At 61.9% G+C, this 53,962-nt stretch carries 60 protein-coding genes (2 of these 60 only partly in view); 21 read left to right on the top strand and 39 right to left on the bottom strand.

Features of this window, described 5'->3' with window-relative positions; genetic code table 11:
• The 4 genes from AC1D3C_RS11635 to AC1D3C_RS11620 form a co-directional block, all read right to left on the bottom strand.
• On the bottom strand, positions 1–1,822 hold the 5' portion of the coding sequence (locus tag AC1D3C_RS11635; protein ID WP_477482972.1) for a hypothetical protein. Its footprint begins 245 nt before the window's first position; 1,822 of the gene's 2,067 nt are visible here — the first part of the coding sequence; its start codon is at positions 1,820–1,822; its stop codon lies beyond the left edge, outside the window.
• Between the two features lie 196 nt (positions 1,823–2,018).
• Positions 2,019–4,859 carry a DUF4159 domain-containing protein gene (locus tag AC1D3C_RS11630; protein WP_477482971.1) on the bottom strand — a complete coding sequence of 947 codons (2,841 nt, stop codon included), beginning with the start codon at positions 4,857–4,859 and terminating at the stop codon, positions 2,019–2,021.
• Positions 4,856–5,779, bottom strand: a complete 924-nt coding sequence (locus AC1D3C_RS11625; RefSeq protein WP_477482970.1) for a DUF58 domain-containing protein — start codon at positions 5,777–5,779, stop codon at positions 4,856–4,858. Before AC1D3C_RS11625 ends, AC1D3C_RS11630 begins: the two co-directional genes overlap by 4 nt.
• A 25-nt stretch (positions 5,780–5,804) precedes the next feature.
• Positions 5,805–6,818, bottom strand: coding sequence for an AAA family ATPase (locus tag AC1D3C_RS11620; RefSeq protein WP_038544267.1), 1,014 nt, complete (start codon positions 6,816–6,818; stop codon positions 5,805–5,807).
• A gap of 250 nt (positions 6,819–7,068) precedes the next feature.
• Between AC1D3C_RS11620 and AC1D3C_RS11615 the strand changes: the two genes are divergently transcribed.
• From AC1D3C_RS11615 to AC1D3C_RS11605, 3 genes are read left to right on the top strand one after another with little or no spacing between them, the layout of a single operon-like run.
• Positions 7,069–7,692, top strand: a complete 624-nt coding sequence (locus tag AC1D3C_RS11615; RefSeq protein ID WP_477482969.1) for a DUF1285 domain-containing protein — start codon at positions 7,069–7,071, stop codon at positions 7,690–7,692.
• Positions 7,689–8,324 carry a CoA pyrophosphatase gene (locus AC1D3C_RS11610; RefSeq protein ID WP_038544263.1) on the top strand — a complete coding sequence of 212 codons (636 nt, stop codon included), beginning with the start codon at positions 7,689–7,691 and terminating at the stop codon, positions 8,322–8,324. Before AC1D3C_RS11615 ends, AC1D3C_RS11610 begins: the two co-directional genes overlap by 4 nt.
• A complete protein-coding gene (locus tag AC1D3C_RS11605; RefSeq protein ID WP_477482968.1) occupies positions 8,321–9,583 on the top strand; it encodes a CCA tRNA nucleotidyltransferase in 1,263 nt (420 codons plus the stop codon). Before AC1D3C_RS11610 ends, AC1D3C_RS11605 begins: the two co-directional genes overlap by 4 nt.
• 90 nt (positions 9,584–9,673) lie before the next feature.
• Here AC1D3C_RS11605 and AC1D3C_RS11600 read toward each other — a convergent pair whose 3' ends face one another.
• The 3 genes from AC1D3C_RS11600 to hemF form a co-directional block, all read right to left on the bottom strand.
• Positions 9,674–9,865, bottom strand: a complete 192-nt coding sequence (locus AC1D3C_RS11600; protein WP_037076377.1) for a DUF1059 domain-containing protein — start codon at positions 9,863–9,865, stop codon at positions 9,674–9,676.
• A 104-nt stretch (positions 9,866–9,969) separates the two neighbouring features.
• Complete coding sequence (locus tag AC1D3C_RS11595) at positions 9,970–10,236, bottom strand: hypothetical protein (RefSeq protein WP_038544260.1); 267 nt, start codon at positions 10,234–10,236, stop codon at positions 9,970–9,972.
• Between the two features lie 127 nt (positions 10,237–10,363).
• A complete protein-coding gene (gene hemF, locus AC1D3C_RS11590) occupies positions 10,364–11,278 on the bottom strand; it encodes an oxygen-dependent coproporphyrinogen oxidase (RefSeq protein ID WP_477482967.1) in 915 nt (304 codons plus the stop codon).
• A 175-nt stretch (positions 11,279–11,453) separates the two neighbouring features.
• Between hemF and AC1D3C_RS11585 the strand changes: the two genes are divergently transcribed.
• Positions 11,454–11,711 (top strand): hypothetical protein, encoded by a 258-nt coding sequence (locus tag AC1D3C_RS11585; RefSeq protein WP_037076370.1) that lies wholly within the window; start codon positions 11,454–11,456, stop codon positions 11,709–11,711.
• Positions 11,712–11,720: 9 nt separating this feature from the next.
• On the opposite strand, the gene AC1D3C_RS11580 is transcribed toward AC1D3C_RS11585, so the two are convergent.
• From AC1D3C_RS11580 to AC1D3C_RS11560, 5 genes are all read right to left on the bottom strand, one after another.
• A complete protein-coding gene (locus AC1D3C_RS11580) occupies positions 11,721–12,221 on the bottom strand; it encodes a hypothetical protein (protein ID WP_477482966.1) in 501 nt (166 codons plus the stop codon).
• Between the two features lie 97 nt (positions 12,222–12,318).
• A complete protein-coding gene (locus AC1D3C_RS11575; protein ID WP_436110241.1) occupies positions 12,319–12,621 on the bottom strand; it encodes an addiction module antidote protein in 303 nt (100 codons plus the stop codon).
• Positions 12,622–12,624: 3 nt separating this feature from the next.
• Positions 12,625–12,921 carry a type II toxin-antitoxin system RelE/ParE family toxin gene (locus AC1D3C_RS11570; protein ID WP_436110240.1) on the bottom strand — a complete coding sequence of 99 codons (297 nt, stop codon included), beginning with the start codon at positions 12,919–12,921 and terminating at the stop codon, positions 12,625–12,627.
• A gap of 61 nt (positions 12,922–12,982) precedes the next feature.
• On the bottom strand, positions 12,983–13,459 hold the full coding sequence (gene soxR, locus AC1D3C_RS11565) for a redox-sensitive transcriptional activator SoxR (protein WP_477483019.1): 477 nt from the start codon (positions 13,457–13,459) through the stop codon (positions 12,983–12,985).
• A gap of 66 nt (positions 13,460–13,525) precedes the next feature.
• Positions 13,526–14,011: a tRNA (cytidine(34)-2'-O)-methyltransferase gene (locus AC1D3C_RS11560; RefSeq protein WP_477482965.1), complete on the bottom strand. Its 486-nt coding sequence runs from the start codon at positions 14,009–14,011 to the stop codon at positions 13,526–13,528.
• 387 nt (positions 14,012–14,398) lie between these two features.
• Here AC1D3C_RS11560 and AC1D3C_RS11555 point away from each other — a divergent pair, with 387 nt between their 5' ends.
• Positions 14,399–16,255 carry an ABC transporter ATP-binding protein gene (locus tag AC1D3C_RS11555; protein WP_477482964.1) on the top strand — a complete coding sequence of 619 codons (1,857 nt, stop codon included), beginning with the start codon at positions 14,399–14,401 and terminating at the stop codon, positions 16,253–16,255.
• A 61-nt stretch (positions 16,256–16,316) separates the two neighbouring features.
• Here AC1D3C_RS11555 and AC1D3C_RS11550 read toward each other — a convergent pair whose 3' ends face one another.
• Together AC1D3C_RS11550 and AC1D3C_RS11545 are read right to left on the bottom strand one after the other, a co-directional pair.
• Positions 16,317–16,595 carry a type II toxin-antitoxin system RelE/ParE family toxin gene (locus tag AC1D3C_RS11550; RefSeq protein ID WP_477482963.1) on the bottom strand — a complete coding sequence of 93 codons (279 nt, stop codon included), beginning with the start codon at positions 16,593–16,595 and terminating at the stop codon, positions 16,317–16,319.
• The gene (locus AC1D3C_RS11545) at positions 16,595–16,855 is read right to left on the bottom strand and encodes a CopG family ribbon-helix-helix protein (RefSeq protein WP_477482962.1); all 261 of its coding nucleotides are present in this window, start codon (positions 16,853–16,855) and stop codon (positions 16,595–16,597) included. Before AC1D3C_RS11545 ends, AC1D3C_RS11550 begins: the two co-directional genes overlap by 1 nt.
• Before the next feature lie 154 nt (positions 16,856–17,009).
• On the opposite strand from AC1D3C_RS11545, the gene AC1D3C_RS11540 reads away from it, so the two are divergent.
• Positions 17,010–18,872 carry an ABC transporter ATP-binding protein gene (locus tag AC1D3C_RS11540; protein WP_477482961.1) on the top strand — a complete coding sequence of 621 codons (1,863 nt, stop codon included), beginning with the start codon at positions 17,010–17,012 and terminating at the stop codon, positions 18,870–18,872.
• 5 nt (positions 18,873–18,877) lie between these two features.
• Here AC1D3C_RS11540 and AC1D3C_RS11535 read toward each other — a convergent pair whose 3' ends face one another.
• Positions 18,878–19,816 (bottom strand): endonuclease/exonuclease/phosphatase family protein, encoded by a 939-nt coding sequence (locus tag AC1D3C_RS11535; RefSeq protein ID WP_477482960.1) that lies wholly within the window; start codon positions 19,814–19,816, stop codon positions 18,878–18,880.
• Positions 19,817–20,207: 391 nt separating this feature from the next.
• Here AC1D3C_RS11535 and petA point away from each other — a divergent pair, with 391 nt between their 5' ends.
• The 4 genes from petA (at position 20,208) to AC1D3C_RS11515 (ending at position 23,627) form a co-directional block, all read left to right on the top strand.
• Entirely contained in the window at positions 20,208–20,786 is a 579-nt protein-coding gene (gene petA, locus AC1D3C_RS11530) for a ubiquinol-cytochrome c reductase iron-sulfur subunit (protein WP_038544239.1), read from the top strand.
• Between the two features lie 14 nt (positions 20,787–20,800).
• Complete coding sequence (locus AC1D3C_RS11525) at positions 20,801–22,072, top strand: cytochrome b (protein ID WP_038544238.1); 1,272 nt, start codon at positions 20,801–20,803, stop codon at positions 22,070–22,072.
• A 27-nt stretch (positions 22,073–22,099) separates the two neighbouring features.
• On the top strand, positions 22,100–22,975 hold the full coding sequence (locus AC1D3C_RS11520) for a cytochrome c1 (RefSeq protein ID WP_247036622.1): 876 nt from the start codon (positions 22,100–22,102) through the stop codon (positions 22,973–22,975).
• A gap of 112 nt (positions 22,976–23,087) precedes the next feature.
• The gene (locus tag AC1D3C_RS11515) at positions 23,088–23,627 is read left to right on the top strand and encodes an adenine phosphoribosyltransferase (protein WP_477482959.1); all 540 of its coding nucleotides are present in this window, start codon (positions 23,088–23,090) and stop codon (positions 23,625–23,627) included.
• Between the two features lie 85 nt (positions 23,628–23,712).
• Here AC1D3C_RS11515 and AC1D3C_RS11510 read toward each other — a convergent pair whose 3' ends face one another.
• Genes AC1D3C_RS11510 through ychF form a run of 3 tightly spaced genes read right to left on the bottom strand, consistent with a single transcriptional unit; the run spans position 23,713 to position 25,772 of the window.
• Positions 23,713–24,180, bottom strand: coding sequence for a MaoC family dehydratase (locus AC1D3C_RS11510; RefSeq protein ID WP_477482958.1), 468 nt, complete (start codon positions 24,178–24,180; stop codon positions 23,713–23,715).
• Positions 24,177–24,647: a MaoC family dehydratase gene (locus AC1D3C_RS11505; RefSeq protein ID WP_477482957.1), complete on the bottom strand. Its 471-nt coding sequence runs from the start codon at positions 24,645–24,647 to the stop codon at positions 24,177–24,179. The genes AC1D3C_RS11510 and AC1D3C_RS11505 overlap by 4 nt, the downstream gene beginning before the upstream one ends.
• A gap of 21 nt (positions 24,648–24,668) precedes the next feature.
• Positions 24,669–25,772 (bottom strand): redox-regulated ATPase YchF, encoded by a 1,104-nt coding sequence (gene ychF, locus AC1D3C_RS11500; protein WP_038544226.1) that lies wholly within the window; start codon positions 25,770–25,772, stop codon positions 24,669–24,671.
• 135 nt (positions 25,773–25,907) lie between these two features.
• On the opposite strand from ychF, the gene AC1D3C_RS11495 reads away from it, so the two are divergent.
• The 3 genes from AC1D3C_RS11495 (at position 25,908) to clpS (ending at position 26,965) form a co-directional block, all read left to right on the top strand.
• On the top strand, positions 25,908–26,162 hold the full coding sequence (locus AC1D3C_RS11495) for an AbrB/MazE/SpoVT family DNA-binding domain-containing protein (protein WP_477482956.1): 255 nt from the start codon (positions 25,908–25,910) through the stop codon (positions 26,160–26,162).
• The gene (locus AC1D3C_RS11490; RefSeq protein ID WP_477482955.1) at positions 26,159–26,560 is read left to right on the top strand and encodes a type II toxin-antitoxin system VapC family toxin; all 402 of its coding nucleotides are present in this window, start codon (positions 26,159–26,161) and stop codon (positions 26,558–26,560) included. The genes AC1D3C_RS11495 and AC1D3C_RS11490 overlap by 4 nt, the downstream gene beginning before the upstream one ends.
• 96 nt (positions 26,561–26,656) lie before the next feature.
• Positions 26,657–26,965 (top strand): ATP-dependent Clp protease adapter ClpS, encoded by a 309-nt coding sequence (gene clpS / locus AC1D3C_RS11485; RefSeq protein WP_477482954.1) that lies wholly within the window; start codon positions 26,657–26,659, stop codon positions 26,963–26,965.
• A 1-nt stretch (position 26,966) separates the two neighbouring features.
• Here clpS and prmB read toward each other — a convergent pair whose 3' ends face one another.
• The 6 genes from prmB to AC1D3C_RS11455 all read right to left on the bottom strand — a co-directional run bounded on the left by prmB (position 26,967) and on the right by AC1D3C_RS11455 (position 33,244).
• Positions 26,967–27,914 (bottom strand): 50S ribosomal protein L3 N(5)-glutamine methyltransferase, encoded by a 948-nt coding sequence (prmB, locus tag AC1D3C_RS11480; protein ID WP_477482953.1) that lies wholly within the window; start codon positions 27,912–27,914, stop codon positions 26,967–26,969.
• 81 nt (positions 27,915–27,995) lie between these two features.
• A complete protein-coding gene (locus AC1D3C_RS11475) occupies positions 27,996–28,439 on the bottom strand; it encodes an N-acetyltransferase family protein (protein ID WP_477482952.1) in 444 nt (147 codons plus the stop codon).
• Between the two features lie 5 nt (positions 28,440–28,444).
• Positions 28,445–29,173 carry an aminoacyl-tRNA hydrolase gene (pth, locus tag AC1D3C_RS11470; RefSeq protein ID WP_477482951.1) on the bottom strand — a complete coding sequence of 243 codons (729 nt, stop codon included), beginning with the start codon at positions 29,171–29,173 and terminating at the stop codon, positions 28,445–28,447.
• A gap of 79 nt (positions 29,174–29,252) precedes the next feature.
• Positions 29,253–29,978 (bottom strand): substrate-binding periplasmic protein, encoded by a 726-nt coding sequence (locus tag AC1D3C_RS11465; RefSeq protein WP_477482950.1) that lies wholly within the window; start codon positions 29,976–29,978, stop codon positions 29,253–29,255.
• A gap of 67 nt (positions 29,979–30,045) precedes the next feature.
• On the bottom strand, positions 30,046–32,424 hold the full coding sequence (locus AC1D3C_RS11460; protein ID WP_477482949.1) for an EAL domain-containing protein: 2,379 nt from the start codon (positions 32,422–32,424) through the stop codon (positions 30,046–30,048).
• Positions 32,425–32,638: 214 nt separating this feature from the next.
• Positions 32,639–33,244, bottom strand: a complete 606-nt coding sequence (locus AC1D3C_RS11455) for a 50S ribosomal protein L25/general stress protein Ctc (RefSeq protein WP_038544217.1) — start codon at positions 33,242–33,244, stop codon at positions 32,639–32,641.
• Positions 33,245–33,489: 245 nt separating this feature from the next.
• Between AC1D3C_RS11455 and AC1D3C_RS11450 the strand changes: the two genes are divergently transcribed.
• Positions 33,490–34,935, top strand: coding sequence for a hypothetical protein (locus tag AC1D3C_RS11450; protein WP_477482948.1), 1,446 nt, complete (start codon positions 33,490–33,492; stop codon positions 34,933–34,935).
• A gap of 138 nt (positions 34,936–35,073) precedes the next feature.
• On the top strand, positions 35,074–37,137 hold the full coding sequence (locus AC1D3C_RS11445; protein WP_477482947.1) for a putative bifunctional diguanylate cyclase/phosphodiesterase: 2,064 nt from the start codon (positions 35,074–35,076) through the stop codon (positions 37,135–37,137).
• A 6-nt stretch (positions 37,138–37,143) separates the two neighbouring features.
• Here the strand turns inward: AC1D3C_RS11445 and AC1D3C_RS11440 are convergent, their stop codons facing one another.
• The 8 genes from AC1D3C_RS11440 to lgt form a co-directional block, all read right to left on the bottom strand.
• Complete coding sequence (locus AC1D3C_RS11440) at positions 37,144–37,401, bottom strand: hypothetical protein (protein ID WP_038544211.1); 258 nt, start codon at positions 37,399–37,401, stop codon at positions 37,144–37,146.
• Between the two features lie 115 nt (positions 37,402–37,516).
• Entirely contained in the window at positions 37,517–37,954 is a 438-nt protein-coding gene (locus AC1D3C_RS11435) for a Kazal-type serine protease inhibitor family protein (protein WP_477482946.1), read from the bottom strand.
• A 63-nt stretch (positions 37,955–38,017) separates the two neighbouring features.
• Positions 38,018–38,950, bottom strand: coding sequence for a ribose-phosphate pyrophosphokinase (locus AC1D3C_RS11430; RefSeq protein ID WP_038544209.1), 933 nt, complete (start codon positions 38,948–38,950; stop codon positions 38,018–38,020).
• A gap of 174 nt (positions 38,951–39,124) precedes the next feature.
• Positions 39,125–39,904 (bottom strand): hypothetical protein, encoded by a 780-nt coding sequence (locus tag AC1D3C_RS11425; protein WP_038544207.1) that lies wholly within the window; start codon positions 39,902–39,904, stop codon positions 39,125–39,127.
• Positions 39,905–39,985: 81 nt separating this feature from the next.
• The gene (locus tag AC1D3C_RS11420) at positions 39,986–41,137 is read right to left on the bottom strand and encodes a M24 family metallopeptidase (protein WP_038544206.1); all 1,152 of its coding nucleotides are present in this window, start codon (positions 41,135–41,137) and stop codon (positions 39,986–39,988) included.
• Position 41,138: 1 nt separating this feature from the next.
• Positions 41,139–41,933: a peptidoglycan editing factor PgeF gene (gene pgeF / locus AC1D3C_RS11415; RefSeq protein ID WP_477482945.1), complete on the bottom strand. Its 795-nt coding sequence runs from the start codon at positions 41,931–41,933 to the stop codon at positions 41,139–41,141.
• A gap of 132 nt (positions 41,934–42,065) precedes the next feature.
• Positions 42,066–43,166: a class I SAM-dependent methyltransferase gene (locus tag AC1D3C_RS11410; protein ID WP_477482944.1), complete on the bottom strand. Its 1,101-nt coding sequence runs from the start codon at positions 43,164–43,166 to the stop codon at positions 42,066–42,068.
• 14 nt (positions 43,167–43,180) lie between these two features.
• Positions 43,181–44,005: a prolipoprotein diacylglyceryl transferase gene (lgt, locus tag AC1D3C_RS11405; protein ID WP_477483018.1), complete on the bottom strand. Its 825-nt coding sequence runs from the start codon at positions 44,003–44,005 to the stop codon at positions 43,181–43,183.
• 219 nt (positions 44,006–44,224) lie between these two features.
• Here lgt and AC1D3C_RS11400 point away from each other — a divergent pair, with 219 nt between their 5' ends.
• The 4 genes from AC1D3C_RS11400 (at position 44,225) to AC1D3C_RS11385 (ending at position 47,016) form a co-directional block, all read left to right on the top strand.
• Positions 44,225–44,479: an accessory factor UbiK family protein gene (locus AC1D3C_RS11400; protein WP_007758074.1), complete on the top strand. Its 255-nt coding sequence runs from the start codon at positions 44,225–44,227 to the stop codon at positions 44,477–44,479.
• 866 nt (positions 44,480–45,345) lie between these two features.
• Complete coding sequence (locus AC1D3C_RS11395; protein WP_038544200.1) at positions 45,346–45,846, top strand: type III secretion system chaperone family protein; 501 nt, start codon at positions 45,346–45,348, stop codon at positions 45,844–45,846.
• On the top strand, positions 45,846–46,664 hold the full coding sequence (gene proC / locus AC1D3C_RS11390; RefSeq protein ID WP_477482943.1) for a pyrroline-5-carboxylate reductase: 819 nt from the start codon (positions 45,846–45,848) through the stop codon (positions 46,662–46,664). Before AC1D3C_RS11395 ends, proC begins: the two co-directional genes overlap by 1 nt.
• Before the next feature lie 10 nt (positions 46,665–46,674).
• The gene (locus AC1D3C_RS11385) at positions 46,675–47,016 is read left to right on the top strand and encodes a tRNA-binding protein (RefSeq protein WP_477482942.1); all 342 of its coding nucleotides are present in this window, start codon (positions 46,675–46,677) and stop codon (positions 47,014–47,016) included.
• A gap of 22 nt (positions 47,017–47,038) precedes the next feature.
• On the opposite strand, the gene AC1D3C_RS11380 is transcribed toward AC1D3C_RS11385, so the two are convergent.
• From AC1D3C_RS11380 to AC1D3C_RS11360, 5 genes are all read right to left on the bottom strand, one after another.
• Positions 47,039–47,620, bottom strand: coding sequence for a DUF1349 domain-containing protein (locus AC1D3C_RS11380; RefSeq protein ID WP_477482941.1), 582 nt, complete (start codon positions 47,618–47,620; stop codon positions 47,039–47,041).
• Between the two features lie 17 nt (positions 47,621–47,637).
• A complete protein-coding gene (locus AC1D3C_RS11375; RefSeq protein WP_477482940.1) occupies positions 47,638–49,017 on the bottom strand; it encodes an ATP-binding protein in 1,380 nt (459 codons plus the stop codon).
• 31 nt (positions 49,018–49,048) lie between these two features.
• Positions 49,049–49,747, bottom strand: coding sequence for a response regulator (locus AC1D3C_RS11370; protein ID WP_247036380.1), 699 nt, complete (start codon positions 49,745–49,747; stop codon positions 49,049–49,051).
• 14 nt (positions 49,748–49,761) lie between these two features.
• On the bottom strand, positions 49,762–50,229 hold the full coding sequence (locus AC1D3C_RS11365; RefSeq protein WP_157885245.1) for a MarR family winged helix-turn-helix transcriptional regulator: 468 nt from the start codon (positions 50,227–50,229) through the stop codon (positions 49,762–49,764).
• A gap of 256 nt (positions 50,230–50,485) precedes the next feature.
• A complete protein-coding gene (locus AC1D3C_RS11360) occupies positions 50,486–51,133 on the bottom strand; it encodes a DUF1236 domain-containing protein (protein ID WP_477482939.1) in 648 nt (215 codons plus the stop codon).
• 169 nt (positions 51,134–51,302) lie between these two features.
• Here AC1D3C_RS11360 and AC1D3C_RS11355 point away from each other — a divergent pair, with 169 nt between their 5' ends.
• Entirely contained in the window at positions 51,303–51,509 is a 207-nt protein-coding gene (locus tag AC1D3C_RS11355; RefSeq protein ID WP_247036384.1) for a hypothetical protein, read from the top strand.
• A 71-nt stretch (positions 51,510–51,580) separates the two neighbouring features.
• Positions 51,581–52,258 (top strand): MBL fold metallo-hydrolase, encoded by a 678-nt coding sequence (locus tag AC1D3C_RS11350; protein WP_038544184.1) that lies wholly within the window; start codon positions 51,581–51,583, stop codon positions 52,256–52,258.
• 56 nt (positions 52,259–52,314) lie between these two features.
• Here AC1D3C_RS11350 and AC1D3C_RS11345 read toward each other — a convergent pair whose 3' ends face one another.
• Complete coding sequence (locus AC1D3C_RS11345) at positions 52,315–52,530, bottom strand: cold-shock protein (RefSeq protein WP_003494703.1); 216 nt, start codon at positions 52,528–52,530, stop codon at positions 52,315–52,317.
• A gap of 529 nt (positions 52,531–53,059) precedes the next feature.
• A protein-coding gene (locus AC1D3C_RS11340; protein ID WP_477482938.1) for an EAL domain-containing protein crosses the window boundary here: on the bottom strand, positions 53,060–53,962 show its 3' portion. 48 nt of this gene lie beyond the right edge of the window; only the last 903 of its 951 coding nucleotides appear in the window; its start codon lies off the right edge, out of view; its stop codon occupies positions 53,060–53,062.

The raw sequence follows: 53,962 nt of genomic DNA, 5'->3' as shown, positions 1-53,962 counted from the left end.
TCAGCGTGCTCTCGGTCGAGATCATCGCCTTGAATTCCGGCGCATCCACCGTGCCGACATGCACGAGCGTCGAGAACTGGCCGTTGGTGACCTCGAACAGGCCGGTCTCTTCCATACGGCGTTCCAGCCGGTACTGGCCGGGGCCGGCGGCCGTCATCGGCACGGTCTCGGTGCGGCCGGATGGATATTTGATCGTTGCGGGGCCTGGATCGTCGCCGATCGTCTGGCGGGTCGCCTCGAGCGTGCGGCCGACGGCGCGGGCGGTCAGCGCTTCTTCTTCCAACTCCGGTTCCTTCATCAGCCAATGGGCGATGCGGCGATAGAGCGACACATGCGGGCCACCGCCTTCGAAACCGCGAGCCCAGAGCCAGCCCTGGTCGGAGAGCAGCATGGCGACGCGGCCTTCGCCCTGCCGGTTGAGGACGAGCAACGGGCGGTCGCCGTCGCCTTCCATGACGGTCTGGCCGTGCGGCGTGTCGACGTCGATGGTGCGGAACCAGCGGCCCCAGGCAGGCGGGTTCGAGTTGGAGCCGTCGAGGCCGCGGGTCACGGGGTGCTTTTCACCCTCCGGCGACAGATGCGGATAGAAGGCGGCGCTGTGGATTTCGCCGGTCGGGGCCGCCGGCAGGACCTGTTCGAGCGGCGTGGAGGCAATCGAATCCTCGCCGGCATGTTCGGGGCCAGCGGCGATCAGCAGCGCGCCACCATTGTTCACGTACTGGGCGATGTAATCGTAATAGAGGATCGGCAGCACGCCGCGATGCTTGTAACGGTCGAAGATGATCAGGTCGAAATCCTTGATCTTCTCGACGAACAGTTCGCGGGTCGGGAAGGCGATCAGCGACAGCTCGTTGATCGGCGTGCCGTCCTGCTTTTCCGGCGGGCGCAGAATAGTGAAGTGGACGAGGTCGACCGAGGCATCGGACTTCAACAGGTTACGCCAGGCGCGCTCGCCGGCGTGCGGTTCGCCGGAGACGAGCAGGACGCGAAGGTTCTGGCGGATACCGTCGATCACGTGGACGGCGCGGTTGTTGGCGGTCGTCACCTCGCCCGGAAGCTCGGCGACCGAAAATTCCATGACGTTGTTGCCGCCGCGCGGAACCGTGAAGGAGAAGGGCGTCTCCTGGCCGGGCGTGGCGCGCAGCGTCGCCGTCTGCTGGCCGTTCATGCGCACGGTCACCTGCGCCGGTCCGCCACCGGTGCGACCGTCGTCGAACACCCGCAGCGTCAGTTCCTGTTCCTCGCCGACAATGCCGAAGCGCGGGGCCCGGACCACCTCAACGCGACGGTCGAACTCGTCCGGCTTGCCGGTGATCAGGCCGTGGACGGGGGCGTTGAAGCTGAGGTCCTGGTTGATGCCCGGCAGGTCATGGATCTGGCCATCGGTCAGGAAAACCGCCCCGCCGATACGGGCCGGCGGCACGTCTGATATCGCCGAACGCAGGGCAGTGAAGAGCTTTGTCGAGGGAGTGTCGGTATCGCCATCGTCATCCACCTCGACGATACGGGTCTCAATGCGCGGGTAGCGGGAGAAGCGGTCCTTCAGGCTTGCGAGCGCCTCGTCGGTCTGTTGCTTGCGCTGGGCGGTATCCTGGCTCTGCGAGCGGTCAACGATGACCGGCACGACGGTCGAAAGCTGGTCGCGGTCCTCCTGCAGGAGGGTCGGGTTGGCGAGCGCCAGGAGCAGGGCGGCGAGCGCCAGCGTGCGCAAGGCGGCGCCGCGAATGCCGCGCCAGAAGGAGAGGCCCGCGAGGATCAGCGCGAAGACGCCGAGTGCGGCCAGGATCGGCCAGGAGAAGAAGGGGGCGAATTCGATGGTCATGAGGATTTCCCTCTATGGGCCAGAAGCATTGCGCAAGGTTCGCCCCTCACCCCGCCTCCGCTTCGCTCGGCGCACCCTCTCCCCGCAGGCGGGGCGAGGGGGAACGGCGACCGTGCGGCATATCCCTTCTCCCCGCATGCGGGGAGAAGGTGGCGGCAGCCGGATGAGGGGCTAAGGACCATGGCGACGTTTTCCCTCACTGCCCAAGCCGCTCAAGCAGAGCCGGGACATGCACCTGGTCGGCTTTGTAATTGCCGGTCAGCATGTACATCATGATGTTGACGCCGGAGCGATAGGCATATTCGCGCTGCATCTCGTCCGGGGGCACTGTCGGCAGAACTGGAGCACCCTGGCTGTCGACAGCCCAGGCGCCGGCGAAATCATTTCCGGTGATCAGCAATGGGGTCACGCCGTCGCCGCTGGAGGAGAGCTGGGCGCCGGTGTTTTTCGCTTCCTGCCGTGCCTCGACCCAGAGCGGGCTGCCGGTATAACGGCCGGGGAAGTTGGTGAGCAGGTAGAAGGAGCGGGTCAGCACGTGATCGGTCGGCGTCGGCTCCAGCGGCGGGATGTCGATATTGGCGAGGATCGCCTGCAGGCGCTCGCCATTCGGCGTGGTACCACCTCCGCCGAGCGACGAATATTGATCGCGGGTGTCGAAGAGGACAGTGCCGCCATTGCGCATATAGGCGTCGATGCGGGAGATCGCCGCTTGGCTTGGCATCGGTGCCGTGGCGGAGATCGGCCAGTAGATGATCGGGTAGAAGGCAAGCTCGTCCTTGGTGATATCAAGGCCGACCGGGGCGCCGGGTTCCAGCGTCGTGCGGTAGGTGAGGAACTGGCTGAGACCTTCGAGACCCTGTTCGGAAATGCTGTCGACATCCCGTTCGCCTGTCACGACATAGGCGAGGTGGGTCGTGTCGAGCCGTTCGAGGATCCGCTCGTCACCGGGCTTGGCGCCGGCACCGGGTTCCATTTTCTGTGCCTGCGATTGACCGGGCGTTAAGGCGACGAGGCCGAAAGCGAGGGCGGCGATCGCTGCTGCGGCAGCACCGCTCGGCCTACGGCGTCCGCCGGAACCACGCGAGAAGGCGCCGTTCATGAAGAGCACCACAAGGCTGTCGAGGATCAGCAGCGCGAAGGCGGCGGCGAACAGGGCGGGGCGCAGCGATACGGCTTCGCCGCCAGCCAAGCCTTCGCGTACCAGCGGCCGGCCTGCCGTGGTCGGGTCGAAGCGGGCGATGACGGTCTTCGGTGCCAGCAGGTTGACGGCGGTGAAACCATCCTCGGTGCCGTAAAGGCCCGGCGGATGGTCGAAACTCGCGACCGGCACCTGGTTGGCGGCGATCGCGATCGGACGGGCCGTTCCGGTTTCGGTGGTGAGGACGCCGTCCGCGGTCAAAAGCCGGTAGGGAGCGAGTGTCGCAGCGGCTCCCTCTGCTGCCGCGCCGGACGCGGCACCACCGGCGCGGGCGAGCTGGACCAGGCGGCGCAGCATTTCGACGAAATTGCCCGACAGCGGCAGGTTCGACCAGGTCGCCTCGGCGCTCGTGTGGAAGAGCACGATGCGGCCGGCCTCGACCTCCTTTTCGGTGACGAGAGGCGTGCCGTCTGAGAGGCTTGCCCAGGTGCGTTCGGCAAGGTCCGGCGTCGGTTCGGCAAGAACCTGGCGGGTGACAGTGATGTCTGCGGCGCGCGGCATGCCGGCGAAGGGGCCGAAGCTCGGGAAATCGGCGAGCGACTGCGGCTCCGACCAGGACATGGCACCGCCGAGCGCGCGCTCACCCTGGCGCAGGATCACCGGCACCAGCGGATCGTCGGCGGGGGCGGCGGCAAGGCGCGGGCCGGCGAAGCGGATCAGCGTCCCGCCTTGAGCGATCCATCGCTGCAGCGGTGCGTAGGTCTCGGCCGGCAGGCGGCCGACATCGGCAAGGATGATTGCGGAGGGGTTGCCCTGCAGGATCTGCGGGATGGCAACCGAAAGATCGGCGGTGTTCGGCTGGATGACGTCGGCATAAGGCAGGAGCGCGCGGCTGATGTAATAGAGCGGCTGCAGCAGCGGCTGGAAGTCGCTGCCGCTTTCGCCGGCGAGAAGCGCGATGCGGCGGCGCTTGAAGCCATCGTCGAGCAGGTGTGCCGCGCCGGCGGTGGCCAGCCCGTCGATGCTGAGGCGCGCGAAATCGTTGCGAAGCTCGAACGGCGAGGTGATCTCGGCCGTGGCGGTCGTAGCACCGGCTGCAAACTGCAGTGTGCCGGAGGCGAGTGCGCGGCCCTGTGCGTCGAGCGCGTTGACGTTCATCTGCTGTGCCGCCGCGGTCGAAAGGCGTGTTGCGGTCACCGACATGGCGGCGGCGTTATTGACCGCGTCGGTCAGCGCCACGGCGCTATGGCCGTCGCCTTCGATCAGGCGCATTTCTGCGGGCGACAGGGCTGCGAATGTCGACATGGCCTTGTTGTCGCTGGCGGCCGCCATGCCGTCGGAAAGGATGGCGAGCGTGCCGGGACGGGTGGTATTCATGGCCTCCCTGACCGCCTGGGCAGCGCGGGCGCGATCGGGAACCAGCGGCTTGGGGTTGGCCGCCGTCAGCTTGTCGCGGGCGGCGGCGGCGGTTCCGGGTACTGCCTCATGGCTGGCATCGGCGGTAAACGTGATCGAGACCGGCACGTCGGCGCTTTCGGCGTCGTCGATCAAAAGGTTGGCGGTCTGGACGCGGCGTTCCCAGTCGGCAGCGGTCGCCCAGCCGTTGTCGACGACGAGCACCAGCGGGCCGCCTGCATTCAGGGAATTGGCGCGCGGGTTCATCACCGGATCGGCGATCGCCAGGATCACGGCGGCGGCGAGAAGCATGCGCAGCAGCGTCAGCCACCAGGGGCTCTTCGAGGGCGTTTCCTCGCGCTTCAGGACCGTCGCAAGGATCCGGAGCGGCGGAAAGACTTCCGCCTTCGGGCGCGGCGGGGTGAGCCGCAGCAGCCACCAGATAACCGGCAACGCGATCAGACCGAAGAGAATGGCGGGATTGGCGAAAATCAGCGCGCTCATGACCTGTCTCCGACCGGTTTCGGTGACGGCATGCCAGAAAGATAGCTATGCACGGCGACCAGCGCCTCGGAGGCGAGATGATCGGTCCGATGGAAAACGAAGCTCCAGCCGAGGCGGCGCAGCGATTCACCCAACGCATCGCGACGGGCGAAATAGGCGCGCTGATAATCCTCGCGGATCATCTCGGCGCGGCCGGAGACGAGCTTTTCGCCGGTTTCGGGATCGGTAAACTCGGTGCGGCCGGTATAGGGAAAAGTTTCCTCGGCCGGATCGGCGATCTCGACCACGTGGCCGCGCAGGCCGCGGCGGCCGAGCGGGGCGATGCGCTCCATCACCCGATCGGCGTCGTCGAGGAAATCGCCGATCAGCACGATGTCGCTATGGCCGCGGATCATCGCGGTTTCCGGCAAGCCAGTTGTCAGCGGCGCGTGCATGATCGCGGCGGCGAGCCGCTCGGCGGCGTTGCGGGCCGATACCGGTTCCATGATGCCGGGGCAGCCGATGCGCTCGCCGGACCGGGCAAGGATTTCGGCCAGCGCCAGCATCAGCACCAGCGCCCGGCTTTCCTTGGAAGCGATGGCAAGCGTCGACTTGTACATCATCGACGGCGACATGTCGGCCCAGAGCCAGACAGTGTGGGCGGCTTCCCATTCGCGCTCGCGGACATAGGTATGGTCGTCGCGGGCGGAGCGGCGCCAGTCGATGCGAGACAGGCTTTCACCCTCGGCATAAGGCCGGAACTGCCAGAAATTTTCGCCAACGCCGCGCTTGCGGCGACCATGCCAGCCGGCGATCACCGTGTTGGCGATACGCTTGGCTTCCACCATGCAGTCCGGCACAAGGATCGCGCGGGCCTGGGCTCGGGAGAGAAGTTCGCTACTCGGTGTCTGCTCTACGATCTGGCCAATGGTGGAAGCCACGCATTATCCTTTCTAGCCGGCGGACTTAGCCGCGGGCCTGCTTCACCAGGCCGGCGATGACATCGCGCACCGACATGCCTTCGGCGCGGGCCGCAAACGTCAGCGCCATGCGGTGTTCAAGCACCGGTTCGGCAAGCGCGTAAACGTCGTCGAGCGACGGGGCCAGACGGCCTTCGTAAAGGGCGCGGGCGCGGGCCGTCAGCATCAGCGACTGGCCGGCGCGCGGGCCGGGACCCCAGGCGACGTGTTTGTCCGTATGAGCATTACCGTGGCCGGGGCGGGCGGAGCGCACCAGCGACAGGATCGCATCGACCACCTTGTCGCTGACCGGCATTTGGCGGATCAGCACCTGGATTTCCTGGAGCCGCGCAGCATCGATGACGCCCCGCGCCTTGGCTTCCGAAAGGCCAGTGGTTTCGAGCAGGATCTGCCGCTCGGCGGCGAGTTCCGGATAAAGCACGTCGACCTGCAGCAGGAAGCGGTCGAGCTGGGCTTCCGGCAGCGGATAGGTGCCTTCCTGCTCCAGCGGGTTCTGGGTCGCGAGCACGTGGAAGGGGGCGGGCAGATCGTAGCGCTGGCCGGCCACCGTGATGTGGTATTCCTGCATGGACTGCAGCAGTGCCGACTGGGTGCGCGGCGAGGCGCGGTTGATTTCGTCGGCCATCAGCAGTTGAGCGAACACCGGCCCCTTGATGAAGCGGAAGGAGCGGCGGCCGCTATCGTCCGTATCCATGACTTCCGAGCCGAGAATATCCGAAGGCATCAGGTCGGGCGTGAACTGGATGCGGTTGCCGCCGAGGCCGAGCACGGTGCCGAGCGTGGTGACGAGCTTGGTCTTGGCGAGGCCAGGGACGCCGACGAGCAGCGCATGGCCGCCGGACAGGACGGCCAGCAGCGTGTTCTCGACCACCTTTTCCTGACCGAAGATCACTTTGGCGACTTCGGCGCGAATGGCGGCGATGTCGGAAAGGGCCATTTCCGCGGAGGCGATGATGGCTTTCTCATCGAGGACGGTATCGGTGGAATTCATCAGGCCCATGTCGCTCTCCATCATCCAAACTGGCGGCATCCAAACTGGCTGGCATCCAGAACCTGCTGGCACTTAGAAACCGGCTGGCTTTTCCAGGCCGGGCTCATCGATATCCCGGCGGCGAATCGCTGCGTCGCAGCATCCGGCTTATCCGATCAAACTTATTCCCCGAAATATGGCTGACAAGCACGTATTGAATGACTATCTCGTGAGGAACAATTGCTTTGATGGATGCTTACGGTCGAACCGGGACTGAAAGATGGCAGCGCAAACGATAAATTCGGCATCCGATGCCGCAGGGCTTGCGGCGCTGATCTCGCGTGCTTCCGAGCAGAGCGGCGACGGAAAGCGTGGTTTACCGCCCGTCGAGCGGTGGAATCCGCCCTTTTGCGGCGATATCGACATGGAAATCCATGCTGACGGCACATGGTTCTATATGGGCACCCCGATCGGCCGCGCACCGCTCGTGAGGCTGTTTTCGACGGTGCTGCGCAAGGATGAGGACGGTCGGACCTATCTCGTAACACCTGTGGAAAAGGTCGGCATCCGCATCGCCGACGCTCCCTTCCTTGCGGTCGAGATGCAGGTCACGCAGCGTGAGGGCCAACAGGTGCTCACGTTCAGGACAAATGTCGGTGATGTGGTGGAGGCGGGGTCGGAACATCCCTTGCGCTTCGAGATTTCGGGCGAAAACCGCGAGCTTAAACCCTATCTCCTGGTGCGCGGCCGGTTGGAGGCCCTGGTCTCCCGCGCTGTCATGTACGATCTCGTGGAACTCGGCGAGGCGATCGTGATAGACGAAGTGCCGATGTTCTCCGTCCGCTCCGGAACGGAAATCTTTCCCGTGATGCCCGAGGCCGAATTGGACGCCTTATCGCAATGAGTGACTTTCCCCTTTTTTCGGCCGGCGATTTCCGCCGCCGGGCGCTGAACCAGAACGGTGGCCCTATAGATCATGCCTGGCGCGATCACGGCGACCATCTGCTCAATCCGACGCTGGTGGATTTCGCCGCGGGGCTGAAGCTGAAGGACGCGGCGGTGCTGGTGCCTGTGGTCGACGACGGCGACGAAGCCAAGGTGATCCTGACGCAGCGGACATCGACGATGCGCAAGCATTCCGGCCAGATCGCCTTTCCGGGCGGCGGGATCGATCCGGAGGACCGCTCGCCGGAACAGGCGGCGTTGCGCGAGGCGGAAGAGGAAATCGGCCTCGACCGTTCCTTCGTCGAAACGCTGTCGCGACTGCCGACCTATTATGCCGCGACCGGTTTTCGGATCACGCCGGTGCTCTCGGTAGTCAGGCGCGGCTTCGAGATCACGCCCAATCCGGCCGAGGTGGACGACGTCTTCGAGGTGCCGCTGTCCTTCCTGATGAACGCGGCCAACCACCAGCGCGGCAGCCGCGAATGGGACGGCACGGAGCGGCATTTCTATGTGATGCCCTACGAGGAACGAAACATCTGGGGCATTACCGCGGGCATCCTGCGCACGCTCTACGAAAGGCTTTATGCATGACGAGTGTAGCCGAGGAGGCCTGGTTCCGGGACCCGGCGCTGCAGCGCATCCTGACCCTGCTCAATGCCGACGGCGGTGAGGCGCGGGTGGCGGGCGGCGCGGTGCGTAATGCACTGATGGGGCTTCCCGTCGCCGATGTCGACGTCGCCACCACGCTTGTCCCGGAAAAGGTGGTCGAGCGGGCGGTGACGGCTGGTATCAAAGCCGTGCCGACCGGTTTCGAGCACGGCACGGTGACGCTGGTCATCGGAGGCCACGGGTTCGAGGTCACCACGTTGCGCCGCGACGTCGAGACTGACGGCCGGCGGGCCAAGGTCGCCTTCGGCACCGATTGGCAGACGGATGCCGAACGACGGGACCTGACGATCAACGCACTTTATGCGGACGCTCAAGGTGCGGTGATCGACCTCGTGAAGGGGCTGCCGGATATCGAGACCCGCACCGTGCGCTTCATCGGCGATGCGGCCGAACGGATTGCCGAGGACTATTTGCGCATCCTGCGCTTCTTCCGCTTCTTCGCCCATTACGGTTCCGGCCGGCCGGATGCGGATGGCCTGAGGGCCTGCGCCCGCGCCAAGGACAAGCTTTCGACGCTGTCGGCCGAACGCATCTGGGCGGAAACCAAGAAGCTGCTGTCGGCTGCCGATCCTTCCCGCGCGCTGTTGTGGATGCGGCAGGCGGGCGTGCTCACCGAAATCCTGCCGGAGACGGAAAAGTGGGGTATCGACGGCATCCACGGCCTCGTGGCGGCCGAGAAGTCGCTCGGCTGGACGGCCGATCCGATCCTGCGGCTGGCGGCGATCGTGCCGCCGGATGCCGAGAGGCTGGATGCGCTCGCGAAGCGGCTGAAGATGTCGAATGCAGAGGCTGCCAAGCTTGCGGCCTGGGCAAATGCGCCGGTGCTGCCGGACGAAGTGACGGATGTCGGGTTTGACCGGCTGCTCTACCGCCATGGTGCGGAGGGGCTGGTCATCCGGCTGAGGCTGGCCCTGGCGTCGGCGCGAACTGCGGCCGAAGGCGATCCGGCGGCGATGCGCAGATCCGCGCGGCTGTCGGTCTTGCTGAAGAGGGCTGAGGACTACGAGAAGCCGGTCTTTCCGCTCAGTGGTGCCGATATCGTCGCAGCCGGCGTGCCGGCCGGAAAACGGGTCGGCGAAATCCTGAAGGAATTGGAAGATTTCTGGGTCGAGCGCAATTTCGCTCCCGACCGGGCGGCGCTGACCGCCCGGCTGGAGGATATGATCCGCAGATCACTCTGACATCAGGCGTATCGCCGCTCTGACATCGGGTGTTTCGAAATCAGATACAGCCACTCCGATGCGGATGACCGACTTTGGTCGCGCCGGGCGTCAGGCCGCCGCCGCTCCGTTTTCGTCGCGAATGCGTGCCTTGATGTTCTCGACCATGTTTTCGCGGATGATCTCTTCGCCATGGACAGTGCGAAGATGTTCCACGGCGCGGCGAACCACTTCGGCGTCTTCATCGGCCCGGGTATGCCATTGGCAACCGGGGACGAGCGTACCGCATTCGAACAGTCGCATGATACTTCCTCCTATTGTCGTCGGACTGGAGGCGGGCGGACAGCTCCTCATATCCGCCGGCCCCAATCCCGATAACTCGAAAGCGACGACGCTGTTCCCGATGCCTATTCGGAAAACGCCCAGGCGTGGAAAACGGAAGCCTCTTCCTTACCCTTTTCCCGCGCCGTCTCGGTGTTGGCGGCCGACATGGCAACCGACTTGCCGGCAAGCTGGCGCCTTACCTGGTCCACATAAAAGGAATGGGGGAGTTCTCCGCCAGTTCTCGCGCGCATCTCCGTCGCGAGGCGGTCGATCATTTCAGCGGTATCAAGGGAACGGAAGTCCTTGTCCTTAGACGCTTCCGGCATGGGCATGCTATTCGGTGCCATCATGGCGCTCCTCCTCCGGTACAACCAAAGGGACGCTACCACCATCGCACTGATTCCGATATCGCATTTGTTAAGGATGAGATATTAGGGCCGGTTTATACCCGATATCGTTAACTTTGTGGTTCTCGATCTAAGGCCACCTTACAACCGGAGGCAGTGACGAGAGGATGGAATCGACATTGCCGCCGGTCTTTAACCCGAAAATAGTGCCACGGTCGTAGAGCAGGTTGAACTCGACATAGCGGCCGCGACGGATCAGCTGTTCGTCGCGATCATGTTCCGTCCAGGGCTTGTTGAAGTTGGCCCGGACGATCCGCGGATAGACGAGGTTGAAGGCGCGTCCGACATCCTGCACAAACGCGAAATCCGCCTCCCAGCCGCCTTTTTCCGCGACCGGATGCAGCCAGTCGAAGAAAATGCCGCCGACGCCGCGCGGTYCATTGCGATGCTTCAGGAAAAAATAATCGTCGCACCAGGCCTTATAGCGATCGTAATCAGCGACCGCCTCATGGCGTTTGCAGGTGATTTCCATGACCCGGTGGAAAAGGGTGGTGTCCGGATCGTCCTGGGTGCGGCGCCGGTCGAGGACCGGGGTGAGATCCGCGCCGCCGCCGAACCACTGGCTCGACGTCACCACCATGCGGGTATTCATGTGCACGGTCGGCACATTGGGATTGACCGGATGTGCGATCAGCGAAATGCCCGACGCCCAGAAGCGCGGGTCTTCCTCGGCACCCGGCATCTGGCTGCGGAAATCAGCGGAAAATTCGCCGTGGACGGTCGAGGTGTGGACGCCGACCTTCTCGAAGACGCGGCCTTCCATCATCGACATTCGTCCGCCGCCGCCCGCGCCACCATCGCGCAGCCAGTCCTTGGGCTTGAAGCGGCCGGGCTCCTGATCGGAGAGGGGGCCGGTCAGCTCGGCCTCGAGGCCTTCCAGCGACGCGCAGATCGTGTCGCGCAGGCTCTCGAACCAGGTCCTCGCCGTCGCCTTCTTGTCTTCGATGTCCTCGGGCAGCCCCTTGGGCAGTACCGGCCGTTCCATATCTCTATTCCTCTCGCCATCCCCTTGGCGCGACTCGCATTTTTCCGATCGGGAATTAGCATTTCTGGCTTTCGCGAACCATTCCATCGATTGTCGCGGGTGGAAAATGAGACTCGCAAAGCGTGTCGCCCGGCACTATCTTTACCGCATAAACAGGTGCTGATCAGAGGCTTTCATGGCAAAGTTCACACCCCCGCCGCTCGACGGGCTGAAGCGCAGGATCGACCGCCACCGGCAGGAAAAAGCCGGCGAGCGCCAGGGCATGTTCGTGCGGCAGACCTTTCAGCTCTCGCGGGAAGAAGCGCGCGAGAAGGCGCGCGAGTGGTTTCACGAATTTCCGAAGGCCGCCTATTGGACCGAAGTGGAAAGCTGGCGCCAGCTCGAAGGCGACCAGATCGAATTCACGATGCGACGGCTGCCGACTGCGGATTGATCCGATCCATTATTGCGGATCTTCGTAGGTGTAGAGCGCGCACATTTCGGCGCTGCTCTTCGGTGGATTTCGCCCCGTAAACACGGCAATCGCCGACATTCCCTTGCCGGATGCCCAGTTGGCGACATAGGTCACGTCCCCCGATCCGCAGAGTTGGTTGCCGTTTTCAAGTTCCGGATCGGCCGGTTTCGCGACGCGATAGACCGATGCCGGCACACGCCTGCCATCCACCCGAAAATTATCGGCAACGAGGTCGGAGAATTCGAGGGATTCTTCGTTCTCGAAGGTGATGCTGAAATCGTCCAACCAGACGTCGCCGGTGACGCTCATCGCCGTCTTGCTGACCGCGGTATAATGCTCGGCCTCCTGGGCGTGGACGGACGAAGCCAGCAGGGCAAGTGCGGCAACGGTCATCGGGTAACAAAGCAGAGTGCGGAAATTGCGCATCGAGGTCCTTGAGGGCGTGGCGTTTGTGGCTTTCGGATGAACGAAGCGCCATTGCGGAAACATATGCGATCTCCGAGGTTCGGCCCATGGGCCTCGATCGGTTTGGCAGCTGTTTTTCAAAAGATGCTAAACGGAGACGGAGGCTGCTGGTACCGAAGACTCAAGCGGCATTCTCAGCCTTGGCGAGAACCGGCGTGAGTTCGAGGCCGAGGGCTTTCATCACCTTCAGAATCGTCGCGAATTCCGGATTTCCTTCACCGCTTAGGGCCTTGTAAAGAGCGGCACGGCTCATGCCGACATCGCGGGCAAGCTTGCTCATGTTCTGGGCTCTTGCGACGATCCCTAGGCATTTGGCGATGAAGGCGGGGTCGCCGTCTTCGAATGCGGCGACCATGAATTCCTCGATATCCCCATCACTGTTCAAATGTTCGGCGATATCGAACCGGCGCACTTCCAAAGCCATTGGCTATTCCTTCCATTCCTTGGCAAGGCGTTTCGCTTCGGCAATGTCCTTGACCTGGCTGCTTTTGTCGCCACCGCAAAGTAGCAGGACAACGATGTCACCTCCTCGGCTGAAGTAGATGCGATATCCGGGACCATAATGGATCCGCATCTCGCTGATGCCTTCGCCGACGGATTTGATGTCACCAAGATTGCCTTCTTCAGCGCGGGCGATTCGACCGAAGATTCTGATTGCGGCACGCCTGTCTCGGAGGTCGTCTAGCCAGTCATCAAAGACTTTGGTCGAGTAAATCGTGAACATCCGAACTGTACTCTATGGAGTGCATTTTCGCAATCAATTTAGACTAAACCTATCCGTGCAATCAATCGAGATTCTCTTCTTCCGCCTCCAGCAAAATCGGTCCCGCACCCTTTTCGCCGAGCATGTCGAGCGGGTTCCTGAGCGGGCAGTCCTCCATCGACAGGCAGCCGCAGCCGATGCAGCCGGTCAGGTGGTCGCGGAGCGCCGTGAGGCTGGCGATCCTGTCGTCGAGCTGGCGTTTCCAGGTTTCCGATAGACGCTGCCAGTCCTTTGCCGTCAGCGGCCGGTCGTGCGGCAGGACAGAGAGCGCTTCGGCGATATCGGCAAGCGGTATGCCGGTCTTCTGGGCCACCTTGATGACGGCGACCCGGCGCAGCACGACGCGTGGATAACGGCGCTGGTTGCCACGGTTGCGGCGGCTCTGGATCAGTCCTTTGGTCTCGTAGAAATGCAGGGTCGAGACCGCCACGCCGCTGCGTGTCGCCACTTCGCCGACCGTCAGTTCCAGCTCCAGCCTGGTGCCCGGATTTTTCTTCATCATTGCTGTTGACCTCAATATTACTTGAGGTTCTATAGCATAGGCTTCCTGAAAGAAAACCGGAGCCTAGGTCAATGAAGAAGGAAAACCCGTCTGTCGCAGCGCCTCGCCTGATATCATCGCCGCCGACATGGCGACGTTGATGGAGCGCTGGCCTTCGACCATGGGGATGAGGATGCGGGCGTCGGCTGCCTCATGCACGTTGTCCGGCACGCCGGCGCTTTCGCGGCCGAAGAAGAGGATGTCGTCCGGCCGGAATTCGAAGCGGGTATAAGGCAGGGCGGCCTTGGTGGAAGCGAGCACGACACGCCGGCCGTTCGCCTTGCGCCATTCGTCGAAGCGCTGCCAGTTGACGTGCCGGGCGAGCGTGACGTTCTCCAAATAGTCCATGCCGGAGCGCTTCAGGTTCCGGTCGGAAATGTCGAAACCAGCCGGCTCGATGATATCGACCGACAGGCCAAGACAGGCGGCGAGCCGGAGGATCGTACCGGTATTGCCGGGAATATCCGGCTGGTAAAGGGCGATGCGAAGGCCAGGGAAGATGTCGCTCATATATCGTCCTTAAGCGAAGCCGGTGCCTGATCTCAAGCCCCATTCGGTGCAAGGCAGGGCTGTGACGATCTCGCAACAGGAAATTCCGGGATGAGTGGCCGGCATCGATTTGCCCTTTTCAATTCCTGCGCGAGCGGCTAAAAGGCGAGCGTAACTCAACGCCAACACAAGGAGGCCCACATGGATATGACCGTGCTCACGCGCCTCCGCTGCCGGATTTCCATTTTTCTGGCCTAGGCGTTTCGCGGTTTCACGCAAACCTTTCCCTCTCTGATCCGTTACGCGGCCGGCATGCGGCCGCGCCATACTGAATTTTCGCCGTCAGGCCCTTGGCTCGCACCATGCGCGGCAAAGGGGACGGCAAATCCGACTTGCGGAGCTATTTTCATGTTCTCGTGGTTCGAACGGCGTGTTGATCCTTATCCGGACGAAGCGCCCTCATTGCCGCCCGCCGGCCTTGCGGCCTTCCTGTGGCACTATACCAAGCCGGTCTGGCCGTGGGTCGTCATCATGTCGACCTGCACGATGCTGATCGCGGTCGGCGAAGTGGCGCTGTTCCAGTTCCTCGGCGATATCGTCGACTGGCTGTCAAATGCCGATCGGGCGACCTTCCTTCAAAGCGAGGGGCCGAAACTGTTCTTCATGGCCTTCGTGGTGCTGATCGGATTGCCGGCGGTCGCGACGCTCAATTCGCTGATCATGCATCAGATCCTGATGGGTAATTTCCCGATGATCGCCCGCTGGCAGATGCATCGGTTCCTGCTCAGGCACTCGATGACGTTCTTCGCCAACGAGTTTGCCGGCCGCGTCTCGACCAAGGTGATGCAGACCTCGCTCGCCATCCGCGAAACGGTGATGAAGGTGCTCGACGTGTTCGTCTACGTCTTCACCTATTTCATCTCGATGATCGCGATCGTCGCGGCGGCGGAACTGCGCCTTGCGGTGCCGCTCGTCCTCTGGATCGTCTGCTACTCGATGACAGTCGCCTATTATGTGCCGCGGCTTCGGAAGATCTCCGCTGAACAGGCGGACGCGCGTTCGATGATGACCGGTCGCGTGGTGGACAGCTATACGAACATCGCCACTGTGAAGCTTTTCTCGCATGCGGGGAGGGAAGAGGCCTATGCGCAGGACGCGATGGATATCTTCCTGAAAACCGTCCATGCGCAGATGCGCAAGGTGACGGGTTTCCAGGCGCTGGTCTATTTCTACAACTGCGTGGCGCTGTTTACCGTCGGCGCGTTGTCGATCTGGTTCTGGCTCGATGGCGTCATCTCGATCGGGGCGATCGCCATCGCCATCGGCCTTGCGATGCGTATCAACGGCATGTCGCAATGGGTGATGTGGGAAGTCTCTGCGCTCTTTGAAAACATCGGCACCGTCTATGACGGCATGTCGATGATGACAAAGGCGCATGACGTGGTGGACCGGAATGGCGCTTCGGCGCTGACGGCGAAAAAAGGCCATATCCGCTACGACAACGTCCACTTCCACTATGGCAAGGGCAAGGGCGTCATCGAAGGCCTGACGCTCGATATCCCGGCCGGGCAGAAGATCGGTCTGGTCGGCCGCTCCGGCGCCGGCAAGACGACGCTGATGAACCTGCTGTTGCGCTTCTACGATCTGGAGGGCGGCCGCATCACCATCGATGGCCAGGACATATCGACCGTGACGCAGGACAGCCTGCGTTCGCTGATCGGCGTGGTCACCCAGGATACCTCGCTGCTGCACCGCTCGATCCGCGACAACATCGCCTACGGCAAGCCGGACGCGACCGATGCGGACATCATCGAGGCGGCCAGGCGGGCAAACGCCTGGGAGTTCATCGACGGACTTGCCGACATGCAGGGACGCAAGGGTCTCGACGCGCATGTGGGCGAACGCGGCGTGAAGCTTTCCGGCGGGCAGCGGCAGCGCATCGCGATCGCCCGCGTCTTCCTGAAGGACGCGCCGATCCTGGTGCTCGACGAGGCGACCTCGGCGCTCGACTCGGAAGTCGAAGCGGCGATCCAGGAGAACCTGTTCGCGCTGATGGAGGGCAAGACGGTGATCGCGATTGCGCACCGCCTGTCGACGCTCACCGAAATGGACCGGCTGATCGTGCTCGATCGCGGCCGGATCGTCGAGGCCGGCACCCATCGCGAGCTCGCCCGGAGCGGCGGCATCTATGCCGACCTCTGGAACCGCCAGTCCGGCGGCTTCATCGGCCATGACGACGTGATCGAGGAAGAGGCGGCGGAGTAATCTCCGCCGTCGCCCCCTTTCTCGCTCTGAGGTGGTATTCTAGGGCATGCTTCCGCAGAATTCAGATTCGGTTTTCGCGGGTGTGCCAGATACGAAGAAGAAAAATCGTCTCGCCCTGTATCTCGTATCGCAACTCGTAATCACCGATCAAAAGGCGTCGAATTTCACGCGGTGCAAACTCATCCAGCCTTTCACCAAGCCGCGGATTCTGGATGAGTTTCTTGGGTGTTGCAGCCAGGTTTTGAGCCGTGCGCGTCGCCGCGGGTGCGTTCACCGCAGCCAGAAAATCATGAACGCGGTTGAGATCGGACACCGCTTTTGACGACCACTTCAGTTCCATTAACGGGGACGGGGCAGGGGCTTGTCAGCACCCAGGCTGGCAACCCACTTTTCGACCTCTTCCTGATCGACCACGTTTCCCGCATCGACGTCCGCCATTGCCTCCAGCGTCAGCCGCCGCCGCTCCTCTTCGAGCTCGATCCAGCTGGCGAGTGCCTGCTTGACGATCCAGCCCCTTGAACGTTCCAGGCGGGTTGCCAGTTCGTCCACTTTCTCAGCCAGTTGAACCGGCACATGTGTCGTCAGAACGCGGGTTTCCATAGGAACTCCTTTGGGACAAATCATAATGATTGATTCTGATTATGTCCAATGGGCGCGAAGGTCCGCCCGGTAGGCCTTCCACATTAAGAAAATGTAAGCCGCGGCCAGGCCGCTTTCGCTTTGCCGGCGATCAGAATCCGCCTATATCCGGTCCATGTTGAAACCGGTCTTCCGCATCTTCGAAAGCTTTATCAAGCCGTTTGCGAGGCGGGACGACCTGAAGCCGCCTGTGGGCCTGATCGGCTTCGTCTGGTTCTATGTCAGCCAGGCCAAGCTTCCCTTTTTCGCCATGCTGGTGCTTGGCGGTCTTGCCGCCGGCGTCGAGGCGGCGATGTTCTGGTATGTCGGCCGGCTGGTCGATATCCTCGACACGACGAAGCCCGCCGACGGATGGTCGGGGCTTTTGGCCAACCATGGCACCGAACTGGTGGTCATGGCGCTGGTGGTCGGCATCGGCCGCTTCCTGATCGGGCTGATGACGGCGCTGGTCGACCAGCAGATCATCACGCCCGGTTTCTACAATCTGGTGCGCTGGCAGTCGTACATCCATGTGTCGCGCCAGTCGCTTTCCTTCTTCCAGAACGATTTCTCCGGCCGTATCGTCACGAAAGTCTGGTCGGCCGGGCAGGCTACCGGCGACGTCCTGACCGCCTTCATGGAAAGCGTCTGGTTCGTCGGCATCTATTCCGTTTCGACCATCGCGCTGGTCGCAGGGCTCGACTGGCGGCTCGCCGTGGTCGTCGTCGCATGGCTTGCGATCTTCGCGCTGCTCGCTCGCCATTACGTGCCGCGCATCCGCGAGCACTCCAAGGCCTCGGCGGAGGCCGGGTCGATGATCAGCGGCCGCATGGTCGATGCCTATTCGAACATCCAGACGCTTCGGCTGTTCGGCCGCGACGAGGCCAACGACCGCTACATGCTCTCCGGTTTCGAGAGCTTCCAGGCCACGATTATCGCGTTCACCCGGCTGCTCACCAGCGTGCGCGCCTCGATGGCCTTCCTCTCCGGCACGATGATCGTCACCATGGCGGCGATGAGCGTGCATCTCTGGCTCTCCGGCCTGATCTCATCGGGTGCGGTCGCCTTCACCATGGCGCTGATGCTGCGGCTGAATTTCCTGCTCGGCCGGCTGATGACGCAGCTCAACGGTATCATGCGCAATATCGGCACGATCCAGAATTCGGCCGAGCTGATCTCGCAGCCGATCGGGCTGGTGGATGCGCCGGATGCAACGCAGCTGGTGGTAAAACGCCCGGAAATCCGTTTCGAGAATGTCAGCTTCCATTATGGCAAGGCGAAGGGCGTCATCGACAACCTGTCGCTCACCATCCGGCCGGGCGAGAAGCTCGGCATCGTCGGGCGCTCCGGCGCCGGCAAGTCGACACTCGTCAACCTGCTCCTGCGGTTTTACGATCTCGAAGGCGGCCGGATCCTGATCGATGGGCAGGATATCGCCAAGGCGACGCAGGAATCATTGCGGGGCCAGATCGGCATGGTGACCCAGGATACCTCGCTACTGCACCGGTCGATCCGCGACAATATCCTGTTCGGCCGGCCGGATGCGACCGAGGCACAGCTTGTCGAGGCGGCGCGCAAGGCTGAAGCCGACATGTTCATCGCGGCCCTCGAAGACCAGCGCGGCCGCAAGGGGTTTGACGCGCATGTGGGCGAACGCGGCGTCAAGCTTTCCGGCGGCCAGCGCCAGCGTGTCGCGATCGCCCGGGTGATGATCAAGGATGCGCCGATCCTGGTGCTCGACGAGGCGACCTCGGCGCTTGATTCGGAGGTCGAAGCGGCGATCCAGTCGAACCTGGAGCGGCTGATGCAGGGCAAGACCGTGCTTGCCATCGCCCACCGGCTTTCGACCATCGCAGCCCTTGACCGCCTGATCGTCATGGATAACGGCCGGATCATCGAGGACGGCACGCACAACGAACTGATTGCGCGGCGAGGACTCTATTCGGAGCTCTGGGCGCGGCAATCCGGCGGCTTCCTCGTGGCGGATGCTGCCCAGTAACAGGCTCACTGTCCGGTGATGGCGATCTCGGCGATCAGTCCGTAGTGGTTTGAGCCGTGTGCATCGGCAATGCGGGTCAGGGACTTTATCTTGAGTGGCGCCCGCGCATAGACGTGGTCGATCGGCAGGCCGAACACGCCCGCCCGGATCGGCCAGGTGGCCGGTTCGAATGGGGCGGTGGCCAGATCGGTATTGTTCAGGAACCGGCGCATGTTGGGCGCGAGGCTCGATGCATTGAAATCGCCGGAGAGGAGCAGGGGGCCGCTCGTTTCCGAGATCGCCAGTGCGGCGCGGTCGAGTTCCAGCGAGTGGAAATTGTCGAAATAGGGCTTGGTCGTATGCATGCCGACGAAATTGATCGGCCGGCCGGCTACGGTCACTTTCGCGAGGATGAAGCGATCCGGAAAGATATCGCTCAGAGACTGGACCATCGGCGCCTCGATCGGCACCTTGGAAAGCATCAGCTGGTCGCAATCTTCGATCAGCGCTCCACAGCCGACCCGGTAGGGATAGGTCTTCGCCAGCTCATTCATATAGACCCTGAGCGGTGCCGCTTCCATGATGTTGACGAGGTCGGCGCCGGAAGATCGGATGGTCTCGACGATGTCTTCGGCTTGGTCGAAGTTGTCGTTGAGGATGTTGAAGGACATCAGCTTGAAGGTCGGCGCATTGGCATCCGCCGACGTCATCGGGGCCGCGAAACCGCGGCTCATCAGCACGGCGTGGCCGGCGAAGAGCAGCGAGACTGCGAACAGCAGCCAAACGACGAAGTGGCGCTTGATGAGCAGCGCAACGGCCACGGCCGCCACGCAGACCGCCGCCGCGTGCAGCTGCAGGCTGTAAAGCGTTCCCAAAATCCAGTGAGGGTGTACGTAACGCGTCCCGATCGCCATCAGTACGAGCGACACGATGACGCAGATGGCAACCGATAGTGTTTGTCTCATTCGGGTATGTCCGGGACGGCCGCCTTCTGTCGTGCGGTTGGACTAACATGAGGCCGGTTTTGTTGCAATGCGGCACGCGGCAAGGGAGTTAACGGGAAGCGCGCATCTTCCGCCATTTTCTTGAAAAAGGCCTGATTTTTCCGGGCCGAGCAGGCCTTGCCGCGCCATGTTCGGCGGCCCTGTGTTCTGCCCGACACGCCGCCCCGGAACCCTTCGGGTTTTCCCGCGACAAACTGGTCGCAGCCCCTTGCCAAGGCTGGACATATTTTGCGATCAAGCATAGAACGCGCCGGATTGCTGGGGAATCTATGGTCGAATTGTGTTCAACCGAGATTCGCCGGGACGGGGGCAGGGCGGTTTCCGCGAATTGCGTGAGAAGGATGATTGAGCCGTGAGCGAGCACGACACACATAGCGAAATACCGGGCGAGCCCACTCGCCGTGATTTCCTTTACCTGACGACCGGTATGGCCGGCGCCGTCGGCGCTGTTTCCGTGGCATGGCCCTTCATCGACCAGATGCGTCCGGATGCTTCGACGCTGGCGCTCGCCTCGATCGAGGTCAATGTCGCCGCTCTCCAGCCGGGCATGTCGCTGACCGTCAAGTGGCGCGGCAAGCCGGTGTTCATCCGCAACCGCACCCCGGAAGAAATCAAGGCTGCCGCCGACGTGCCGATGGCCGCGCTCAAGGATCCGGTCGCCCGCAACGCCAACCTGGCGCCAGATGCGAAGGCGACCGGCATCGACCGCTCGGGCGGCGCCGGCAAGGAAAACTGGATCGTGATGATCGGCTCCTGCACCCATCTCGGCTGCGTGCCGCTCGGCCAGTCCGGCGAATACAATGGATGGTTCTGTCCGTGCCACGGGTCGGTCTACGATACGGCTGGCCGTATCCGCAAAGGTCCGGCTCCGGAGAACCTCGCCATTCCGACTTTCAGTTTTAAGTCCGATACAGTTATCCAGATCGGGTGAGGGGATAAATACCTATGAGCGGTCATTCCACATACCAGCCATCGACCGGCATCGAGAAGTGGATCGATTCGCGGCTTCCGCTGCCGCGCATGATCCATGACAGCTTCATCTCCTACCCCGTTCCGCGCAATCTGAACTATGCCTATACCTTCGGCGCCATGCTGGCGGTGATGCTGATCGTCCAGATCATCACCGGCGTCGTGCTCGCCATGCACTATGTGGCGTCGACCGGCGCTGCCTTCGACTCGGTCGAAAAGATCATGCGCGACGTCAACCACGGCTGGCTGCTGCGTTACATGCATGCCAACGGCGCATCGTTCTTCTTCGTTGCCGTCTATCTCCACATCGCCCGCGGCCTCTATTACGGTTCGTACAAGGCGCCCCGCGAAATCCTCTGGATCCTCGGTGTGGTGATCTACCTCCTGATGATGGCGACAGGCTTCATGGGCTACGTCCTGCCCTGGGGTCAGATGTCCTTCTGGGGCGCGACCGTCATCACCGGCTTCTTCTCGGCCTTCCCGCTGGTCGGCGAATGGATCCAGCAGTTCCTGCTCGGCGGTTTTGCCGTCGATCAGCCGACGCTGAACCGCTTCTTCTCGCTGCACTACCTGCTGCCCTTCATGATCGCCGGCGTCGTCGTGCTGCACATCTGGGCGCTGCATGTCACCGGCCAGACCAATCCGACCGGCGTCGAAGTCAAGACCAAGACCGATACCGTCGCCTTCACGCCCTATGCGACGATGAAGGATGCGCTCGGCGTCTCCGTGTTCCTGATCGTCTACGCATGGTTCATCTTCTACATGCCGAACTTCCTCGGCCATCCGGACAACTACATTCCGGCTGACGCCCTGAAGACGCCGGCTCACATCGTTCCGGAATGGTATTATCTGCCCTTCTACGCAATGCTGCGCGCCATCACCTTCAATGTCGGTCCGATCGACTCCAAGCTCGGCGGCGTTCTGGTGATGTTCGGTTCGATCATCATCCTGTTCTTCCTGCCCTGGCTCGACACCTCGAAGGTTCGCTCCGCCGTCTACCGTCCCTGGTACCAGGTGTTCTTCTGGCTGTTCGTCGCCAATGCCATCATGCTCGGCTGGCTTGGCTCGCAGCCGGCGGAAGGCATCTTCACGACGCTCTCGCAGCTCGGCACGGTCTACTACTTCGGCTTCTTCCTCGTGATCATGCCGCTGCTCGGCCTGTTCGAAACGCCGAGGCGCATTCCGAACTCCATCACGGAAGCAGTTCTTGAAAAAAAGAACGGCAAATCCGCCGAAGCCCGCGCCTGACGCCTGCGACCGAGAGGGATTAGAAATATGAAAAAGCTTGTTACGAGCCTCGTCTCGCTGGCCTTCCTGGCGGGAATGGGCGTCGCCTCGGCCGTGGCGCAGGAAAATCACGCTGCGGCCCCGGCCGCAGAACATTCGGAAACTCCGCATTTTCCGATCAACCATCCCAAGGAAACCGATTGGAGCTTTGCCGGTCCTTTCGGTCACTACGACAAGGGCCAATTGCAGCGCGGCCTGAAGATCTACACGGAAGTCTGTTCCGCCTGCCATTCGATGCGCCTCGTTTCCTTCCGCACGCTGGAAGGTCTCGGTTACTCGGAAGCGCAGGTGAAGGCGTTCGCGGCCAACTACAAGGTCCAGGATGGCCCGAACGACGAGGGCGAGATGTTCGAACGCACCGCCGTTCCGTCCGACTACTTTCCGTCGCCATTCCCGAACACCCAGGCCGCCGCTGCCGCCAACAACGGCGCCGCACCGCCGGACATGTCGCTGCTCGCCAAGGCGCGCGGCGTGACCCGCGGTTTCCCGCAGTTCATCTTCGACATGTTCACCCAGTACCAGCAGGGCGGCCCTGACTATATCCATTCGCTGCTGACCGGTTACCAGGAGCCGCCGGCGGGCGTCCAGGTTCCTCCGGGCGGCCACTACAATCCGTATTTCTCCGCCGCCGCTTCGCTCGCCATGGCGCCGCCGCTCAGCGCCGACCAGGTGACCTACGAGGACGGTACGCCGCAGACGGTCGACCAGTATGCCAAGGATGTCGCCGCCTTCCTGATGTGGGCCGCCGAGCCGCACCTCGAAGAGCGCAAGCGCACCGGCTTCATGGTGATGATCTTCCTCCTGATCTTCACCGGCCTGATCTACCTGACCAAGAAGTCGGTCTATGCCAGCAAGGAACACTGAGGTTTTCACCTCGTGATCTGAAAAAGGCGGCCTCCGGGCTGCCTTTTTTGTTGGGAGGAGAGCCATCCGTTGATAGGCTCGTCCTCCTCCTGCCGCCAAACATGTGGGTCATATGTCTTCCAAAAACGCTCTCTCCGCTGCCATTCGCTCCATCCCGGATTATCCGAAACCGGGCATCATCTTCCGCGACATCACCACGCTGCTCGGCGATGCCGTCGCCTTCAGGCAGGCAGTGGATGAGCTGGTGGCGCCCTATGCGGGCCTTGGCATCGACAAGATCGCCGGCATCGAAGCCCGCGGCTTCATCCTCGGCGGCGCGCTGGCGCATCAGCTAAAGGCCGGTTTCGTGCCGATCCGCAAGAAGGGCAAGCTGCCGCACCAGACGGTGCGCATGGCCTACAGCCTCGAATACGGAACCGACGAGATGGAGATCCATGTGGATGCGGTAAAGGCCGGCGAGAAAGTGATCCTCACCGACGACCTGATTGCGACAGGCGGCACCGCGGAAGGTGCAGTAAAGCTACTGCGCCAGCTTGGGGCAGAAATCGTCTCGGCCTGCTTCGTCATCGACCTGCCGGATCTCGGCGGCCGCCGGAAGCTCGAAGAACTCGGTGTGGAAGTCAGAACGCTGGTGGAATTTGCCGGGCATTGAGAGGAGCCGCCTCTCTCTCCACCCTCATCCCTGTGACAAGCGCAGGAATGAGGGGCGCAAGGACACCGCGCCAGCATTCAATCCCTCACGCGAATTCCAGCACCGTGCCTTCGTAGCACATGACCACGTCGCCATGCTGGTTAACGCCATCGCAGACGGTCATGTTGATCCAGGTGCCGGGGCGCGAGGTGAGCGGCCGGCTCTCGGTCAGCGCGACGGAATAGGTGATGCTGTCGCCGGCATAGACCGGTTTCAGCCATTGCAGCTTCTTGAATCCAGCCGACGGCCCGAGCTTCGGGGCTGTGAGGCCCTCGCTTTCGAGCCGCGCTACTTCCGCTTTCCAATAGGCGACATAGGTCTTCATCCAGCCGGCGCAGGTGTGCCAGCCGGAGGCGCAGAGAGCGCCGAAAACGTAGCTCTTCGCCGCTTCGGCATCCACGTGAAATGGCTGCGGATCGAACTTACGGGCGTAGCGGACAATGTCCTCGGCGGTGAAGAGAAGCGTGCCGGTGATGATTTTTTGGCCGGGCGGAGAAAGCTCGATCAGCCTCATGCAGCGTCCTCCCTGGCGTCGCGCAGCCGCATCATGATCGGGTTCTCGCCGCGCATGACGATCTCGCCGCGCTGGTTCTCCACCTCGTGCAGGAATTTCACCATGCCGATGCCCGGGCGGGAGCGAAGGGTGCGGGATTCGAGCACGGTCGAGCGGCCCGACAGCGTGTCGCCGGCCAGAACCGGCCGTTTCCATTCCATGAACTCGATGCCGGGTGAACCCTCCGACGACGAGCTTGACAGCCAGCCGTCGTACATCATCCGCATGAACATGCTCGCCGTATGCCAGCCCGACGCAGACAAACCGCCGAGTATGCTCGCTTTGCCGGCGGCTTCGTCGATATGCATGGGCTGCGGATCGAACTCCGCGGCGAATTCGACGATCTCGTCAGCCGTTACCAGCTTGGATGCGAGCGGGAAAACCCTCCCCACCGTAAAGTCCTCGAAATAATAGGCGGCTTCCGTCATGTGGCCCTCCCGCCCACGGTCTCAGGTGTTGAAGCGGAAGTGGATCACGTCGCCGTCCTGGACGACATATTCCTTGCCTTCGTCGCGGCCCTTGCCGGCTTCCTTGGCGCCGACTTCGCCCTTGAAGGCGATGTAGTCGTCATAGGCGATGGTGAAGGCACGGATGAAGCCGCGCTCGAAATCGGTATGGATGACGCCGGCGGCAGCTGGTGCCTTGGTGCCGCGCACGATCGTCCAGGCGCGGGTTTCCTTCGGGCCGACGGTGAAATAGGTGATCAGGTCGAGGAGGTGGTAACCGGCGCGGATCAACCGGTCGAGACCGGCTTCCTCAAGCCCGAGGGCCGACAGGAATTCCTTGGACTCTTCCTCGGGAAGCTGGGCCACTTCGGACTCGATCGCGGCCGAGATGATCACGCATTCGGCGCCTTGTTCCTTGGCCATGGCGGCGACGGCTTTTGTGTGCTCGTTGCCGGTCGAGGCATCGGCTTCCGCGACGTTGCAGACATAAAGAACCGGGTGCGAGGTCAGAAGGTTGAGGTCCTTCAGGATTTCGATCTCTTCGGGCGCCAGCGTCTTCAGGAGCAGACGTGCCGGCTTGCCGTCGTTCAGGAGCTTGATGACGGCATCCATGACCGGCAGCTGCGCTACGGAATCCTTGTCCTTGCTGGCGGCGCGCTTGCGGGTCTGCTCGACACGGCGCTCCAGGCTTTCGAGGTCGGCGAGCATCAGCTCGGTCTCGATCGTGTCGGCGTCGCCGACCGGATTGATGCGGCCTTCGACATGGGTGATATCGTCGTCCTCGAAGCAGCGCAGCACATGCACCACCGCATCGACTTCGCGGATATTGGCGAGGAACTTGTTGCCGAGGCCTTCACCCTTCGAGGCGCCGCGCACGAGGCCGGCGATATCCACGAAGGAGATGCGGGTGGGGATGATTTCCTTGGAGCCGGCGACCGCGGCCAGCTTCTGCATGCGCGGATCGGGCACGGCCACTTCGCCGGTATTCGGTTCGATCGTGCAGAACGGATAGTTGGCCGCCTGGGCGGCAGCCGTCTTGGTGAGTGCATTGAAGAGAGTAGACTTGCCGACATTCGGCAGGCCCACGATACCGCATTTGAAACCCATGGGTCCGGACCCTGTATCTGAAGAAATTTCGTTGCTGTGGCTATGGGGGAAAGTGCCCGGGCGGTCAAGGCTTGGCTGACGCGCCGGCTTGAAAGTAAGGTAAATGTGCCTTACTTTCAAGCGAGGAGACAGCGAATGACAAGGCTCAAAGTTACCGCAAAACGGCAGATCACCTTGAAGAAAGATGTTCTCGATCGTCTGGGCATCAAGCCGGGAGATCATCTCGACGTCAGTCAGCGTGYGGATGGCACGCTGGAATTGAGGCCCGTGAAGAAGAAGGCAGGAAAAATCGAAGATTTTTTCGGCAGCCTCAAGAACGAGCACAATATCCACCTGACTCTGGACGAGATCAAGGAGGAGATCGAAAAGGCCTGGGCAGGTGAAAAGTGATCATCTTTGACACCAACATACTGCTGCGCGCGTCCTTGGACGATGATTCCAGACAGTCACGCATCGCTCAAAAATATCTCGCCGAGGCTGACCAGATCGTAATTCCGCTTTATGCGTTTTGCGAGTTCGTATGGGTGATGTCGCGAAGCTATAAGCTCCGAAGGGAGATAATTGTCTCCTCGGTTCTCAGACTTACCAACGCCGGTAACGTTATCTGCAACGAAGAGGCAGTCGAGGCGGGACTGGCGTTCTTTGCGGAAGGCGGCGATTTCGCCGATGGCGTGATCGAATTCGAGGGGCGCAAGCTCGGCGGCGATACGTTCGCGACCTTCGACAAGGAGGCCGCCGCGATCATCCGCGCAAACGGTCGCGATTGCCTTTTACTGGACGCCAATTGATCCACCGTTCACCATCCGGTTGCTTGAAATTTTCCGGTTGCGGTGCGATATAGCCGGCATGTTCTCCCGATAGGATTGCATCGTCAGGAGAGGCCGATGGCCGAAGATACCACCCTAAAACCCAAGACGAAAAGCATGACCAAGCTGGAGCGGCCGAAGCTCTACAAGGTTCTGCTCGTCAACGACGACTACACGCCGCGCGAATTCGTGACCATGGTGCTGAAAGCCGTGTTCCGGATGAGCGAGGAAACCGGCTACCGGGTGATGCTGACCGCGCACCGGATGGGGCTGGCGGTTGTCGTCGTCTGTACCAAGGACATCGCCGAAACCAAGGCGAAGGAAGCGGTCGACCTTGCCAAGGAGGCAGGTTTTCCGCTGATGTTCATCACCGAGCCCGAGGAATAGGTTACTTCCTCTTTTTTCCGGCCTTCACCCCGAGCGCTTCGGCGCTGATCCAGAAGACCGCGTCCTGCGATTCCGCCGTTTCCAGCCACAGGAAGTCGAGGTCGGGGAATTCCTCTTCGAGGATTTCGCGGCCGGAGCCGATTTCGCAGATCATCCCGCCGCCAATGTTGAGATGCGCCGGCGCTTCCGCGAGCAGCCGGCGGACGAGGTCGAGACCGTCGACGCCGCCGTCGAAGGCCATTGCCGGTTCGGAGCGGAATTCGGCCGGAAAACCGTCCATCGCCTCGTGATCCACATAGGGTGGGTTGGTGATGATCAGGTCGTATTTCTTGTTTCCGAGCGGCGCGAAGAGGTCGCCGTTGAAAAGCGTGAGCTGATCTTCGACGGCGTGTTCTGCAACGTTCAGCTTGGCCACTTCGAGTGCATCGGCCGAGAGGTCCACTGCATCGACCTCCGCATTCGGGAAGAATTTTGCCGCGAGGATCGCAAGGCAGCCGGAACCGGTGCAGATATCGACGGCGCTTTCGACGCTCAGCGGGTCGGGCAGGAAGGTGGAGCCGTTTTCGCTCAGATATTCGCTGAACAGGATTTCGCCGATATGGGAGCGGGGAACGATCACCCGCTCGTCGACGAGAAAGCGCACGCCCTGGATATACGCGTGGCCGGTCAGATAGGGCGTGGGCTTGCGGGTGGTGACGCGGGCGTCGATCCGCTCGGCCAGCAGCAGCCGTTCGGCCGGCAGAAGGCGGGCGTCGAGGAAGGGATCGAGCACGTCGATCGGCAGGTCGAGTGAGTCGAGGATCAGGAACGCAGCGTCGTCGCTTGCCGTCGTCGTGCCGTGGCCGTAGCTGAGGTTTGCGGCGCTGAACCGGGAGATGGCATAACGCCAGTAGTCGCGAAGGGTGACGAGTTCGCCGGTGATGTCATCCATGTTCGGGGCCTGGGTCATGTCGCGCTTCCATTTTCGATCGGCCTCCCATAGCCGCTCCGAAAGCGGCGCGCCACCCCTTTGAACGAGTGCTACGGCTCCTTATGGGCGGCGAATCTGGAAGCCGGTCTTGTTCTGCAGAAAGCCGCAGTTTTCATAAAAGCGCAGCGTTGCCGGGTCCTGCGAACCCGTCAGCAACATCACTTTGTAGCAGCCGTCACTCCAGGCCTGATCGATGGCCCTGCGGATGAGGGCGCCGGCATAACCGCGCTTGCGGTGGTCGGCATGAGTGACGACGTTTTCGATCAGCGCATAGGGCGCGCCTTTGCGGGTGAGGTTCGGCACGACGATCAGTGTCACCGTGGCCGCCGCGCGCCCGTCTGCGAAGCCGATCAACACCGTCATGCCGGGCTGGGCGAGAATGGCGGCGAAACGCTGCTCGGCCAGCGCCGGCTCCGGGTCGTGGTTCAGGTGGTGATAGAGTTCGATCAGGTCGGCAAGATCGCCGTCGCGGGCCGGGCGAATGACGAAGTCGGCAGGGGGCATCGACACTATTCGCCCTTGCCGCCGAACATCTTCTTCAGCATCTCGGCCATCGGGCCCGAGGTCGGCAGGCTCGGTTTGCCGCCGCTGCGGGCCTGATGGATATGCGATTGCCCGGTCGGCTTGGCGACCGGCTTTTTTTCCGACTTAGGCTTTTCCTCATCCGGCTTACCGCCGACGGCGAGCGCCAGCTTGTTCATCAGCTGCGAATCCTCTCCCTTCACCAGCATTTCGGCGTTGTCGGCGAGCGTGTCGAGGAGAGGGGAGAGCCAGGTCTGGTCGACCTTGGCGAAATCGCCGAGCACGTGGTTGTGGACGAGCTCCTTTGCTCCCGGATGGCCGATGCCGAGGCGAAGCCTGCGGTATTCGCGGCCGCAATGGGCATCGAGCGATTTGACGCCATTGTGGCCGCCGTGGCCGCCGCCGGTCTTGATACGGGCCTTGGCCGCCGGCAGGTCGAGTTCGTCATAGATGGCGATGAGGTTTTCCGGCCCGAGCTTGTAAAAGCGCATGGCCTCGCCGACTGCTTCGCCCGAGAGGTTCATGAAGGTCTGCGGCTTGATCAGCAGCACCTTTTCGCCGGCGAGTTCGCCTTCAGAGATCAGCGCCTTGAACTTCTTCGACCAGGGCGAAAAACCGGGACGACGCTGGATCGCGTCCACCGCCATGAAGCCGATATTGTGGCGGTTGCCCGCATATTGGGAACCGGGGTTGCCGAGGCCGGCGATGATGAGCATGGAGACGTCCATCCTTGACTGCTGGCTTTTCACCACCGCGAAACGCCGTCAAAGTCAACCGGTTTCGACGCTTGAGCCTTTATTGAAGCTCATCAATGCCGTAGCGCCTCAGAATTGCATTCTGGACGCCGTCCTTGATGAGGCGGTCGAGGCCTGCCTGCATCCTGACGATCAGTTCGTCGGGCACATCGGGGTTGCAGGCAATGCCGAGATGCTGCTCGGAGAACAGGATGACCTTTTCGATCGGCGTTCCGTCCGCCTTCAGCTTTTGATAGACGCCTTCCGACATGGGCATCATGTCGATACGGTCCTGGAGCAGCTTTCTGAGCGTCGTGTCGACGTCGGCGCTGAGATCGATCTTCGGGAACCCCAAACTCTTCAGAAGCGCCTCGGTATAGTCGGCGCGATGGGTACCGGTCGTATATTGCTTGGCCTCGTCCAGGGTGGCCGCCTTGACCTTCGAACCGGCATGGCGGACGAGGATGCTGCGGTCGATGAAAAGAGGCACGACCCATTTGAAACGCGGCTCGCGTTCGGGCGTGCGGGCGGCGGCGAAGACGCAGTGCATGGGTTGGGTCTCGGCCACCGCAATGGCGCGAGCCCAGGGCATGATCTCCAGGGTGTAAGGCGTGCCCACGTCGCGCATGATGATCTCGACCTGGTCGATACCGACGCCGCGATAGCTGCCGCCCGGCTCCTGGTAGCTGAAGGGCGGGTAGGACTCCGTCGAAAAGACGATCGGCTGCTGGGCATGGGCGCCCGCCGTGAGGCAGAGGCTGGCAAGAAGCGGCACTGCGATTTTCATCTGTCCACCTTCCAAATGCGCATGTTGTCATTTCTGACCCAGCATCTGGTCCGGTGGGGAGGGCTTGTCAGCTCGCCATGGACTCGATTTCGGCCTGCCGGGCGGATAGGGCCGAGAGCAGTTCGGAGATTTCGCGGGGCTTCGAGAAGAGGTAGCCCTGGGCGTAGTCGATGCCCATTTGCTGCAGCAATAAGCGCTGCTCTTCCGTCTCGACGCCTTCGGCGACGACCTTGCAGTTCATCTTGTGAGAAATAGCACTGATGCCTTCGACAAGCATCCTGTTCTTACTGCCTATGTCACCCGTCTGTTCGGTGAGCGAACGGATGAAGGACTGGTCGATCTTGACGATATCGACGGGGAAACGGCTCATGTAGCTCAGTGACGAATAGCCGGTACCGAAATCGTCAAGCGCAATACGGCAGCCGAAGCGATGGATCTCGTTGAGGATGGTGCGGATTTCCGGGTTGTCGTGCATCAGCACGGCTTCGGTGATTTCCACCACCAGGCGCGACGGATCGATGCCGTAGCGGCCGAGCAGGCCGGCAAGGCGGGCCGGCAGGCCGGGCTCGAATTGCAGCGGCGAGAAATTGACCGCGACATAGGCCTCGCCCATGCCCGGCAGGCGTGAGACGCGAGCAAGGTTCGCCATCGCGTCTTCCAGGATGAGGTTGCCGATCTGGCCGATCGTGCCGGTCTCCTCGGCAACGGTGATGATGCCGGCCGGCGACATCAGCCCCTTGCGGGGGTGACGCATGCGCATCAGGGCTTCGAAGCCCGACGGAACGCCGGTCTCGATGTCGACGATCGGCTGGAAATGCGCCTCGAACCAGCTTGCGGCAATGGCGACTTCGATGTCGCTCTCGATCTCGGCCCGTTCCCGCGTCTGGTCGAGAATGGCGGGATCGTAGACCTGCGCGCCGTTCTTGCCGTCGCGTTTGCGGGCATACATTGCCATGTCCGACTTCTGCAGCAGTTCGGCCGCACTGGCGGCATGGCTCGGGTAGAAGGCAAGCCCGATACTGGCGCTCAGCCGCACGCCGGTGCCCTGGATCCGGAAGGGAACCTCGAACATGTCGACGATCTTCTGGCTGAGTTCGACCGCACGGCGCTCGGCACCTTCCCCGGTGATCAGGATGGCGAATTCGTCGCCGCCGAGGCGGGAGGCGGTGTCGTCGTCGTCGAGCATCGGCTTCGTCCGCTCGACGAACTGGCAGAGCACCGCGTCGCCGGCGGCATGGCCGAGATTGTCGTTGATCGCCTTGAAGCGGTCGAGATCGACGAACAGACAGGCGACCTCCGTCCGTGTCCTGTCGGCCTCGGCGATCTTCTGGTCGAGCGTCGCTTCGAAACCTTGGCGGTTGAGAAGCCCGGTCAGGTGGTCGGAGATGGCCTGCTGATGGTTGCGCAGTTCCGACTGCCTCAGTTCCGTGACGTCCGTCATGACGCTCAGCGAGCCGGGAATGCCGCCACCGGCCGTGCCGAGTTCGATTTCGACGATCAGCACGTCCATCAGACGGCCGTCGGCGCAGAGGAAGCGGACGGTGGCTTCGATCGCCAGGCCGGTCGATTTCGCCTGCTGCTTGCGCCTTGCGTAGATCTGGCGGTCCGCAGGCGCGACGAGCTCGGAAAAGGGATGGCCGATGACGTCGTCACGGCGATAGCCCGTCGCGAGCAGCCAATAGTCGCTGACGGCGGCGATCTGGTCGCCCGAGGTCAGCGAAAACAGCATGGCCGGCGTCAGGTTGTAGATTTCCGTGGTCTGCTGGTGGGCGCGCTTCAGTTCGCGCTCTTCGCGCTCCAACAGCGTCTGCATTTCGTTGAAGCTCTTCGCCAGCCGCCCCATTTCGTCGTTCGAGCGCCAGTCGACATGGTGGCGCGAACCCAGCCTGCGGGTCGCCTCGATGGCCGCGGTCAGCCGCATCAGCGGCTTGATGACCATGACGCGGTTGCCGAGGATCGCCGCGCCGAAGACCGTCAGGATGGTGATGATGAAGATGGAGATGAAGGCCATTTCCATCTGGTGCAAGGCGGAGAACCAACCGAGCTTCGGGACATAGACGGTAATGCTGCCGACATTGCGGGTGCCCTGCTGCGATTTGTAGAAGATCGGCTCAGAGATGGCTTCAAGCCCGCGGAAATCGGCCGGATTGACGTCGACTTCGGAAATATTCAGCTTGCCCGTATTGTCGCTGATCTGCACGCCGCTGATGGCCGGGTCGGCGACGAGCATCGACGCGACCTGGTGGATGCTGTCGGTGTCGAGATCCCAAAGCGGCTTTCCGAGCGCCTGGGAGTTGGTCACCAGTACGACATTGACGTGTTCGCTGAGGTTCTTGGCGGCCTGCTGGGAGGAAAGCGCCAGAAACAGCGTGAACAGGGGCGCGACGACGACCAGAAGGGCGCCCGAAATTATCGCAATAAAACGACTCTCAACGGAATGAGTCACCGTCTTCCCCGCATTCATCGTCTGGCTGCCGCCGGACTTTCCCCGTCATGCCGAAGTAGCGTGCATCGTTTCACCTATTCATTAAACTTCACTGAAACGACAATGCCAAGATTCGAACGAATTACGGAAGCAGCGTTACTAAACTGTATTCGGTGGACAATAAAAAACCCGCTTTCTTGCGAAAGCGGGTCCCATTTCAAGAATTTCGGCCTGGTTATTCAGCAGAAGCCGGTTCTTCCTCGGTAACGCCTGCAGCCGGGGCGACGATCGTCGCGATGGTGAAGTCGCGGTCGGAGATGACCGGACGTACGCCAGCCGGCAGCTTGACGGCGGAGATGTGGAGGCTGTCGCCGATCTTCGCGCCCGTCAGGTCGAGGGTCAGGAATTCCGGGATGTCGTTGGCCGGGCAAAGCAGCTCGACTTCATGACGGACGATGTTGAGAACGCCGCCGATCTTGATGCCGGGGGACTTCTCTTCGTTGACGAAGTGAACCGGAACTTCAACGGAAACTTCCGTGTTGCCCGAGACGCGCAGGAAGTCCACGTGCATGGTGAAGTCGCGGACCGGATCGAGCTGATAGTCCTTCGGGAGGACCTGGATCTTCTCGCCGTTGACGTCGATCGTGGCAACCGTGGTCATGAAACCGCCGGCATGGATGCGCTTCGTCACTTCGTTGGTCGACAGAGCGATCGCGATGGGGGACTGCTTGTCACCATAGATGACAGCAGGAATGAAACCGTTGCGGCGAAGTTCACGGGAGGACCCCTTACCTACCCGTTCGCGCGCCTCGGCCTTGAGCTCGTATGATGCGTGGCTCATGGCATATCCTTTCGAGGTTGTTTGGAGAGTTTTCCGCAAGCGTTGTCGGCTCGCGTCAAACTGAAGGGCATCATCCGATGCGCTTCATCCGCGTTGCCTCCAAGGGTGTCTACGCGGACCGGCGGGCTATAATACAACGATCGAGGATGTGCAAGCTTTTCGGCCTGGAAACAAAGGGCTTGCGCTTGACTTCGGCGGGCCGTCTTCCAAATTGGTGCCCGTTGAATGAGGGAAGGGTTTGATTCATGAAACGTACTTTGATCGCGACCGGACTGATGGCTGCGTCCTGCGTATATCCGGTTGCGGCGGCTGAGATCAACGACAAGGGTGCCCGCACTCTCAAGGAAAGCCTCATCCACTTCCTGCCGGATACGGTCAAGTCCACGGGTTTCCTGACCGTCAAGCCGGCCGGCGAACGCTACGAGATCAGCTACGATTTCGCCAAGCTGCTGAAATCCATCAACAAGAAAGACTTCACTGTTTCCGGCCTGAAGCCGTATTCGGTCTTCGCCGCGCCCCTCGACAACGGCCAGTGGAAGTTCAACAGCGACAGCGACATGAATTTCACCGTCAAGGGCAAGAGGCCCGACGGCAAGCCGACGAACCTCAACTACTCCGTCACCGACATGGTGTTTTCCGGCATTTTCGATCCGGCGATCAGTTACTTCCGCTCGGGCGAGGTGACGTCAGGCCCGCTCCGAATGGTCTCGAAGAGCGGTCCGGAGGAGGTCGAGGCGAGTGTCGCCGGCATGAACTATTCACTGGCGTCCGCGGCGAGCGCGGCTGCTGGGGGCACCGATTTCACCGGCAAGGGCTCGTTCCTGCGCTTCTACGAACGGATTGCGACGCCCGAAACTCCACCCATACAGGTCCGCGCCGAAAGCCTCGATTTCGACGTCGGCGTTCAGGGCGTGATGGCCGAAAAGATTCGCACTCTTGTCGCCTTCATGCTGGCACTCATCGAAGATGAAAAGCCGTCGCAGGCCGAGATCGCCATGCTCAAGGATCTCATTCGCGGCGCAATGCCATTCTTCACCGCGCTTTCTGAAAAAATCAGCTTCAACCAGTTCACAGTGGCAAGCCCGATCGGCGATTTCGGCATCCATAAGCTCGACTATACGTTCACGATGAGCGAGCCCGCCGCGGCAACCCGGATCGGCTTCGGTGCGCGCATCGAAAACATCTCGACGCCGGATGGCATCATTCCCCCGCTCTACGCCCAGCTGGTGCCGGACATGGCGGAAATGGAGGTCGGTGTCGCCGACCTCAACTTCCAGCGTTTCATCGACACCTTCATGGAGATCGACTTTTCCAAGCCCGGTGCGCTACCGGACGCGGAGGGCGAGCGTCTCGGCAAAGCCTTCCTCGACGACGGCCAGTTGACTGTCGATTTCCCGCGCGTTGCCGCGAAATCCGCGCTCTACGACGTCGAAGCCTCCGGCAAGGTCAAGGGTTACCCGGATGAGAAAGACCGCTACACGCTGGAAACCTCGATCCTTGCCCGCGATATCGATAAGCTGATCCAGTATTTCCAGACTGCCGCCAAGAGTGATCCCGAATTCAACCAGGTTTCATTCGCGATAATGATGGCGAAGGGCATGGCGAAGACTGAACCGGACGGCCGCCTGCGCTGGGACGTCAAGTTCGAAGACGGCAAGAGCTTCAGCGTCAACGGGCAGCCGATCCAATGATCTGACGACCTGTTCAGGCCTTTTGATGCCGGCTTTGCTTTTGCCAGTCAGCCGGCATTTACCATTCAAAGGAACGGTTCAGACATGTTTCAATGCTAAAGCTTCTCGACAAAACCCGTTGAAAAGTAACAGGCATTCATGTTTCGCGTTCTCTCCTGCATCCTCATTGAGCACGATCTTCGGTATATCGCTTCCGCGGTGTTGATCTGCGTGATCGGCTCCTTCCTGACCATCCGGCTTTTTTCCCGCGCCCGGAGGGGGAGCGGGATCGAGAAGGTCATCTGGCTTTTCCTCGCGGGCTTCATGGGGGGATCGACCACCTGGACGACGCATTTTCTGGCCATGCTCGGTTATCTATCCGGCGGGCAGGCGGGATATGAACCGGCTCAAACGCTTCTTTCTTTCATGATCGCGGTCGCCACGGCCACGATCGGGTTGAGTGTCGCAAGTTACGGCGGTCGGTCCCTGCTTGCCGAGGCCGGCGGGATGGTGATGGGGCTCGGCATCGCTGCGATGCATTACACGGGCATGGCCGCTTATGAAGTGCAGGGCAGCATCGACTGGGATCGCCGCTACGTTATTGCATCGCTGATCTTTGCAGGTCTATTCGGGGTGTTGACGACCAATCGCGTCGTGCGTCCGGTGACGCATTTCTGCAAATACAGTTCCGTTCTGGCGATGATCCTGGCGATCGCCACGACCCATTTCACCGCAATGGGCGCGATCGATGTCGTCCTTGACCCCCGCGCCGTGATGCAGAACGAGGTCGTTCCGCCGATCGTGCTCGGCTTCGGCGTATTGTCGCTGATGCTGATCCTGCTGGCGCTGACGGCGGCCACCTACCTGATCGACGCCCGCACGACCCAGGCCGCCGTCGAACAGTATCGCCGCCTTTCCCTGCACGATGCGCTGACGGGGCTTGCCAATCGCGCCGCTTTCAACGAGCAACTCGCCGAGATCGCCATGCGTCCGACCGACCTCGCGTCCCGCATCGCGGTGCTTTCCTTCGATCTCAATCGCTTCAAGGAGGTCAACGACGTCCATGGCCATGCAGCCGGCGACGAGGTCTTGCGCAGGATAGGCAGCAGGCTTGCCCAGGCGGTCGGCGAGGGCGAATTCATCGCCCGTGTCGGCGGCGACGAATTCGTCGCGCTGAAGCACCTGTACTACAAGCGCTCCGACGCGATGACGCTTGCCAATCGCCTGCTTGCCGAAATCTGCAAGCCGATCGAGTGGAACGGGAATACGCTCTCAGTCGGCTCGAGCGTCGGTATCGCGCTCTATCCTGGAGAAGCAAAGACGATCGACGATCTCGTGGCGCAGGCGGATGTGGCCATGTATCGCGCCAAGCAATCCGGCGACAGCATGGTCTGCTTCTACGATTCGTCGATGGACCAGGCCGCCCGCGAACGCAATGCGCTTGCCATGGACATGCGCTCCGGTCTCGTGGCCGGGCAGTTCGAACTCTATTATCAGCGGCAAAACGATACGTTCTCCGAAGAGGTGGTGGGTTTCGAGGTTCTGCTGCGCTGGAACCATCCGGCACGCGGCTTGGTCAATCCCGGCGAGTTCATCCCGATTGCAGAGCGCACCGGCTTCATCATCGAGCTTGGCGAATGGGTGCTCCGGAGCGCCTGCCTGGAGGCGGCGACGTGGAAAAATCCGTTCGGCATTGCCGTCAACGTCGCTGCTCAGCAGCTCGCCGATCCGAGATTTCCGACCAAGGTTCGCGATATCCTCAACGAGACGGGGCTCAGTGCCGACCGCCTGGAGCTTGAGATCACCGAATCCGGCATCATCGGCGACCATCAGCGGGCGCTTCAGATCGTTCGCCATCTGAAGAGCCTCGGCGTCAAGATCGCCATGGACGACTACGGCACCGGTTATTCGTCGCTTTCGACGCTGATGTCCTTCCCGTTCGACAAGATCAAGATCGACCGAACCTTCGTCGACGGGCTTTCCAACAACGAACAGTCGGCGGCGATCGTGCGCTCGACGTTGATCCTTGCCTCCAGCCTCCATATCCCGGTGCTGGCGGAAGGGGTGGAGACCGATGCGCATATCGCCTTCCTGCGCAAGGAAGGCTGCATGCAGGTCCAGGGCTATCTGTTCGGCAAGCCCGGTCCGCGGGCCGGGATCGAACATATCGTCAATGGTGAAGCCCGGGACGAGAGCACCCCGGTGGTTGCCAAGGTCGCCTGACTTGCGTCAGCGTCGGGGTTCGCCCCCCGGTGCATAAACCGTCTTCTGCTCGAAACGGAACTTGTGGCCGCATTGGCCGCAACGGATCATGTATTTGCGTGGATCGGTCGACGCGAATTCGGTGATGAAGCCTTTCGGCAATTCATCAATGCGGAAATCGCGATTGCCCTGCCGCCTGTCGTCGGTCTCGGAAACCTCGGCGAAACCGACATTGCCGCATTGGGAACATTCGAGTTTTCGGGAATAGCGGTCGCGTGCGGCCATGCTTGTCTCCTTCTTCGGAGCGCCTTCTAACCGAAGCTTTGGCACAAAGCAAAACGCCGGAACCCTGGTTCCGGCGTTTTCCGCTGATGACTTGTCGTTACCTCAAGCCGGCCTTTTAACGACGGCACTCACCGGAAGCCACGACGCTGAAGCCGGCATTTGCCGCCTCGCAGGCGTTCGGGAAAGTCTGGGTGCGTCCGCCCTGCTGGCCGCAGACGGGACGGTATTCGCGTGTGCAGAAGCCGGGCTGCTCGGGCCTTCCGGGGCGATCCGGGCGACCAGGACGGCCTGGCTGGTTCCAGTCCGGGCGATCCGGGCGATCCGGTCGGTCCGGACGACCGGGCCTGCCGGGTTGGTTCCAATCCGGACGGTCGGGCCGCTGCGGACGATCCCAGTCAGGACGATCAGGCCTCTGAGGACGGTTCCAGTCCGGCCGCGGCCGTTCCGGCGGATAGTAGCCGCCCGGCCTGCTACCGCCGTCGACGCAGGCCGACAGCAACGGAATTAGAAGGAAAATGGCCAGTCTCTTCGAGAGGCCGATAAAGGAAATCATCGCGACTCACCCTCCGTTTGCGTTCGAAGGCGAGTCTATCCAAATACTTGTGACAGAAGAAGGTCAGTCGAACAGGCTGGAGACGGAGGATTCCATTGCCGTGCGGTTGATCGCCTCGCCGAGCAGGTTGGCGGTGGTGATGACCCGGATATTGTGCGCCGACTGGACCGCCGTGGTCGGCTGGATCGAGTCCGTGATCACCAGTTCCTTGAGTTTGGAGGCGCCGATACGCGCAACCGCGCCGCCCGACAGCACGCCGTGGGTGATGTAGGCGGTGACGCTGGTAGCGCCGTTCTTGAGCAGCGCTTCAGCCGCGTTGCAGAGCGTGCCGCCGGAATCGACGATATCGTCGATCAGCAGGCAGTCCTTGCCGTCGACTTCGCCGATGACGTTCATCACCTCGGATTCGCCAGCCCGTTCGCGGCGCTTGTCGACGATTGCCAGCTGACAGTCGATGCGCTTGGCGAGCGCCCGGGCGCGAACAACGCCGCCGACATCGGGCGAGACGACCATGACGTTGTTGAGGTCGTAATGTTCCTTGACGTCGCGTGCGAGCACCGGCACCGCGAAGAGATTGTCGGTCGGGATGTCGAAAAAGCCCTGGATCTGCCCGGCATGCAGGTCGAGCGTCAGGACACGGTCGGCGCCGGCCTCGGTGATCAGGTTGGCGACCAGCTTTGCCGAGATCGGGGTGCGCGGGCCGGCCTTGCGGTCCTGACGGGCGTAACCGAAATACGGCAGGACCGCCGTGATGCGCTTGGCCGACGACCGGCGGAACGCATCGATCATGATCAGCAGTTCCATCAGGTGATCGTTGGTCGGGAAGGACGTGGACTGGATGATGAAGACATCTTCGCCACGCACGTTTTCCTGAATTTCAACGAAGATTTCCTGGTCTGCAAATCGCCTTACGCTGGCTTTTCCGACTGGAACATTAAGATAGCTGCAGATCGCGTCGGCGAGATGCCGGTTCGAATTGCCTGCGAAAACCTTCATTGCGGTCCGCCTGTTTTGAAGCTGGATGCGGGCCTTTTACCGCCGCCGCCTTCGAATGCAAGTGCGTTTCGCGCCCGCTCACCCTTTTTTATGAAGAAACTGTGACCAGTGGCTTTTGAGGTTCAGTAAGAATCGGCCGCCGCGATTGCCCCAAGATAGCCAAAGCCGGATCGATCAGCCTTGGGATTGGCGCCAGGCCACATAGTCCTGGATCGTCTTGGCGGCGATGGTCTCCATGGTCGAAGCCGGAACCGCGGCCCAGGGATCCTGGCCGCTGCCGGGCACGCTCTCCTGGCCCTGCATGCGGTGTAGCCGGGCGCCGGAACTGTCAAGAATGTCCCAGACATAGACGATGGTGACCTTGCCGCTGTCGGAAAAGGCGGAGAAATAACCTTTCAGGATGTGCTCGGTACTGTTGTCGCTCGACGGCCGGATCGTCAGTCCGTTGGCGCGGGCCTGAGCGCCGAGCTGGCGGGACAGCGGGGTGACCGCCTGGACCGGAGCGCCGATGATCGGCAGGAAGCGGACCGTCGGACCGGATGCGGGCGGCAATGAGGCGCTCTGCTGCTGACGGGATTGTTGTTGCTGGGGTGCCGCGGTCGGCTGCTGCGCCTGAGGCTGCTGCATGGTCTGCTGCTGGCCCTGGCTCCCCTGGCCCTCCCATTGCGGCGGCTGGCCGGAGGAGGAGGGCGAGACGGCGCTGCCGGATTCCAGCGCCCGGGCCTGCGCTTCAAGCGTGCTCTGGGGGCCGGATTGATAGCCGCCGCTGCTGTTATAGGTTTCCGGCTGTGCCGAGCGGGCCATGCGGTCGGTTTCGGCCTGGGTGACGGGCGAGGAGGTTCGGGCTCCCCCGCCGCCGACATTCGTCTGTGGCGTCAATGCTTCCGTGGTGTTGCAGGAGGCAAGCGCAACCGCCAGCAGGGCAGCGGACAGCAGTGTTCCGAAAGGCCGCATACCCGTCTCCCGCCACAGATTCCTCGGCAGGAGCTTAGAGTTTGCTTTCCCAAACTGTCAATTGCCTGATTTTTTGAGCATTCAGCGCTGAATGAGCTCCAAAGCATGGCGGGAAAGTGGCTGCGGATCGCCTTCGGTCGTCAGGTAGGTGTGGCCGAGGGTCATCGCCGCGCCGCTGTCGGAATCCATGATGATCATGTGCACGAACAGCGTCATGTCCGGCAAAATCTCCTGAGGATTGCCGAAATGGAACATCTGGTGCTCCATCCAGGAGGGCGAGAAGCGCGCGCCGAGCGAATAACCGCAGGCGTTGAGGCGGTGGCGCGACAGGCCGCGTTCGTCGAGGATGCGGGCATGGGTGTCGAAGACGTCGCCGAATGTCTGACCGGGGCGCAGCACTTCCTCGATCGCCTTGATGGTTTCGAGGCAGGCCTTGTAGAGCTCGCGGTGGCGAGGCGACGGTTCGCCGACGATGACCGTGCGCATCATCGCCGCATGGTAATGCGCAGCTGTTCCCGCCCATTCGAGCGTCAGCTGGTCGGTCGCGTCGAGCTTGCGGCGGCCGGCCTTGTAGCGGCAGAGCAGGGCATCGGCGCCGGAGCCGATGATGAACTCGTTGGCGGGGTAGTCACCGCCGCCGAGAAAGACGGCGCCCTGCATGGCCGCGAGGATTTCCGCCTCGTCGCCGCCGGCCCTGATCAGCGGCAGCGCCGCATCGAGCGCGTCGTCGGCAAGTTCGGCAGCGCGGCGTGCAAAGGCGATTTCCGCCGGGCTTTTGACCAGGCGCAGAGCGCTGACCAGGTAGGAGGCGTCGCTGATCTGGCCGAAGGTGGCGAGTTGGTTATCGAGGAGGCGGGCGATGCGGCCGGTCATGCCGTGGGTATCGTATTCGACGCCGATCCTGGCGCCGAGCAGGTCCATGTCGCTCAACAGGTTCTTGAGGTCGAGGGTCGGATCGGCATTCACCCGGTCGACCCAGACGACGATGTTCTCGACGATCGAGGTGTGGCGGGCCTGGCGCAGGTCGGCGGAGCGGGTGAGCAGTGTCATGCTGCCGTCCGCCTTGACGATCAGGGTCTGGAAAAAGCAGTAGCCGAACGTGTCGTAGCCGGTTAGCCAGTACATGCTTTCCTGGGCGAAGATCAAAAGCGCATCCAGCTTGTCGGCGCGCATCTTCTCCGTCAGCCGCGTCAGCCGGTCGGCGTATTCGCTCCTCTCGAAATGCAGGGCCATATCAATTCTCCTGAAGTGCGATTGCTGAAATCTGACGGCCGTAATCCGGTTCTTTGGCATGGGTGGTGCGGCGGTAGGAATAGAACCGTTCCGCATCCGGATAGGTATCGAGGCCGAGGCTTTCCGCCCGCACCCCGGCATCCCTCAGCCGCCTTATGGTCAGCGAGGGCAGGTCGAACATAGAATGCCCCGTATTCGATGACGATGTGAAGAAGGCCTCATAGGACGGGTCGTAGCCCAGGAACCGCTCGACAAATTCCGGGCCGACCTCGTAGCTCGCCGGGCCGATCGAGGGGCCGAGGACCGCGGTGATGTTTTCCCGCGCGGCGCCCAGCGAGATCATTGCCTCGATGGTGTTTTCGAGCACGCCGGTCAGCGCACCCTTCCAGCCGGCATGGGCGGCACCGATCACGCCGTTCTCGCCGTCGGCAAACAGGATCGGGCCGCAGTCGGCAGCAAGCACGCCGAGTGCCACGCCCGGCACACTCGTCACCATCGCGTCGACCTTCGGCCGTTCGCCGGCATAGGTCTCGTCGACGACGAAGACGTCGGGCGAATGGACCTGGTGGACGGTCGCCAGCTTTTCGACAGGCAGGCCGAACCAGGAGGCCACCCGGTTGCGGTTCTCGATCACCTTCTCACGGTCGTCGTCCGAGCCGATGCCGACGTTGAGACCGGCGTACAAACCTTCGGAAACGCCGCCCTTGCGGGTGAAGAAGCCGTGACGAACACGGGCGCCGGCCCTGTCGTTCAACAGGGGGCTCTCGATCGGCTCCGGCAAGGGTCTGTCCCGCATCGGTGTTATCTATCCCGTTGATTTGAAGAGGTTTTGGGCTTCTCTCAAGGCATGCCCGCTGCTTCGATTTAGGGCGAGAGTGGCGCAAGAAAAGGGCGGATGTCAATCGGTTGATGAATTGACGGTCGCTGTTCACTCCACCGCGCGGAACGGCATCAGCTTCAATGCCGGGCTCGATACCGCGATGACTTTGAAGAGTTCGCCCATCTTGCCGGCACCTTCGCCGGCAAGCCGATCGACGGCGGCGGCGATCAGGCGCTGTTCGGTCGGTTCCTTGTCTTTGGCAAGCGCGGTCGCCCGCTCGGCAAGGCCGAGGCCGAACAGGAAATCACCCTGGTGCAAGCCGCCGTTCAAGTGCACGCCCGTGGAAACGGCAATGCGTGCGAGGTCCTCGAAGTCGACATGGCTGGTGAGATCCGCTTCGCCGGGATTTTCGAGCGGCGGATCGTAGTCATGGTGGCGGATGGCTTGCAGCGTATCGCCGAAGCCGGTGACCAGATGGCCGTAGTCGATGATCAGGGCCGTGCCGCCGAAGGTCCTCAAACRCTCGCACAGCGTCAGCATCACCGCCTGGCGGGCCGGAGACAGTTCGAAGATCGTGCCGTCGGGAATGCCGGCGAGGGGCGAGGGAAGGAGCTGCGGGTCGAGCGTCGCGACGCCGGCGGCAAAGCCGAGTTCATCTTCGGCGTTGAGGCCGACGAGACGTTCGCGAAAACCGGTCGGCGTCTTGACGAACTGGCGGATCGGGATCGCGTCGAATAATTCGTTGGCGGCGATCAGCGTGAAACCTTCGGGGACTTCCTCGAAACTGTCATGCCAGGAAATCTTGGTCGAGAAAGCCTCGAGCGTGATGCGCTGGACGCCGCGCAAACGCTCGCTGGTCTCGACCAGATGCACGTGCAGGTCTTCGAAAAAGCGCGGCGCGATGCGTTTGATCACCCGCAGCATGTCGGTCATCATCGTGCCGCGGCCGGGGCCGATCTCCACCAGCCGGACGCCCGTGGGCGTTCCGTGCTGTTGCCAGGCGTGCACCATGAAGACGCCGATCATCTCGCCGAACAACTGGCTGATCTCCGGCGCGGTGATGAAATCACCGTGACGGCCGAAAGGCTCGCGGGTGCGGTAATAACCGTATTCCGGATCGGCGAGGCACAGCGCGAAATAGTCAGTGACGCTGATCGGGCCGTTGGTGCGGATCAGGGTCTTGATCTTCTCTGTGAGGGGAGTGCTCACCGGGTGTGCCTCCCTCAAGCTTTCGCCGCGGACGTCGCCGCCGCGCGGGCCCGAACAATGGCCCAAAGGCCTGCTGCGATCATCGGCAGCGACAGAACCATGCCCATGGTCAGCCAATTGGTGTCGAGCAGATAACCGAGCTGCGCATCCGGCTCGCGGAAAAATTCCACAAAAATGCGGCAGAGCGCGTAACCGACAACGAAGGTGCCGGCGATGGTGCCAGGGACTTTCAGCGCCTTGAAACGGAAGATCAGCAGGGCGAGGACGAGTACCAGCACGATGCCTTCGAGGCCTGCTTCATAGAGCTGGCTCGGATGGCGCGCGAACGGGCCGCCGGTCGGGAAGACGACTGCCCAGGGCGCGCTGCTGAGGCGTCCCCAGAGTTCGCCGTTGATGAAATTGGCGATGCGGCCGAAGAACAGGCCGAAGGGTACGACGGCTGCGACCGTGTCGAACATGCTCCAGACCGGAATGGTATTGCGGCGGGCGAAGATGATCATCGCGATCGTTGCGCCGATGAAGCCGCCATGGAAGGACATGCCGCCGTTCCAGATCTCGATCGCGCGGATGGGATTCGCGGCCACCGCCGCCATGTCGTAGAAGAGGATATAACCGATGCGGCCGCCAAGCACGATGCCGGCCGCGACCCAGACGAGAAAGTCGTCGAGCTGGGCAGCCGTAATCGGCGACTGGCCGTCTCTCCACAGGGAAGCGTTGGCAGCCAGCCGACGCGCATAAAACCAGCCGAGCATGATGCCGGCGACATAGGCGAGCCCATACCAATGGATGGCGAGCGGGCCGATGGAGAAGGCCACCGGATCGATGTTCGGGAACGGCATCAGAGCGAAAAGATGAAGCGCTTCGTACAAATTACAGGGTCCAACCTAACGGCATTGCGCGGAACATGGCGTTGCGGCCATCGACGGTCAAGGTGAATCTAAGCGAGTGCTCATGCGAACGGTGGATGATGCTTGCAAGCGGCCCGCGCAGGCCCTACTTGAACCCTATGGACATTCGCCGGCCGGATTGCCGGCCAGACGATATGGGAGTTCAGAACCATGGCAACCGGTACGAACCGCATTCTCGACGATTTCGCGCGGCTGATGACCGATGCCGCCGGCGCCGCCCAAGGGGTGCGCAAGGAGGTCGAAACCGCATTTCACGCCCAGGCCGAGCGGTTCCTCAACAGCATGGATATCGTCAAGCGCGAGGAATTCGAGGCAGTCCGCGAAATGGCAGCCCGCGCCCGCGACGAAAACGAAGCGCTGAAGGCGCGGATCGAGGCGCTGGAAGCCAAGCTTTCGGGGCAGTGATCTGCGTTTCCCGGGGACGATCTGCCTCTCTTGCGTAAAATCTAGCACTTAGCTCGTCAGCTAAGATGCTGTTTTTCTTTTCTCCTCCCATGGGGAGAGGAAAAGGGCGTACCCAATACCTTCCCCGCCCTCCCAACCCACGCCTACAATCCCCGTGCTTCCGTCGCCGGAGTGTTTCGCGAGACGTTCGCGGGCAGGCGGGGGCCGGCGCTTTCATCAGAACCGTAACGTGCGGGGATGGTGGAAGAGGTGAAAGCCATGGAGTGCTCGTTGCAAGACGACCATTCCTATCAAGCCTCCCCCGGACAGCCATGTCCGGTTCGGTTGAGCCGTGCAAGTGGCAGGCCTGTCCCGAAAGGATGGGCGAGAACGAAGCCACGCAGCGAGGCGAGATGATCACCTGTAGGGGCCGGAAGCCCCGACAAGACGCCGAAGGCCACGCGAATGCGGAGCCATATTATTATTTCACTATGAGGTTCCGCATTCGTGTGGGCTCTCCGATCGAACCGTGCCGAACAGATTTTCGGCGCGGGCGCAGGTGTTGAAACAAAAAAGTGACACCCTGTGGACACTGTCAAAAAAGCCAGCGTCCAGAGTCGCTTATGACTCGGTTCTGATCTCCGCTGCGAACCATGTTTCAAGTTTTGCCCATGTAAAAACCGATGGAGGGGCTGGCAGCCGGACTCCGTCTAGGTACACTGATTTTAAAGGATGATTCGAAACGGCTTGGTAAGCTCCAGACAGGGTGGCTGCGTTATTCTGGAAGCGTCGGACGATCATCGACAGTGTTGTTCCCGGTTACTGTTCGCGTGTTTTTGGCGTTTTACCGCACGAATTCGCATTCATTCCGGTCAAGAAGGTGCCGCATGACGCTTATGGAAATGGAAATCGAACGCCAGTCGAATCCGGTCGATATGATCGAATTCGTTGCTGCCTCGAACGACTGGACGTTCGAACGGTCGGGTGAAGACGAGATCGCCATGACCGTGGAAGGCCGCTGGACGGACTACCATGTTTCCTTCTCCTGGATGGAGGAGTTCGAAGCGCTGCATCTCGCCTGCGCTTTCGACATCAAGATCCCCGACGCTCGCGTCAACGAGGTCATCCGCCTGCTGAGCCACGTCAACGGCCAGGTGCTGATGGGCCATTTCGACGTATGGCGCCAGGAAGACGTGGTCATCTTCCGGCAGTCGCTGCTGTTGGCAGGCGGCGCCGAACCCAACAACCAGCAGGTCGAAGTGCTGCTTTCGAGTGCGCTCGATGCCTGCGAATCCTATTATCAGGCGTTCCAGTTTGTCGTATGGTCGGGCATGGAGGCGAAGGCCGCCATGGAAGCCGTTCTGTTCGAAACCGTGGGCGAGTGCTGATGGCCTCTGGTCAGTTGGGATCCATCATCCTGGTCGGCGCCGGCAATATGGGCGGCGCCATGCTATCGGGTTGGCTGAAAAAGGGCGTGCCCGGCGCGTCCGTGACGGTCATCGACCCATCGCCTTCCGATGCGATGAAAACGATGATGTCCGAGGCCGGTGCGCATCACTTTACCGCGCTTCCCGGCGATACGTCCGCTGATATCCTGTTTCTCGCGGTCAAACCGCAGCTGATGGATGCCGTCCTGCCGCCGTTGAAGCCGGTCGTCGGTTCCGGCACGGTCGTCGTTTCGGTTGCGGCCGGCAAGACGCTCGCTTATCTCGAAAAGCATCTCGGCGAAGCCGCCATGGTGCGTGCCATGCCGAATACGCCAGCCATGATCGGCCGCGGCGTCACCGGCGCCTATGCCAATCCCAAGGTCACTGAAGCCCAGCGCGAAGCGGTGCAATCGCTGCTCAAGGTCAGCGGGCCGGTGGAATGGGTTTCAAGCGAAGCGGATATCGATGCGGTGACCGCCGTTTCAGGCAGCGGCCCGGCCTATGTGTTCTATCTCGTGGAGTGCATGGCGGAAGCGGGCCGGAAAGCGGGCCTGCCGGCGGACCTCGCCATGCGGCTTGCGCGGGAAACTGTCTCGGGGGCTGGCGAGCTCCTTCACCAGTCCCCGGACGACGCTTCCAGGCTTCGCCAGAACGTCACCTCGCCGAACGGCACGACGGCTGCGGCACTTGCCGTGCTGATGGCCGACGACGGCATGCAGCCGCTGTTCGACAAGGCGATCGCGGCTGCCCGCGACAGAGCCGAAGAACTCGGCGCCTGAGTGAGTTCGAATGGCTGAGGACATCACCTATTCCGACTTCGAAAAGGTGGACATCCGCGTCGGCACGATCGTCGAGGCCGAGGTTTTTCCGGAAGCCCGCAAGCCAGCCTTCAAGCTGAAGATCGATTTCGGCCCGGAGATCGGCATCAAGAAATCGTCGGCACAGATCACCGTGCATTATACGCTGGAAACGCTGATCGGACGGCAGGTGCTCGGCGTCGTCAATTTCCCGCCGCGGCAGATCGGGCCGTTCCGCTCGGAAGTGCTGACCCTCGGCTTCGAGGACGAGAACGGCGCGATCGTGCTTGCCGCCGTCGAGCAGCCGGTGCCGAACGGCGGTAAGCTGATGTAACCCTTGTGCGCAGGGCATATCGTCAGTGGATATCGCGGCTCTCGACATCGCCGAGGCTGAACGACCGGAACTCCACCTCGAAACCTTCGCGTTGCGGCGAGCAGAAGGTCATGCCGACGGAGAGGTCGGTGAGTTCGGGTGGGAAGAAAGCGAGCCGCGCCATGCGCCAGTCGGGCTGTGTGCCGGTTCGGTACTGGACAAAGAGGGCGTCGCCCATGCGGGTGACGCGGACGGAAATTTCCTCGAAATCGTCGGTGAGCCGGAAGGCGGACCAGTCGGAGTGGCCGTTGGTCACCACGACGCTGAAATGGCGGGCGCCATCGGTGAATTCGATGCCGCATTTCATCCAGTGTTTTTCGTCATGACGGATCATCAGCCCGGCCTGATCGTAGAGCGCCTCGTACCTCCCGACGAAGGAGGTTTCGGCGGTGAAGTCGCCCTTTCGGCTCCGATGGAGGAAGTGACCGCTGTCGCGATGAAAGCCGTAATAGGTGCCCTGCCAGAAATCGGTTTCCAGGCCGGAGCGGGCGATCAGTCGACCATCCTGCTTGCGGCTTTCGGGCGGCGGGTTCAGCCAGGACATCTCGGAAAGATCGATCGGCATCGGTTCCTCGTCAATGATCAGGCGGGGACGCGTACGACGGCACGCAAGCCGCCCCGCGGGCTGTCGGCGAGCGTGACGTTGCCGCCATGGGCGCGGGCGATGTCGCGAGCGATCGCCAGGCCGAGGCCGGTGCCGGACGCGTTGAGGTTGCGGGCCTCGTCGAGGCGGTAGAACGGCTTGAAGACATCCTCGCGCGACCCTGCCGGAATGCCGGGGCCGTCGTCGTCGAGCGTCAGCGTCAGCCATTTGGCGCTGTGACGCGCGTCCACATGCAGCGATTTGGCGTAACGCTCGCTGTTGGACACGAGGTTGGCGACCAGCCGGGTGAAGGCGTTGGGGCGCACGGCGATCTCGTCCTCGCCGCCGATCTCGTAGGTCATGGTCTTGCCATGCAAGGTAAATTCCAGGCACAGCTTTTCCAGTAGCTCACTCAGACGCAGCTCGCCAAAGTCCTCTTCAGCTTCGCCCTTGGCGAAGGCGAGATAACCTTCCAGCATCGACTGCATATCGTCGACGTCCTGGCCCATGCCGGCCAGTTCCGGCTTGTTGCCGGCGAGCGCCAGCTGCAGCTTGAAGCGGGTGAGGATGGTCCTCAAGTCGTGGCTGATGCCGGCGAGCATGGCGGTGCGCTGTTCCATCTGCCGCTCGATGCGTTCGCGCATCTGGATGAAGGCAAGGCCGGCGCGACGGATCTCTTCGGCGCCGCGCGGCGAAAAGCCATCGGTCTTCTGCCCCTTGCCGAAGCTTTCGGCAGCGCTTGCAAGCGTCAGGATCGGCCGGATCTGGCCGCGCAGGAAAAGAATCGAGATGATGACCAGTACGAAAGCGGCGCCGATCATCCAGACGAGGAAGATATGTGTGTTCGAGGCATAGGTTGAGCCGCGGCGGACGAAAACGCGCAACACCCTGGTATCGAACTTGATGCGGATCTCGACGAGCCGGCTGTCGCCCACTGTATCGATCCAGAAGGGCATCTGGATTTGGCGGGTGATCTGCTCGGCGAGGATATCGTCGAGGATGGCGAAGAAGGGACGGGAGCGGGGCGGCGGCAGCTGGCTGTTTTCCTCGACCGCGATGGTGAGGTTCAACGCGTCGCTGGCGATGCGGCTGATGGCATCATAGTTGCTATCCTGGGGATAGGCCTGGATCACCTCGATAATGCCGGCGATATCGCGGACGGTGCTTTCCGACAGGCGTTCGGTGACCATGCGCCAGTGCCGTTCCATGAAGACGGAGGCGACGACGCCCTGCAGAAGCAGCATCGGCAGGATGACGATCAAAAGCGAGCGGGTGTAGAGCCCGGTCGGCAGGCGGCGGCGCAGCCAGCGGGTCATCGGCCGCCAGCCCGGCAAAGTGAGCCGGTCCATGTCGCGCTTCAGAGAGTCGAAAAATGCCATCCTGCCTTCAGCCTGTGCCGGGTCTCTTCGGCTAATCGATACTCAGCCTGTATCCGATGCCGCGCACCGTCTGGAGGTAGACGGGGTTGGCCGGATCCTCCTCGATCTTACGCCGCAAACGATTGATCTGCACGTCGATCGTGCGCTCGCCGACCTCCGCGTCATCGCCGATCAGCTCGTGGCGGGGAATGGTATCGCCGGCGCGCAGCGCGAAAAGAAGCATGATCTCCTGTTCGCGATCGGTCAGCCGGATGGTTTCGGCGGCCCTGCGCAATTCCTTGCGCGGGATCGAGAAGGTGAAGGGGCCGAACATGATCTGCTCGATCTTCGGCGTATCAGGCGAAGTGCTGCGGCGCAGGATATTGTTGATGCGCAGGACCAGTTCGCGCGGATCGAAGGGTTTCGACAGATAATCGTCGGCGCCCGCTTCGAGACCGGCGATGCGGGATTCCGATTCGGCGCGGGCGGTCAGCAGGATCACCGGCACCGTCTTCTTCTGGTAGAGGGACTGGGTGAGCGAAATGCCGGATTCGCCGGGCATCATCACGTCGAGGATGATCAGATCGAAATGCAGGCCTTCGAGCTTGCGGCGGGCCTCGGCTGCATCGCCGGCGACGGTGATGCGAAACCCCTGTTCCATCAGGTAGCGGTTCAGGAGATCGCGGATACGCGTGTCGTCGTCGACCACGAGAAGATGAGGCGCATCGTCGGAAGGCTGCAGTTTCGTCATCTCAAAGGTCCCACTTAATCCATATCGCTGTCGACAGGCTCGAGGCTTTCGTCGCGGCCGCGCATGCGGCGCAGGAATTCCTTGACCGAGGCCCGCGTGTCCGGGGTCAGTTCCTCCATGGCGCGAGCGATACGGCGCGATTGCGGCTCGGAAAGGGCGAGCGCCAGTTCACGGCCTGCAAGGGTCGGGTAGAGCCTGCGCTGGCGGCGATCCTTGGCGCCGGCCATCTGGCGAATATAACCCGATTCGATCAATTGCTTGAGGACGCGCGCGAGGCTCTGCTTGGTGATCTGCAGCGTATCGAGAAGGTCGGTGACCATCATGCCCGGTTGGCGGGATACGAAATAGACGACGCGGTGGTGGGCGCGGCCCATGCCGATCTTGGCGAGGATCGCATCCGGATCGGACACGAAATCACGGTAGGCGAAGAAAAGCAGTTCGATGGTCTCGAAGTCGATCTGGGCTTCGTCGACTGCCGGCATTGTCGGCAGGACCTTCTTGACGGCTTTTCCCGTCGATGCGCGCGACACTCGCGTTTCCTTTCCCTTTATGGCTCTTGTGGCCCACGCTCAGATGCCCGTGGAGCCGAAGCTCTTATTTGCTGATTTCACAGTGTAACCTGACGCATGTCATAAAGCGCGAACAGGCTGAACAATCAACAGCATTTGTTGGGGAAGGCGAGTGGCCGCGGGCCATGGGACAAGGGCGCTGCCAGACAGCGCCCCTTTGCGATAAAGCTCACTCGTAGATGTGGACGATGCGGCGGGTGCCGGGATCGACAAGAACCGGGCGGTCGTTGACCACGACATAATCATAATCGTAATCGGGCACTTGCCGGACCACGACACCGGGCGGCAACGTCGCGCCGATCGCCACTTCGTTGCGGACATAGACCGGCTCGGCCGGGTGCTCTTCTATATAGCTGATCACGGTTTCCGGCGGGTCGACAGGCGCGACGGCGCCGACTGGGCCGAGCAGGATATCGCCCGGACCGGGGACGGGGGCCGGCGGAGCGACGCTTGCGGTCGTCTCATAGGTGACGGACGGCACTTCGTACTGGGTGCGATATTCCTCAACCGCGACCGCCGAGCCGTTGTGGCGGATTGTCAGGTATTCCGCGTAGACCCAGCCGCGCATGCCGTTGACGTCGATGCGGCACCATTTGCTACCCTTGAGGCAACCGTCCATCATCGCCGGGCTGCCGCGGGTGGCCATCCCGATTTCGGGATAGTTCTGGCCGGGACCGGAGCGGACGATGATGTCCGAGGCGGTCGTGGTGGTCATCTGCGCCTGGGCGGGCAGGGCGAGGGCCGAAAGGACGGCGCCGAGGCCCAGCCATGTCAGGTCCCGCCACTTCAATTCCGGGCATTTCAACCAAGTCGTCATGGATTTTCTCCTCATGTTGACTGGCAGGGTAACACCCCGCGTGTCCCGGTGGTTCCGCCGAATGCGGGTGGATTCTGCAAGCTGTGGCGGGGGTGCCACAGCTATAAAGAGGCACGGAACCTTTATGCCGCCAGTCCATTGATCCCGCCATAAACACCGGAGAGACCTCATGACGACCCAGACGATGACCGCCCAGACCTTTGCCGCGCTGCCCCCGATCCGGATGGAAACATTGAGCCCCTCCCATCCGCTCAAGAGCTTGCTGATGACTGTTTTCGTGCTGAAGATCTTGGTTGCGGCTTTCCTGATCGCCACCGTATCGCTCGCGCCGCCGGTTTCCCCTGACGCGCATTACACGACCCTTGCCTCGAATTGATCTTTTCGGCTGAAATGCCCTGCGTTTATCGGTATACCCCCGGCGAGCATCATCGTTTAGGCCGAGGCACCATGGGCAAGTTACAGGCCGGTATCATTCCGGTTACGCCATTCCAGCAGAACTGCACGATCCTCTTCGACGACGAGACTAAAGAGGGCGTGGTCGTCGATCCGGGCGGCGATGTACCAACCATTCTTCAGGTCATCGAGGAAAATGGCGTCACCCTCAAGGAGATCTGGTTGACACACGGGCATATCGACCATGCGGGCGGCGCGGACGAATTGCGCGAAGCGCTCGGCATCCAGGTGATCGGTCCCCACGAGGCGGACCTGCCGTTGCTGCAGCGCCTTGAGACGCAGGCGGAAAAATTCGGGGTGAAGATGGCGGTGCGCAACGTCGTGCCGGACCGCTGGCTGAACGAAGGAGACAAGGTTTCGTTCGGCGAGCATGTGTTCGAGATCTTCCATTGCCCCGGACATGCGCCCGGGCACGTGATCTACTACAACCGGGCCCAGGGTTTTGCACATCTCGGCGACGTGTTGTTCAACGGCTCGATCGGGCGCACGGATCTGCCGGGCGGAGACCACGATACGCTACTCGCCTCGATCCGCGACAAGGTTCTACCGCTCGGCGACGAGGTCGGATTCATCTGCGGCCACGGGCCGGGCAGCAGGATCGGCGACGAACGGCGCACCAATCCATTCCTGCGCGGCCTCGGTGGACCGAAGCCGCAACACACGTCGGTTTAAAAAAAACCCGGCATCTTCTGCCGGGCTTCAACTCGAAATGGCAAGCCTCGGAAGGCTTAGCCGGCGATCTGCAGATTGACGGCCTTGGGGCCTTTGCCGCGACGATCCGGTTCCGTGTCGAAGCTTACTTTCTGGTTTTCCGACAATCCGGACAGGCCGGAAGCCTGTACGGCAGAGATATGAACAAAGATATCGGCGCCACCATTGTCAGGCTTGATAAAGCCGAAGCCTTTGTCGGTATTGAAGAATTTTACAGTGCCAGTCTCGGCCATGCAGCAGGTCCTTTTCTCTCTGTCCGTGTTCAGCGGCGGACAGCATCACAGTGTAGCCCCGAAGGGCGGCGGCAGGCAGCTTTAAGAAAGGGTCCCTGTCTTTACCGCGATGACCGGAAGGAATTGCTTTGAAATCTCCGCCCCCGGTCTACCGCCCGAAGTCTTAGCGCCTTCGGAGCGCGTCATTATAGGTCTTCCCATGCTCGTAAATTGCCCGAACTTGCACAGAGTGCTGTGTTTATCGAAAATTGGCAAGAAAAAGTTTTTTGAACTGTTGCCACAATGAGAAATTGCAGATCGCCAGAACCCCTGAAAATGCGGGCTTTGCGCGTTTCTTTGCGCCCCGGGAACGCAAATCCATCGCCGGCAATGCTTCCTTAACCCTGTTCTGTGCCATTTTGGCGCTAAGGGCGCGAAAAGAAAAAATTTCGCCATTCAAAGGTTTCAGGCGGCGCGAAGGCTGCTTAGGTATCGATGATCGCCGCCACGGCGGCAGCCGTCCAGGGCGTGAAAATTGCCGTTTGCCGCATCATTCGCTGCTGGATTGCCGGCGGCCGAAGGCGCGGGCAGGTCTTGCGAATACCGGCTTTGCGAGAACCGGAGGAGGGGCAACGACCGCGGCCCGGCTGATGCCGAGCGTGATGTCGTTGCCGCCTGCCTGGGGCGGCGCGAAGTCGGCAAAACTTTCCGGAAAGTTCTCGTTGAATGTCGTCGGTGCCAGTTCGGGCCGGGCAAGGGCATAACCCTGCATCAGCGGCACGCCCAGTTCCTCGCACAGATCCACCTGCCAGAGCTCTTCGAGCCCTTCGAAGATGGGGTCGATACCATCGTCGAGCATCTGCCGGACGATGACGCGCAGCAGCGCGTAACCGGCGGAATTGTCGAGGAAGTCGCGCACCCAGGCGGCCTCGAATTTCACGTAGTCCGGCTTGATGCGCTTCAGACGGTCGAGATCGGAATCGCGGGCGCCGTAGTCGTCGATGGCGATGCGAAAGCCGACCGCCTGCATGTGCTCGGTGAAGGCGACGACAATGTCGTCCGACGCACCGGATCTTTCGGAGATTTCGCAGACGATCCGATCGGGCGCCAGGCCAGCCTCGTGGCTGGCGACCTTGATGCGATCGACTTCCTGGCGCATTTCCTGGGACGTGCGGAAGAGGCCGGGATGGAACTTGACGAAGATCCCGGCGCGGGACCGGTTCAGCCGGCCGGTGTTCAAGATGTGAATGGTGCGCAGGATGCTGTCGACATCGGCCATGTCGACCGGGGACACGAGCGGAAAGAACTCGGCCGGCGACACCGGTTCGTTGTCGCGGGAGGCGCGCAGCAGACCCTCGAAAGCTTCGATTTCAAGGCCGGTTTCCGGACCGGAGCGAAGGATCGGCTGCAGCGCGGATTGCAGCAGGAAAGGGCCGTAGACGGTGGAAAACGA

The sequence above is a fragment of the Neorhizobium sp. P1_A6 genome (assembly GCF_056406795.1).
This window is presented reverse-complemented; position numbering and strand designations above follow the sequence as displayed.

Coding starts and splice junctions, on each gene's coding strand:
- AC1D3C_RS11630 (WP_477482971.1), bottom strand. CDS start 4,859: ATGAGCGCGCTGATTTTCGCCAATCCCGCCATTCTCTTCGGTCTGATC.
- AC1D3C_RS11620 (WP_038544267.1), bottom strand. CDS start 6,818: ATGGGCCTGATGAATTCCACCGATACCGTCCTCGATGAGAAAGCCATC.
- AC1D3C_RS11615 (WP_477482969.1), top strand. CDS start 7,069: ATGGCAGCGCAAACGATAAATTCGGCATCCGATGCCGCAGGGCTTGCG.
- AC1D3C_RS11610 (WP_038544263.1), top strand. CDS start 7,689: ATGAGTGACTTTCCCCTTTTTTCGGCCGGCGATTTCCGCCGCCGGGCG.
- AC1D3C_RS11605 (WP_477482968.1), top strand. CDS start 8,321: ATGACGAGTGTAGCCGAGGAGGCCTGGTTCCGGGACCCGGCGCTGCAG.
- AC1D3C_RS11600 (WP_037076377.1), bottom strand. CDS start 9,865: ATGCGACTGTTCGAATGCGGTACGCTCGTCCCCGGTTGCCAATGGCAT.
- AC1D3C_RS11595 (WP_038544260.1), bottom strand. CDS start 10,236: ATGATGGCACCGAATAGCATGCCCATGCCGGAAGCGTCTAAGGACAAG.
- AC1D3C_RS11585 (WP_037076370.1), top strand. CDS start 11,454: ATGGCAAAGTTCACACCCCCGCCGCTCGACGGGCTGAAGCGCAGGATC.
- AC1D3C_RS11580 (WP_477482966.1), bottom strand. CDS start 12,221: ATGTTTCCGCAATGGCGCTTCGTTCATCCGAAAGCCACAAACGCCACG.
- AC1D3C_RS11575 (WP_436110241.1), bottom strand. CDS start 12,621: ATGGCTTTGGAAGTGCGCCGGTTCGATATCGCCGAACATTTGAACAGT.
- AC1D3C_RS11570 (WP_436110240.1), bottom strand. CDS start 12,921: ATGTTCACGATTTACTCGACCAAAGTCTTTGATGACTGGCTAGACGAC.
- soxR (WP_477483019.1), bottom strand. CDS start 13,459: ATGAAGAAAAATCCGGGCACCAGGCTGGAGCTGGAACTGACGGTCGGC.
- AC1D3C_RS11560 (WP_477482965.1), bottom strand. CDS start 14,011: ATGAGCGACATCTTCCCTGGCCTTCGCATCGCCCTTTACCAGCCGGAT.
- AC1D3C_RS11555 (WP_477482964.1), top strand. CDS start 14,399: ATGTTCTCGTGGTTCGAACGGCGTGTTGATCCTTATCCGGACGAAGCG.
- AC1D3C_RS11550 (WP_477482963.1), bottom strand. CDS start 16,595: ATGGAACTGAAGTGGTCGTCAAAAGCGGTGTCCGATCTCAACCGCGTT.
- AC1D3C_RS11545 (WP_477482962.1), bottom strand. CDS start 16,855: ATGGAAACCCGCGTTCTGACGACACATGTGCCGGTTCAACTGGCTGAG.
- AC1D3C_RS11540 (WP_477482961.1), top strand. CDS start 17,010: ATGTTGAAACCGGTCTTCCGCATCTTCGAAAGCTTTATCAAGCCGTTT.
- AC1D3C_RS11535 (WP_477482960.1), bottom strand. CDS start 19,816: ATGAGACAAACACTATCGGTTGCCATCTGCGTCATCGTGTCGCTCGTA.
- AC1D3C_RS11525 (WP_038544238.1), top strand. CDS start 20,801: ATGAGCGGTCATTCCACATACCAGCCATCGACCGGCATCGAGAAGTGG.
- AC1D3C_RS11520 (WP_247036622.1), top strand. CDS start 22,100: ATGAAAAAGCTTGTTACGAGCCTCGTCTCGCTGGCCTTCCTGGCGGGA.
- AC1D3C_RS11515 (WP_477482959.1), top strand. CDS start 23,088: ATGTCTTCCAAAAACGCTCTCTCCGCTGCCATTCGCTCCATCCCGGAT.
- AC1D3C_RS11510 (WP_477482958.1), bottom strand. CDS start 24,180: ATGAGGCTGATCGAGCTTTCTCCGCCCGGCCAAAAAATCATCACCGGC.
- AC1D3C_RS11505 (WP_477482957.1), bottom strand. CDS start 24,647: ATGACGGAAGCCGCCTATTATTTCGAGGACTTTACGGTGGGGAGGGTT.
- ychF (WP_038544226.1), bottom strand. CDS start 25,772: ATGGGTTTCAAATGCGGTATCGTGGGCCTGCCGAATGTCGGCAAGTCT.
- clpS (WP_477482954.1), top strand. CDS start 26,657: ATGGCCGAAGATACCACCCTAAAACCCAAGACGAAAAGCATGACCAAG.
- prmB (WP_477482953.1), bottom strand. CDS start 27,914: ATGACCCAGGCCCCGAACATGGATGACATCACCGGCGAACTCGTCACC.
- AC1D3C_RS11475 (WP_477482952.1), bottom strand. CDS start 28,439: ATGCCCCCTGCCGACTTCGTCATTCGCCCGGCCCGCGACGGCGATCTT.
- pth (WP_477482951.1), bottom strand. CDS start 29,173: ATGCTCATCATCGCCGGCCTCGGCAACCCCGGTTCCCAATATGCGGGC.
- AC1D3C_RS11465 (WP_477482950.1), bottom strand. CDS start 29,978: ATGAAAATCGCAGTGCCGCTTCTTGCCAGCCTCTGCCTCACGGCGGGC.
- AC1D3C_RS11455 (WP_038544217.1), bottom strand. CDS start 33,244: ATGAGCCACGCATCATACGAGCTCAAGGCCGAGGCGCGCGAACGGGTA.
- AC1D3C_RS11450 (WP_477482948.1), top strand. CDS start 33,490: ATGAAACGTACTTTGATCGCGACCGGACTGATGGCTGCGTCCTGCGTA.
- AC1D3C_RS11445 (WP_477482947.1), top strand. CDS start 35,074: ATGTTTCGCGTTCTCTCCTGCATCCTCATTGAGCACGATCTTCGGTAT.
- AC1D3C_RS11440 (WP_038544211.1), bottom strand. CDS start 37,401: ATGGCCGCACGCGACCGCTATTCCCGAAAACTCGAATGTTCCCAATGC.
- AC1D3C_RS11435 (WP_477482946.1), bottom strand. CDS start 37,954: ATGATTTCCTTTATCGGCCTCTCGAAGAGACTGGCCATTTTCCTTCTA.
- AC1D3C_RS11430 (WP_038544209.1), bottom strand. CDS start 38,950: ATGAAGGTTTTCGCAGGCAATTCGAACCGGCATCTCGCCGACGCGATC.
- AC1D3C_RS11425 (WP_038544207.1), bottom strand. CDS start 39,904: ATGCGGCCTTTCGGAACACTGCTGTCCGCTGCCCTGCTGGCGGTTGCG.
- AC1D3C_RS11420 (WP_038544206.1), bottom strand. CDS start 41,137: ATGGCCCTGCATTTCGAGAGGAGCGAATACGCCGACCGGCTGACGCGG.
- pgeF (WP_477482945.1), bottom strand. CDS start 41,933: ATGCGGGACAGACCCTTGCCGGAGCCGATCGAGAGCCCCCTGTTGAAC.
- lgt (WP_477483018.1), bottom strand. CDS start 44,005: ATGCCGTTCCCGAACATCGATCCGGTGGCCTTCTCCATCGGCCCGCTC.
- AC1D3C_RS11400 (WP_007758074.1), top strand. CDS start 44,225: ATGGCAACCGGTACGAACCGCATTCTCGACGATTTCGCGCGGCTGATG.
- AC1D3C_RS11395 (WP_038544200.1), top strand. CDS start 45,346: ATGACGCTTATGGAAATGGAAATCGAACGCCAGTCGAATCCGGTCGAT.
- proC (WP_477482943.1), top strand. CDS start 45,846: ATGGCCTCTGGTCAGTTGGGATCCATCATCCTGGTCGGCGCCGGCAAT.
- AC1D3C_RS11385 (WP_477482942.1), top strand. CDS start 46,675: ATGGCTGAGGACATCACCTATTCCGACTTCGAAAAGGTGGACATCCGC.
- AC1D3C_RS11380 (WP_477482941.1), bottom strand. CDS start 47,620: ATGCCGATCGATCTTTCCGAGATGTCCTGGCTGAACCCGCCGCCCGAA.
- AC1D3C_RS11375 (WP_477482940.1), bottom strand. CDS start 49,017: ATGGCATTTTTCGACTCTCTGAAGCGCGACATGGACCGGCTCACTTTG.
- AC1D3C_RS11370 (WP_247036380.1), bottom strand. CDS start 49,747: ATGACGAAACTGCAGCCTTCCGACGATGCGCCTCATCTTCTCGTGGTC.
- AC1D3C_RS11365 (WP_157885245.1), bottom strand. CDS start 50,229: ATGCCGGCAGTCGACGAAGCCCAGATCGACTTCGAGACCATCGAACTG.
- AC1D3C_RS11360 (WP_477482939.1), bottom strand. CDS start 51,133: ATGACGACTTGGTTGAAATGCCCGGAATTGAAGTGGCGGGACCTGACA.
- AC1D3C_RS11355 (WP_247036384.1), top strand. CDS start 51,303: ATGACGACCCAGACGATGACCGCCCAGACCTTTGCCGCGCTGCCCCCG.
- AC1D3C_RS11350 (WP_038544184.1), top strand. CDS start 51,581: ATGGGCAAGTTACAGGCCGGTATCATTCCGGTTACGCCATTCCAGCAG.
- AC1D3C_RS11345 (WP_003494703.1), bottom strand. CDS start 52,530: ATGGCCGAGACTGGCACTGTAAAATTCTTCAATACCGACAAAGGCTTC.